The sequence below is a fragment of the Paraburkholderia sp. J10-1 genome (genome assembly GCF_905220165.1).
Lineage (GTDB): Bacteria > Pseudomonadota > Gammaproteobacteria > Burkholderiales > Burkholderiaceae > Paraburkholderia.
Genome location: NZ_CAJMYW010000005.1, coordinates 402428 through 458551 on the forward strand (window position 1 = coordinate 402428; position 56124 = coordinate 458551).

At 65.6% G+C, this 56124-nt stretch carries 49 protein-coding genes (1 of these 49 running past the window's edge); 26 read left to right on the forward strand and 23 right to left on the reverse strand.

Annotated features, from left to right (window positions below):
- Window positions 1–43: 43 nt before the first annotated feature.
- Together U5A65_RS19215 and uraH are read right to left on the reverse strand one after the other, a co-directional pair.
- Window positions 44–1237, reverse strand: coding sequence for a urate hydroxylase PuuD (locus U5A65_RS19215; protein ID WP_321908692.1), 1194 nt, complete (start codon window positions 1235–1237; stop codon window positions 44–46).
- 225 nt (window positions 1238–1462) lie between these two features.
- Window positions 1463–1816, reverse strand: a complete 354-nt coding sequence (gene uraH / locus U5A65_RS19220; protein ID WP_321908690.1) for a hydroxyisourate hydrolase — start codon at window positions 1814–1816, stop codon at window positions 1463–1465.
- Between the two features lie 598 nt (window positions 1817–2414).
- Here uraH and U5A65_RS19225 point away from each other — a divergent pair.
- The gene (locus U5A65_RS19225) at window positions 2415–3815 is read left to right on the forward strand and encodes an 8-oxoguanine deaminase (protein ID WP_321946988.1); all 1401 of its coding nucleotides are present in this window, start codon (window positions 2415–2417) and stop codon (window positions 3813–3815) included.
- A gap of 71 nt (window positions 3816–3886) precedes the next feature.
- Here the strand turns inward: U5A65_RS19225 and U5A65_RS19230 are convergent, their stop codons facing one another.
- Complete coding sequence (locus U5A65_RS19230) at window positions 3887–4819, reverse strand: LysR substrate-binding domain-containing protein (protein ID WP_158757707.1); 933 nt, start codon at window positions 4817–4819, stop codon at window positions 3887–3889.
- 267 nt (window positions 4820–5086) lie between these two features.
- Here U5A65_RS19230 and U5A65_RS19235 point away from each other — a divergent pair, with 267 nt between their 5' ends.
- From U5A65_RS19235 to U5A65_RS19250, 4 genes are all read left to right on the forward strand, one after another.
- On the forward strand, window positions 5087–6712 hold the full coding sequence (locus U5A65_RS19235) for an ABC transporter ATP-binding protein (RefSeq protein WP_321908687.1): 1626 nt from the start codon (window positions 5087–5089) through the stop codon (window positions 6710–6712).
- A gap of 66 nt (window positions 6713–6778) precedes the next feature.
- A complete protein-coding gene (locus tag U5A65_RS19240; protein WP_321946989.1) occupies window positions 6779–7885 on the forward strand; it encodes an ABC transporter permease in 1107 nt (368 codons plus the stop codon).
- Between the two features lie 39 nt (window positions 7886–7924).
- Complete coding sequence (locus tag U5A65_RS19245; protein ID WP_321908684.1) at window positions 7925–8854, forward strand: ABC transporter permease; 930 nt, start codon at window positions 7925–7927, stop codon at window positions 8852–8854.
- Window positions 8855–9003: 149 nt separating this feature from the next.
- Window positions 9004–10089 carry a BMP family ABC transporter substrate-binding protein gene (locus U5A65_RS19250; RefSeq protein ID WP_321908682.1) on the forward strand — a complete coding sequence of 362 codons (1086 nt, stop codon included), beginning with the start codon at window positions 9004–9006 and terminating at the stop codon, window positions 10087–10089.
- Window positions 10090–10262: 173 nt separating this feature from the next.
- Here the strand turns inward: U5A65_RS19250 and U5A65_RS19255 are convergent, their stop codons facing one another.
- Window positions 10263–10472, reverse strand: a complete 210-nt coding sequence (locus tag U5A65_RS19255) for a dodecin (protein ID WP_158757712.1) — start codon at window positions 10470–10472, stop codon at window positions 10263–10265.
- A 188-nt stretch (window positions 10473–10660) separates the two neighbouring features.
- Here U5A65_RS19255 and U5A65_RS19260 point away from each other — a divergent pair, with 188 nt between their 5' ends.
- From U5A65_RS19260 to U5A65_RS19280, 5 genes are all read left to right on the forward strand, one after another.
- The gene (locus U5A65_RS19260; RefSeq protein WP_321946990.1) at window positions 10661–11560 is read left to right on the forward strand and encodes an NAD(P)-dependent oxidoreductase; all 900 of its coding nucleotides are present in this window, start codon (window positions 10661–10663) and stop codon (window positions 11558–11560) included.
- 213 nt (window positions 11561–11773) lie between these two features.
- On the forward strand, window positions 11774–13366 hold the full coding sequence (locus U5A65_RS19265; protein WP_321908680.1) for an ABC-F family ATPase: 1593 nt from the start codon (window positions 11774–11776) through the stop codon (window positions 13364–13366).
- 192 nt (window positions 13367–13558) lie between these two features.
- Window positions 13559–14992, forward strand: coding sequence for an aldehyde dehydrogenase family protein (locus U5A65_RS19270; protein WP_321934843.1), 1434 nt, complete (start codon window positions 13559–13561; stop codon window positions 14990–14992).
- Window positions 14993–15157: 165 nt separating this feature from the next.
- The gene (locus U5A65_RS19275; RefSeq protein WP_321946991.1) at window positions 15158–16348 is read left to right on the forward strand and encodes a nitronate monooxygenase family protein; all 1191 of its coding nucleotides are present in this window, start codon (window positions 15158–15160) and stop codon (window positions 16346–16348) included.
- 82 nt (window positions 16349–16430) lie between these two features.
- A complete protein-coding gene (locus tag U5A65_RS19280; RefSeq protein WP_321908674.1) occupies window positions 16431–17075 on the forward strand; it encodes an OmpW/AlkL family protein in 645 nt (214 codons plus the stop codon).
- A 53-nt stretch (window positions 17076–17128) separates the two neighbouring features.
- Here the strand turns inward: U5A65_RS19280 and U5A65_RS19285 are convergent, their stop codons facing one another.
- Window positions 17129–17332, reverse strand: a complete 204-nt coding sequence (locus tag U5A65_RS19285) for a DUF1289 domain-containing protein (protein WP_028204006.1) — start codon at window positions 17330–17332, stop codon at window positions 17129–17131.
- Window positions 17333–17798: 466 nt separating this feature from the next.
- Here U5A65_RS19285 and U5A65_RS19290 point away from each other — a divergent pair, with 466 nt between their 5' ends.
- From U5A65_RS19290 to U5A65_RS19305, 4 genes are all read left to right on the forward strand, one after another.
- On the forward strand, window positions 17799–18899 hold the full coding sequence (locus U5A65_RS19290; RefSeq protein ID WP_321934840.1) for a polyamine ABC transporter substrate-binding protein: 1101 nt from the start codon (window positions 17799–17801) through the stop codon (window positions 18897–18899).
- 111 nt (window positions 18900–19010) lie between these two features.
- Window positions 19011–20171 (forward strand): ABC transporter ATP-binding protein, encoded by a 1161-nt coding sequence (locus U5A65_RS19295; protein WP_415765183.1) that lies wholly within the window; start codon window positions 19011–19013, stop codon window positions 20169–20171.
- Window positions 20168–21103 (forward strand): ABC transporter permease subunit, encoded by a 936-nt coding sequence (locus U5A65_RS19300; RefSeq protein ID WP_321908669.1) that lies wholly within the window; start codon window positions 20168–20170, stop codon window positions 21101–21103. Before U5A65_RS19295 ends, U5A65_RS19300 begins: the two co-directional genes overlap by 4 nt.
- On the forward strand, window positions 21100–21918 hold the full coding sequence (locus tag U5A65_RS19305; RefSeq protein ID WP_158757721.1) for an ABC transporter permease subunit: 819 nt from the start codon (window positions 21100–21102) through the stop codon (window positions 21916–21918). The genes U5A65_RS19300 and U5A65_RS19305 overlap by 4 nt, the downstream gene beginning before the upstream one ends.
- An 83-nt stretch (window positions 21919–22001) precedes the next feature.
- Here the strand turns inward: U5A65_RS19305 and U5A65_RS19310 are convergent, their stop codons facing one another.
- Window positions 22002–23423, reverse strand: coding sequence for a methyl-accepting chemotaxis protein (locus tag U5A65_RS19310; RefSeq protein ID WP_321908668.1), 1422 nt, complete (start codon window positions 23421–23423; stop codon window positions 22002–22004).
- A gap of 218 nt (window positions 23424–23641) precedes the next feature.
- Between U5A65_RS19310 and U5A65_RS19315 the strand changes: the two genes are divergently transcribed.
- Both U5A65_RS19315 and U5A65_RS19320 read left to right on the forward strand, forming a co-directional pair.
- Complete coding sequence (locus U5A65_RS19315) at window positions 23642–23773, forward strand: hypothetical protein (RefSeq protein ID WP_267904745.1); 132 nt, start codon at window positions 23642–23644, stop codon at window positions 23771–23773.
- 19 nt (window positions 23774–23792) lie between these two features.
- Window positions 23793–24563, forward strand: coding sequence for a class I SAM-dependent methyltransferase (locus U5A65_RS19320; RefSeq protein WP_321908666.1), 771 nt, complete (start codon window positions 23793–23795; stop codon window positions 24561–24563).
- On the opposite strand, the gene U5A65_RS19325 is transcribed toward U5A65_RS19320, so the two are convergent.
- The 4 genes from U5A65_RS19325 to U5A65_RS19340 all read right to left on the reverse strand — a co-directional run bounded on the left by U5A65_RS19325 (window position 24560) and on the right by U5A65_RS19340 (window position 29202).
- Complete coding sequence (locus tag U5A65_RS19325) at window positions 24560–26041, reverse strand: NAD(P)/FAD-dependent oxidoreductase (RefSeq protein WP_321946992.1); 1482 nt, start codon at window positions 26039–26041, stop codon at window positions 24560–24562. The two genes, U5A65_RS19320 and U5A65_RS19325, sit on opposite strands and share 4 nt — an antisense overlap.
- A 124-nt stretch (window positions 26042–26165) precedes the next feature.
- Window positions 26166–27335, reverse strand: coding sequence for a tetratricopeptide repeat protein (locus U5A65_RS19330; RefSeq protein WP_321934837.1), 1170 nt, complete (start codon window positions 27333–27335; stop codon window positions 26166–26168).
- A 110-nt stretch (window positions 27336–27445) separates the two neighbouring features.
- Window positions 27446–28126 carry a PspA/IM30 family protein gene (locus tag U5A65_RS19335; protein WP_042265728.1) on the reverse strand — a complete coding sequence of 227 codons (681 nt, stop codon included), beginning with the start codon at window positions 28124–28126 and terminating at the stop codon, window positions 27446–27448.
- 398 nt (window positions 28127–28524) lie between these two features.
- A complete protein-coding gene (locus U5A65_RS19340) occupies window positions 28525–29202 on the reverse strand; it encodes a hypothetical protein (RefSeq protein ID WP_321946993.1) in 678 nt (225 codons plus the stop codon).
- A gap of 601 nt (window positions 29203–29803) precedes the next feature.
- Between U5A65_RS19340 and U5A65_RS19345 the strand changes: the two genes are divergently transcribed.
- Window positions 29804–32344 (forward strand): penicillin-binding protein 1A, encoded by a 2541-nt coding sequence (locus U5A65_RS19345; RefSeq protein ID WP_321908660.1) that lies wholly within the window; start codon window positions 29804–29806, stop codon window positions 32342–32344.
- 272 nt (window positions 32345–32616) lie between these two features.
- Here U5A65_RS19345 and U5A65_RS19350 read toward each other — a convergent pair whose 3' ends face one another.
- The 5 genes from U5A65_RS19350 to U5A65_RS19370 all read right to left on the reverse strand — a co-directional run bounded on the left by U5A65_RS19350 (window position 32617) and on the right by U5A65_RS19370 (window position 39853).
- Window positions 32617–33039, reverse strand: coding sequence for a hypothetical protein (locus U5A65_RS19350; protein ID WP_321908658.1), 423 nt, complete (start codon window positions 33037–33039; stop codon window positions 32617–32619).
- Between the two features lie 238 nt (window positions 33040–33277).
- Window positions 33278–33952 (reverse strand): 2-hydroxychromene-2-carboxylate isomerase, encoded by a 675-nt coding sequence (locus tag U5A65_RS19355; RefSeq protein WP_321946994.1) that lies wholly within the window; start codon window positions 33950–33952, stop codon window positions 33278–33280.
- Between the two features lie 32 nt (window positions 33953–33984).
- Window positions 33985–35568 (reverse strand): efflux transporter outer membrane subunit, encoded by a 1584-nt coding sequence (locus U5A65_RS19360; protein ID WP_321946995.1) that lies wholly within the window; start codon window positions 35566–35568, stop codon window positions 33985–33987.
- Window positions 35565–38720 carry an efflux RND transporter permease subunit gene (locus U5A65_RS19365; RefSeq protein WP_321946996.1) on the reverse strand — a complete coding sequence of 1052 codons (3156 nt, stop codon included), beginning with the start codon at window positions 38718–38720 and terminating at the stop codon, window positions 35565–35567. The genes U5A65_RS19360 and U5A65_RS19365 overlap by 4 nt, the downstream gene beginning before the upstream one ends.
- Window positions 38717–39853, reverse strand: coding sequence for an efflux RND transporter periplasmic adaptor subunit (locus U5A65_RS19370; protein WP_321946997.1), 1137 nt, complete (start codon window positions 39851–39853; stop codon window positions 38717–38719). Before U5A65_RS19370 ends, U5A65_RS19365 begins: the two co-directional genes overlap by 4 nt.
- Before the next feature lie 264 nt (window positions 39854–40117).
- Between U5A65_RS19370 and U5A65_RS19375 the strand changes: the two genes are divergently transcribed.
- A complete protein-coding gene (locus U5A65_RS19375) occupies window positions 40118–40735 on the forward strand; it encodes a TetR/AcrR family transcriptional regulator (RefSeq protein WP_321946998.1) in 618 nt (205 codons plus the stop codon).
- 34 nt (window positions 40736–40769) lie between these two features.
- Here the strand turns inward: U5A65_RS19375 and U5A65_RS19380 are convergent, their stop codons facing one another.
- The 6 genes from U5A65_RS19380 to U5A65_RS19405 all read right to left on the reverse strand — a co-directional run bounded on the left by U5A65_RS19380 (window position 40770) and on the right by U5A65_RS19405 (window position 47211).
- Window positions 40770–41000: a DUF2795 domain-containing protein gene (locus U5A65_RS19380; RefSeq protein WP_321908647.1), complete on the reverse strand. Its 231-nt coding sequence runs from the start codon at window positions 40998–41000 to the stop codon at window positions 40770–40772.
- Window positions 41001–41219: 219 nt separating this feature from the next.
- Window positions 41220–41492, reverse strand: a complete 273-nt coding sequence (locus tag U5A65_RS19385) for a hypothetical protein (RefSeq protein ID WP_321946999.1) — start codon at window positions 41490–41492, stop codon at window positions 41220–41222.
- Window positions 41493–41739: 247 nt separating this feature from the next.
- On the reverse strand, window positions 41740–43098 hold the full coding sequence (locus tag U5A65_RS19390; RefSeq protein ID WP_321908644.1) for a C45 family peptidase: 1359 nt from the start codon (window positions 43096–43098) through the stop codon (window positions 41740–41742).
- A gap of 164 nt (window positions 43099–43262) precedes the next feature.
- The gene (locus U5A65_RS19395; RefSeq protein ID WP_321908642.1) at window positions 43263–45008 is read right to left on the reverse strand and encodes a ClcB-like voltage-gated chloride channel protein; all 1746 of its coding nucleotides are present in this window, start codon (window positions 45006–45008) and stop codon (window positions 43263–43265) included.
- A 148-nt stretch (window positions 45009–45156) separates the two neighbouring features.
- Window positions 45157–45891, reverse strand: coding sequence for a glutathione S-transferase (locus U5A65_RS19400; RefSeq protein WP_321947000.1), 735 nt, complete (start codon window positions 45889–45891; stop codon window positions 45157–45159).
- Window positions 45892–46137: 246 nt separating this feature from the next.
- Complete coding sequence (locus U5A65_RS19405) at window positions 46138–47211, reverse strand: YeiH family protein (RefSeq protein ID WP_321934829.1); 1074 nt, start codon at window positions 47209–47211, stop codon at window positions 46138–46140.
- Window positions 47212–47356: 145 nt separating this feature from the next.
- Here U5A65_RS19405 and U5A65_RS19410 point away from each other — a divergent pair, with 145 nt between their 5' ends.
- The 8 genes from U5A65_RS19410 (at window position 47357) to U5A65_RS19445 (ending at window position 55160) form a co-directional block, all read left to right on the forward strand.
- Window positions 47357–48277: a LysR family transcriptional regulator gene (locus U5A65_RS19410; protein WP_321947001.1), complete on the forward strand. Its 921-nt coding sequence runs from the start codon at window positions 47357–47359 to the stop codon at window positions 48275–48277.
- Between the two features lie 166 nt (window positions 48278–48443).
- Window positions 48444–49250, forward strand: a complete 807-nt coding sequence (locus U5A65_RS19415) for a TIM barrel protein (RefSeq protein ID WP_321947002.1) — start codon at window positions 48444–48446, stop codon at window positions 49248–49250.
- Between the two features lie 53 nt (window positions 49251–49303).
- Window positions 49304–50287, forward strand: a complete 984-nt coding sequence (locus tag U5A65_RS19420; RefSeq protein WP_321947003.1) for a sugar kinase — start codon at window positions 49304–49306, stop codon at window positions 50285–50287.
- Between the two features lie 133 nt (window positions 50288–50420).
- Window positions 50421–51704: an MFS transporter gene (locus U5A65_RS19425; protein WP_321947004.1), complete on the forward strand. Its 1284-nt coding sequence runs from the start codon at window positions 50421–50423 to the stop codon at window positions 51702–51704.
- Window positions 51705–51726: 22 nt separating this feature from the next.
- Window positions 51727–52692 carry a D-glycerate dehydrogenase gene (locus U5A65_RS19430; RefSeq protein WP_321947005.1) on the forward strand — a complete coding sequence of 322 codons (966 nt, stop codon included), beginning with the start codon at window positions 51727–51729 and terminating at the stop codon, window positions 52690–52692.
- Window positions 52689–53786 carry a substrate-binding domain-containing protein gene (locus U5A65_RS19435; protein ID WP_321934825.1) on the forward strand — a complete coding sequence of 366 codons (1098 nt, stop codon included), beginning with the start codon at window positions 52689–52691 and terminating at the stop codon, window positions 53784–53786. Before U5A65_RS19430 ends, U5A65_RS19435 begins: the two co-directional genes overlap by 4 nt.
- A 161-nt stretch (window positions 53787–53947) precedes the next feature.
- Window positions 53948–54760 carry a YhfC family intramembrane metalloprotease gene (locus U5A65_RS19440; RefSeq protein WP_321947006.1) on the forward strand — a complete coding sequence of 271 codons (813 nt, stop codon included), beginning with the start codon at window positions 53948–53950 and terminating at the stop codon, window positions 54758–54760.
- Between the two features lie 34 nt (window positions 54761–54794).
- Window positions 54795–55160, forward strand: coding sequence for a DUF3022 domain-containing protein (locus U5A65_RS19445; RefSeq protein WP_321934823.1), 366 nt, complete (start codon window positions 54795–54797; stop codon window positions 55158–55160).
- Window positions 55161–55240: 80 nt separating this feature from the next.
- Here U5A65_RS19445 and U5A65_RS19450 read toward each other — a convergent pair whose 3' ends face one another.
- Together U5A65_RS19450 and U5A65_RS19455 are read right to left on the reverse strand one after the other, a co-directional pair.
- Window positions 55241–55675, reverse strand: a complete 435-nt coding sequence (locus U5A65_RS19450) for a PGDYG domain-containing protein (RefSeq protein WP_321934822.1) — start codon at window positions 55673–55675, stop codon at window positions 55241–55243.
- A 176-nt stretch (window positions 55676–55851) separates the two neighbouring features.
- Window positions 55852–56124, reverse strand: partial view of a Spy/CpxP family protein refolding chaperone gene (locus tag U5A65_RS19455; RefSeq protein ID WP_321908628.1) — the 3' end only. Its footprint extends 273 nt past the window's final position; only the last 273 of its 546 coding nucleotides appear in the window; the start codon falls outside the window, past its right edge; its stop codon occupies window positions 55852–55854.

Consider the following 56124-nt stretch of genomic DNA (forward strand, 5'->3'; position numbering starts at 1 on the left):
GGTTGGCAGCGCGCGAATCATTCGATATGCGCTGCCGGCTACGTTACTGCTTCGCGCCCCCCTGGAACCACATCGCAATCTTCTGCCGCTCGTCGTCGGTCATATGCGTGACGTTGCCAAGCGGCATCGCCTTGAGCGTCACAGCCTGCTGATACAGCCGCTGCGCATTCTGCGAGATTTCATCGGGCGTATCGAACATCACGCCGGCGGGCGCCGCGCCCATCATCGTCGGGTGAGCCGAGTGGCAGGACGCGCAGCGCTGCTGCAGGATCGGCTGGATGTCCGAGACCTTGAGCGCCGGCGCATTTGCGGCTTCGGCCTGCGGCACGACCGGACGCGGCAGCGTCCACACGAGTGCGACGAACATCAGCGCCACGCCGCCGATCGGCAGATACCACAACTGCTGGCCGCGGTGACGCATCACGAAGAACTGGCGAATCAGCGCACCGGCCAGCATGATCACCACGAGCACGGCCCAGTTATAGGCGTGCGCGTAGGTCATGGCGTAGTGGTTCGAGAGCATCGCGAACACTACCGGCAGCGTGAAATAGGTGTTGTGCACCGAACGCTGCTTGCCGCGCTTGCCGTAGATCGGGTTCGGCACTTCGCCCTTGAGCATCGCGGCGACCATCTTGCGCTGGCCGGGGATGATGACGAAGAACACGTTGGCCGACATGATCGTCGCGAGCATCGCACCCATGATGAGATACGCAGCGCGGCCGGAGAAGATATGGCAGGCGAGGTAAGCGGCGATCACCACGTAGATGCCCACGCACACGCCGAGCAGTTTGTCTTTCGTACCGAGCACGCGGCACAGCGAGTCGTAGACGATCCAGCCCGCGGCGAGGAAGCCGAGCGCCGAGAAGACCGCGACGACCGGACCCATGTCGAGCACGTTCTTGTCGATGAGATACGTGTTCGGCGCCATCAGATACAGCACGGTGAAAAGCGACGCGCCCGAGAGCCACGTGGTGTACGACGGCCACTTCGACCAGTGCAGGTCGTCGGGCATTTCTGGCGGCGCCACGGTGTACTTCTGCATGTTGTAGAAGCCGCCGCCGTGCACGTGCCACAGCTCGCCGAACACGCCGCGGCGGCGCTGGTTCGGGTCCGTGGGCGGTTTGAGGCTGTTGTCGAGCGCGACGAAATAGAACGACTCGCCAATCCAGGCGATCGCCGCGATGACGTGGAACCAGCGCAGTGCGAGGTTCAGCCAGTCGGTAATAAAGCCTTCCATGAAACGTCTCCAGTCCTGATGCAAGGCGCGCGCGTTGGTTCGCACACGCTAACTGCGGGGTATGAGCGCGCCGTGCAGTTCCCGGGCCGTTCGCCGACCCTCGCGCTGCCGCGCCGCCGTTGTTGTTCGTATGACCTTGGGCTCGTTGAATCGGGCTTGAATATCGCCCGCAATGCCCTCTGAGAATGTGCTGCGGTGGTCGTTCCGTTGCCGCTCAGTTGCCGCTCAGCTGCCCCGATACGTGCTGTACGACCACGGCGACACGAGTAGCGGCACGTGGTAGTGCGAGCCGGCGTCGGCGATGCCGAAGCGCAGCACGACGCGGTCGACGAAACGCGGCTCGGGCACGTTCGCGCCTAAGGCGGCGAAGTAGTCGCCAGCGTGGAACACGAGTTCGTATTCGCCTTTGGCGAGCGCCTCGCCTTCGAGCAGCGGCGCGTCGCAGCGGCCGTCGTCATTGGTGGTCACGGTCTTGAGCGCGCGGCGCGCGTCGCCCGAGAGCGCAAAGAGCTCGACCTTGATGCCCGCGCCGGGACGGCCGTTCGCGGTGTCGAGCACGTGGGTAGTCAGCTTGCCCATTCGCAGTTTTCCTTGTGAGTGCCTGGTGCGATTGCGAGGTTTCAGCGGCAGCTCTCGATCCCATGCATGATGCATTGCGGCGGATCGAGGCTCCACGTCAGTGGCTACATACCCGTCGGCGGATCGAAGCGAGCGCCGTGAACGCATTTTAAGAACGATCGCCCCCGGCGAGCGCGAGCGATAGGAAAGATAAATCCGCGAGCATGAGGGTACGCCCTGGGTGCCGCGTGGGTGCCACATGGGTCCAATCGTCGATTGCGCCCCGGATCGACGCCGCGCCCCTTGTTTGCATCGTAGCGACGCCAAAAATCGACCTTTATATGCGTGGCGTAAATGTGGGTATCGCAGTGGCGCGAATTGCCATGACTATTTTGGTTGCGGATCGTAGAGGCCATGCGCAGCGCGTGCTGCGCGTCCCGAAGACGGCGGTGGACGCCGGGTAACCGGGCCAGCGGCGTCCTCGTCGGGACGCGTCGGCACCGGGCGCCTGGGCGACCGGCGAGGCCGGCGGGTGAGGCGAGGGCGTCTGGTTCACACGCCGCGCGAGCGAGAAGGGCTAAGGGCTCGCGGCGGCACGACAACGGAGCGAACAAGGACGATGGAACGCACACTCGCACAGGGCCAGGACCCGCAAAAGGCCGGCAAGACCTTGCTGGTGAAAAACGCCGACATGCTGGTGACGATGGACGGCGCACGCCGCGAAATTCGCGGCGGCGGCCTCTATATCGAAGGCAACCGCATCGTCGCGGTCGGCCCGACGGCGGAGTTGCCCGCCACGGCCGACGAGGTGATCGACGCGAGCGGCCACCTCGTGACGCCGGGCCTCATCAATACGCATCACCACATGTACCAGAGCCTCACGCGGGCCGTGCCGGCCGCGCAGGACGCCGAACTGTTCGGCTGGCTCACGAATCTGTACAAGGTATGGGCGAACCTCACGCCCGAGATGATCGAGGTCTCCACGCTCACGGCAATGTCGGAACTGCTGCTCTCCGGATGCACGACGTCGAGCGATCATCTGTACATCTACCCGAACGGCAGTCGCCTGGACGACAGCATTCGCGCCGCGCAACGCATCGGCATGCGTTTCCATGCGAGCCGCGGCAGCATGAGCGTCGGGCAGAAGGACGGCGGCTTGCCGCCCGATTCCGTGGTCGAGCGCGAAGACGCGATTCTCGCCGACACGCAGCGCCTCATCGAGACGTATCACGACGAGGGCCGGTACGCGATGCTGCGCGTCGTGGTGGCGCCATGCTCGCCGTTCTCGGTGAGCCGCGATCTGATGCGCGAATCGGCGGTGCTCGCGCGGCACTACGGCGTGTCGATGCACACGCATCTCGCCGAGAACGTCAACGACATTGCTTACAGCCGCGAAAAGTTCGGCATGACGCCTGCCGAATACGCCGAGGATCTCGGCTGGGTGGGCCGCGACGTATGGCATGCGCACTGCGTACAGCTCGACGACCACGGTATCCGTTTGTTCGGCCGCACCGGCACGGGTGTGGCGCATTGCCCGTGCTCGAACATGCGGCTCGCCTCGGGCATCGCGCCTGTGAAGAAGATGCGGCTCGCGGGCGTGCCGGTTGGACTTGGCGTGGATGGCTCGGCGTCGAACGACGGCGCGCAGATGGTGGCCGAAGCGCGTCAGGCCATGCTCCTTGCGCGCGTGGGTTTCGGCCCGGACGCCATGACGGCGCGCGAAGCGCTCGAAATCGCGACGCTGGGCGGCGCGCAGGTGCTGGGCCGCGACGACATTGGCGCGCTCGCACCCGGCATGGCGGCCGACTTCGTGGCGTTCGACTTGCGCCAGCCGCTTTTCGCCGGGGCACTGCACGATCCGGTAGCGGCGCTGGTGTTTTGCGCACCCTCGCAGGTCGCGCTGAGCGTGATCGGCGGGCGCGTGGTCGTGAAGGAGGGCGTGTTGCAGACGGTGGAGCTCGGGCCGGTCATCGAGCGGCACAACCGACTCGCGGCGCAGCTCGTGGAGATGGCGCGCTAAGTCAGGTCAGCGCGCAACGCACATGGGTGTAGAAGCAGTCAGGCGGCCGCAGCAACCTGCGGCCGTGATACTCAAGGCTTGTCGATCAGCGTCTTCGTCGCTTCGGCGATGAGGCTGCGCAACCAGCGTACTTCGTCCGAGTAATGACAGCGTTCGTGCCACAACTGGTAGTACTGCATCGGCGGGAAGTCGAGCGGCGCGGGCACGACCGTGAGCGGCAGGAAGCGCGCATAGTGGTCGGCGAAAAGGCGCGTGGTCGTGAAGACCAGGTCCGACTTGACGAGCACGTAGGGCGCGAGATTGAAGTACGGGAGCGTAACGACCACGTGGCGCTTGAGGCGCTCGCGGGCGAGGTGCACGTCGATGGCGCCGCGCTGGCCCACGGAATAGGGCGTGGGCGCGAGATGCGGCGCGTTCAGGTACTGGTCGAGTGTGAGCCCGCCGCGCTTGGCGAACGGGTGCGTGTTGCTCATCAGGCAGACGATCTGGTCGACGAACAGGTTCGAGAGGTGCAGCTGTTCGGGCGGTTCGGGCCAGTTGCCGATGACGATATCGAGCTTGCCTTCCTCGAGCGCGAGCTCGTAGTCGAACGCGGGCCCGAGCGAGTGGAACTCGAGCGTGGCGTTGGGCGCGGCCTGACGAAAGCGCTCGACCACGGTCGGCACGAACAGGACGTTCAGATAGTCAGGACAGCCAATCCGGTAACAGCGGATGGAAGTGGCGGGGTCGAAATTGTGTTGCTGGAAGCGGATGCGCTCGATCTCGCGCAGCGCGTTCTGAACGGGCTCGAGCAGGCGCAGGCCGTACTCGGTCGGCACCATGCCGGACTTGCCGCGCACGAGCAGCGGGTCGCCGGTGATGTCGCGCAGACGCCGCAGCGCCGCGCTGATTGCGGGCTGGGACTGATTGAGCTTGACGGCCGCGCGTGTCACGCTGCGCTCCATCAGAAGCGTGTGCAAGACGCGCAAGAGGTACGTGTCGATCGCCTCGCGTTGCTGACTCATGAATTCTCCGAATTATATGTTCTGGCTGATCGATGGGGCTTGGGGGTATATCGTTTTTAATATGGACAAAAAGTGACGTCAAGCGAGGCTTACCCCGAGACATAGGCCGGGCGGCCCGTGCAGCGAGGCAACAGCGATTTTTGGCGGCTCGACCTGCGGGGGGCTAACAGGTATCGTCACCCCCGCACGGCGGCGCACGGCGCCTGGGCAAAGCGGTAAGCATCAAACGGTTTTCGGACAGCAATAACGTACAACGGCGGAACCTCCATGGGTGATTCTTCTTCACGTCAGGCAACGCTTGCGCAGGACGGCAGCGGCGTGCCGCGCCTCGCGCTTGCCGGCATCACCAAGCAGTACCCGGCGGTGCGCGCGAACGACGACGTCACGCTCTCGGTCGCGCCGGGCGAAATACACGCCTTGCTCGGCGAGAACGGCGCGGGCAAGAGCACGCTCATGAAGATCGTCTACGGCGCGGTGCGCCCGGACGCCGGCGAGATTCGCTGGGAAGGCCAGGTGGTCGAAATCGCCAATCCGGCTGCGGCGCGCAAGCTCGGCATCGGCATGGTGTTCCAGCATTTTTCGTTGTTCGAAACGCTGACCGTTGGCGAGAACATCGCGCTTTCGCTCGACGAACCGTTCGACCTGAAAACGCTCGGCAAACGCATTCGCGAGGTGTCGGCGCAATACGGCCTCGATGTCGATCCGCAGCGCCACGTGCATAGCCTCACGGTGGGCGAGCGGCAGCGCGTGGAAATCGTGCGCTGCCTGCTGCAGAACCCGCGTCTTCTGATCATGGACGAGCCGACTTCGGTGCTCACGCCGCAAGCCGTGCGCAAGCTGTTCGGCACACTGCGGCGGCTGGCCTCCGAAGGCTGCAGCATTCTCTATATCAGCCACAAACTCGACGAAATCCAGGAGCTTTGCGACACGGCCACCGTGCTGCGCGGCGGCAAGGTCACGGGCCACGTTATTCCGCGCGAAGAAACGCACGCCTCCCTCGCGCGGTTGATGGTGGGGCGCGAGTTGCCCGACTACACGCGGCGCGCGCACACGCCTGGTGACGTGCTACTCGAGGCAAAGCATCTGTCGATGCCGAGCGACGACCCATTCGGCACGTCGCTCAACGACGTATCGTTCAGCGTGCATGCAGGCGAGATTCTCGGCATTGCCGGCGTCTCGGGCAACGGCCAGGCGGAATTGCTCGCGGCGCTCTCGGGCGAGGCGCAAGCGGCACGCCACGGCGTGAGCGCCGATGCGGTCAAGATTTGCGGCAAGCCTGCAGGACGGCTTTCCGCCGGGGCGCGCCGCAAGCTCGGCTTCGCGTTCGTGCCGGAGGAGCGGCTGGGGCGCGGCGCGGTGCCGGCCATGTCGCTTGCCGAAAACGCCTTGCTCACGGCGCACCGCGAAGGCATGGTGCGCACGGGGTGGCTCAAGACCGGCGCAATGCGCGCGTTCGCCGAGCGCTGCATCGATGCGTTCGATGTGCGCTGCGGCGGCCCGGACGCGCTCGCGCAGAGCCTCTCGGGCGGCAATCTGCAGAAGTACATCGTCGGGCGCGAGATTCTCCAGGCGCCGAAGGTGCTCGTGGTCGCACAGCCCACCTGGGGCGTGGACGTGGGCGCGGCGGCGTTCATCCGTCAGCAGTTGCTCGACCTTTCGGCGCGCGGCGTGGCGATACTCGTGATCTCGGAAGAACTGGAAGAACTGTTCGACATCTGCGACCGCATTGCCGTGCTCGCAGGCGGACGCCTTTCCCCCGCGCGTTTGACTGGCGAGACGAACGCCGAGGAAATCGGCCGCTGGATGGCGGGGCTCTTTGGCGAGCGCACCGAACATGGAGGCGGCGGCCGGCCGAACGGCGAGCCGCCCGCGCAGACCGTGGCGAACGCCTGATATGCGGCACAGAACGACACGCGCACGCTGATAAACCACTCGAGACCCCCCACCGATTTCACGACCATGATCTTCCCGTACCGACTCGAAGCCCGCACGACGCCCTCGCGCACAGTGCGCATCGCCGTGCCGGTCATTGCGGCGCTGCTCACGCTCGCGATTGGCTTCCTGATCTTCGGCCTTGTGGGCCGCGATCCCTTGCAGGCCATGCACGCGTTCTTCATCGAACCGCTTTCGAGCGTCAACGGCTGGTCCGAACTCTTGCTCAAAGCCTCGCCGCTCTGCCTGATCGCGCTCGGTCTCGCGGCGGGTTATCGCGCCAACGTGTGGAACATCGGTGCGGAAGGGCAGATGGTGCTGGGCGGCATCGCGGCGAGCGGCGTGGCGATCTACTTCGATCAATCCACGGGCTGGTGGATTCTCTTTCTGATGATGTTCGCGGGCGTGCTGGGCGGCATGGCGTGGGCGGCGATTCCTGCGTGGCTCAAGAGCCGCTTCAACACCAACGAGATTCTCACGAGCCTCATGCTCACCTACGTCGCCACGCAACTGCTGATCTGGCTCGTGAGCGGGCCTTGGCGTGACCCGCAAGGCATGAACTTTCCGCTCTCCGAAATGTTCAGCGGCGACGCGCTTTATCCGACCTTCGGTGGCGACTGGCGCATCCACTGGCTGCGCGGCACGCGCCTGAATGCGTCGATCTTCCTCACGCTCGCGGCCATTCCGCTCGTGTGGCTGTTCATGCGCCGCAGCTTCGCGGGCTACCGCATGAGCGTGGGCGGGCTCGCGCCGCTCGCCGCGCGATATGCGGGCTTCTCGGAGAAAAAGACGATCTGGACGTCGCTGCTGCTTTCGGGCGGCCTCGCGGGGCTCGCTGGCATGGGCGAAATTGCCGGCCCCATTGGCCAACTGCAGGCGACGTGGTCGCCGGGCTATGGCTTCACGGCGATCATCGTCGTGTTCGTCGGGCGGCTGCATCCGGTCGGCATCGTGCTCGCGAGCCTCTTGATGGCGCTGCTCTATCTGGGCGGCGAAGCAGTGCAGACGTCGCTGCAATTGCCGCAGGCGCTTTCCGGCGTCTTTCAGGGGCTGCTGCTCTTCTGCCTGCTTGGCGCGGACCTGTTCGTGAACTATCGCGTGCGCCGCCATCATTCGGTCACGGCCGCGAACTGATCAGCGCAATCCTGAGAACAACGAAACAGGCCACACGATATGGATATCCAGCAAGCCAGCTCGCTCGCATCGAGCGCCGTCACCGCCGCCATCCCGCTCATGTTTGCGGGCGTGGGCGAACTCGTCACCGAGAAGTCGGGGGTCCTAAACCTAGGCGTGGAAGGGATGATGCTGATGGGCGCCGTGACGGGCTACGCGGTCACGACCATTACCGGCAGCCCATGGCTTGGCCTCGTAGCGGGCATGGCCGCTGGCATTGTGATGTCGTTACTGTTCGGCTTTCTCGTGCTCACCATGCTCGCCAACCAGGTCGCGACAGGGCTCTCGCTCACGATCTTCGGCGTCGGGCTTTCGGCATATGTCGGCAAACCGTACACGTCGGCCGCCACGTCGGCGACCATCGCAACCTGGCCGATTCCGGGCCTCTCGCAACTGCCGGTGGTCGGGCAGGCGTTCTTCAGCCTCACGCCCGTCGATTACCTCGCGTTCATCATGTTCGCCGTGGTCGGCTGGTTCCTCTATCGCACGCGCGCCGGACTCGTGCTGCGCTCGGTGGGCGAGTCGCCGCAGGTCGCGCATTCGGTGGGCTTTCCCGTGATTGGCGTGCGCTATGGCGCGACGGCGTTCGGTGGCGCCATGGCCGGGCTCGCAGGCAGCTATTACTCCGTGGTGCAGCTGCATTTGTGGCAGGAGCAAATCACGGCAGGGCGCGGCTGGATTGCGCTTGCGCTCGTTGTGTTCGCGACGTGGCGCCCGGGGCGTCTCCTGATCGGCGCGCTGCTCTTTGGCGCGGTCACGGGCGCGCAGTTTTACGCGCAGGCCGTGGGCGTGCCGGTGCCCACGCAGTTCCTCGCCATGCTGCCGTACGTCGCGACGATCGTCGTGCTCGTGCTCATTTCGCGCAACCCGAACACGATCCGCCTGAACGCGCCGGCTTCGCTTGGCAAACCGTTCTTTGGCGCCGCCTAGGTGGGGCCGCCTAGGTGGGGCCACCTAGGTGCGGCCGCCTTGGTGCGGTCGCCTGGCAGGTAGCCGCAAAGCATGTAGTGGCAGTACGGAATACTAAACAACACGCATTAAATGCTCGCCGTTTTCCAATCCACGACAGGAGATCCACGATGAAAAAAACCATCCTGACCGCTTTCGCCGTCGCCGCCACGTGCGGCACGGCGGCGCTCGCGCCCGCGGCCCACGCCGCCGATGCGCCGGGCGTCGCGTTCGTCTACCTCGGCAATCCGGGCGATGCCGGCTGGACGTTCGCGCACGATCAGGGCTCGAAGGCCGCCGAGCAGAAGTTCGGCAACAAGATCAAGATCACGCGCGTGGAAAACGTGCCGGAATCGGCGGACTCGGAGCGCGTGTTTCGCGATCTCGCCAACAAGGGCAACAAGATCATCTTCGGCACGAGCTTCGGTTATCAGGACTTCCAGCTCAAGGTAGCGAAGGATTTCCCGGACACCGTGTTCCTCCACGCAACGGGCTACAAGAAGGCGCCGAACTTCGGCACCTATGACGTGCGCATGTATCAGGGCGCGTATCTCGCGGGCGTCGCGGCAGGCTACGCGACGAAGACGAACACGCTCGGCTTCGTCGCCTCGGTGCCGATTCCCGAGGTCGTACGCAACATCAACGCGTACACGCTCGGCGCGCGTTCGGTGAATCCGAAGGTGCACACCAAGGTCATCTGGATCAACAGCTGGTTCGATCCGGGCAAGGAGAAGCAAGCGGCTGAAACGCTGATCGGCCAGGGCGCCGACGTGCTGCTCCAGAACACCGACTCGAGCGCCACGCTCGCGACGGCCGAAGAGAAGCACGTCCACGCATTCGGCTGGGATTCGAACATGAAGAAGTTCGGCCCGAACGCGCACCTCGGCTCGGTCGAGGCGAACTGGGGCGTGTACTACGTCGCCGTGATCCAGCAGGTGCTCGACGGCAAATGGAAGAACGACCCCGTGTGGTGGGGCATCCCGCAGAAGGCCGTCGATCTCGGCGACGTCAACACGTCCGAACTGTCGGCTGACGCGCAAAAGGCCGTTGCCACGAAGCGCGATCAGATCGCGAGCGGCAAGTGGGACGTCTTCACGGGCCCGATCAAGGATCAGGCGGGCGCAGTCAAGATTCCGGCCGGCAAGTCGCTGACCGATCCGGAACTGCAACGCCTGAACTGGTACGTCGAAGGCGTGGACGGCTCGCTGCCGAAATAAGTATGGGGCGAGCGCACGCGCCGTCTCACGCGGCGGCGTGTGCGCTTTCTTCGTACGATTTCGACGTGCGTACGCGAAACGGCTGCGTGTAGCCCGCGAGGCTCGCGCAGCCGTTTTGCCTTGATCGTCATCCGGCAAGGCGATGCGCCGACGCGGCCCGAAGCCGCGACGCGTCAGTCGTCGATGCGGATGCCCACCTTGATCGTGACCTGCCAGTGCGAGATTTGATCGTTTTCGATCAGCCCGCGCGTTTCCACGACCTCGAACCAGTGCAGATAACGCAGTGTCTTCGACGCTCGTGCAATCGCGCAGCGGATGGCGTCGTCGCTCGATACCTTCGACGAGCCGGTCAGTTCGATCTGCTTGTAGACGTGGTCGCTCATGGCAGTGTCTCCTCGGGAGCACGCGCGACGTGGGCGCGTCAATCGAGTATAGGCAACAGACCGCCAGCGCAAACATGAACGGTTCCAGCGCCGGTTATGATGGCGCCTCGCGTGAAGCCGGGCATCGAGCGTGTCCGGCAGGAACGGGCGCAACACGCCGGCAACAGAGGAAGCAGGAGACGAAAAGCATGAATGAGCAGGTACTGGGTTTTTGCGGACCAGGGTTGATGGGCGCACCGATGATCCGTCATTTGCTGCGTGCCGGGCACGCGGTGCGAGTGTGGAACCGGACGCCCGCGAAGGCCGAGGCGTTGATCGCCGACGGTGCGCAAGTGGCCGCGACACCCGGCGAACTGGCGCGCGAGACCGATGTTGTGCTGCTGTGCGTCGCCGATGCGGCGGCGGTCGAGCAGGTGGTGTTCGGCGAGCACGGCCTTTTGGCCGTTGCGTCGGGCGAAAGCGTGCGCGTACGCTGCATCGTCGATCACTCGAGCATCCCTCCGGACGCAACGCAAAGGCTCGCAGAGCGCGCGGCGGCGTTCGGCGTGGGTTGGGTCGACGCACCGGTCTCGGGCGGCGTGGCGGGCGCACAGAACGGCACGCTGGCGATCATGGCGGGCGGCGCGGCGGCCGACGTCGCCGCCGTTGCGCCGATCCTCGCTGCCTACTCGGCGCGCGTGACCCATATGGGCGGCGCGGGCGCGGGCCAGACCACCAAGCTGTGCAACCAGGCGATCGTCACGGCCACGGTCGCCGCGATTGCCGAAGCGGTGAGCCTTGCGCGGCGCAGCGGCATCGACGCGGCCAAGCTGCCCGAGGCGCTCGCGGGCGGCTGGGCCGATTCAACGCTGCTGCGCACGTTCGTGCCGCGCATGACGCAGGACGGGCTCGAACCTATCGGCGCGCTCAAGACGTTCCAGAAAGACGTGGACACGATCGCCGCTGCGGCCGCGCAGACCGGCACGCCCATGCCCGTTTCGGGCACGGTCCAGCAATTGCTGCGTCTGGCCGCGGCCATGGGCCTCGCGCAGGCCGATTTTTCGGGATTCATCGACGTGCTGCAGACGCCGCGCACCGGCGAATCCTGAGTCGCGCGGGCGCCTGCAGGTGCTGCCCGCAAGCGTTGTGGCCCCGTTGTAACCGGCGCGCACGGCTGGCTTCACATTCCTCACTTCTAGCCGTGTCATGCTGCGCGGGGCAGGCCCGACCCAGAGCTGCCCGTGCGGCTGGAACTCGCGCGCGAAGTGGCATAACCTGCTAAAATTACAGGTTTTTCGTCGATCTACTTACCGGGACGCGCTGTGCTCTCTACCGCCAACATCACCATGCAATTCGGGCCGAAGCCCTTGTTCGAGAACATCTCGGTCAAATTCGGCGAAGGCAACCGCTATGGCCTGATCGGCGCGAACGGTTGCGGCAAATCCACGTTCATGAAGATCCTCGGTGGCGACCTCGAGCAGAGCTCGGGCAACGTCATCCTCGAGCCGAACGTGCGTCTGGGCAAGCTGCGCCAGGACCAGTTCGCCTACGAAGACGTGCGCGTGCTCGACGTCGTCATGATGGGCCACACGGAAATGTGGGCCGCGATGACCGAGCGCGACGCGATCTACGCAAACCCCGAAGCTACCGACGACGACTACATGCACGCCGCCGAACTCGAAGCGAAGTTCGCCGAGTACGACGGCTACACGGCCGAAGCGCGCGCGGGCGAACTGCTGCTCGGCATCGGCATCGGCACGGATTTCCACAACGGCCCGATGAGTGGCGTGGCGCCGGGCTGGAAGCTGCGCGTGCTGCTCGCGCAGGCGCTGTTCTCGAAGCCCGATGTTCTGCTGCTCGACGAACCGACCAACAACCTCGACATCAACTCGATCCGCTGGCTGGAAGACGTTCTGAACGAGTACAACTCGACGATGATCATCATCTCCCACGATCGACACTTCCTGAACCAGGTCTGCACGCACATGGCGGACATGGACTACGGCACGCTGAAGGTCTGGCCGGGCAACTACGACGACTACATGCTCGCTTCCGCACAGGCGCGCGAGCGTCAGCAGGCCGCGAACCAGAAGGCGAAGGAGCGCGTGGCCGACCTGCAGGACTTCGTGCGCCGCTTCTCGGCGAACAAGTCGAAGGCGCGCCAGGCCACCAGCCGTCTGAAGATGATCGACAAGATCAAGATCGAGGAATTCAAGCCCTCTTCGCGTCAGAACCCGTTCATCCGCTTCGAGTTCGAGAAGAAGCTGCACAACATCGTCGTGGTCGCGGAAGAGATCACGAAGACGTACGAGCGCCGCATCTTCAACAAGCTCAGCATCAGCGTGCAGCCGGGCGAGCGCATCGCGATCATCGGCGAGAACGGCGCGGGCAAGACCACGCTGCTGCGCTCGCTGCTGGGCAACCTGGCTGTCGACAACGGCTCGGTGAAGTGGGCGGAGAACGCGAGCGTGGGCTACATGCCGCAGGACACGTACGAAGAGTTCCCGGCCGACGTCACGCTCATGGACTGGATCGACCAGTACCGCCAGGAAGGCGACGACGAGCAGTCGGTGCGCGGCACGCTCGGCCGCCTGCTGTTCAACGCCGACGACATCAGGAAGTCGGTGAAGGTGCTGTCGGGCGGGGAGAAGGGCCGCATGATCTGGGGCAAGCTGATGCTCGGCCGCCACAACGTGCTGCTCATGGACGAGCCCACGAACCACATGGACATGGAGTCGATCGAGTCGCTGCAGATCGCGCTCGAAAAGTTCGAAGGCACGCTGGTTTTCGTGTCGCACGACCGCGAGTTCGTGAATGGCCTCGCCAACCGCATCATCGAGGTGAAGACCGACGGCACGGTCAAGGACTATAGCGGCAACTACGAAGACTTCCTGGCGAGCCAGGGGCTGCATTGAGGCTCGGTCGCTGATCGAGGCATGAAATGAAAACGGGCGGCGCGTGAGCGTCGCCCGTTTTGTTTTTCCGGCGTCGTAATGCGCTTTCTGCACGCCGGCTTTACGTATGCGTCAAGCAGGCTAGAATGCACTGTCGCCGCGGCGAGCGCCGCGATGAAATCGCAAACGAACACGGAGACAGGAGCACCGCCCATGAACAACTACGCGCAGTTCTACATCAACGGCCAGTGGGTCGCCCCGCAAGGCAAGGGCACGATCGACGTGATCGACTCGGGCACCGAAGCGGTGATGGGCCGCATTCCCGAAGGTATCGAAGCGGACGCCGAAGCTGCCGTCGCCGCCGCGCGCGCCGCTTTCGAGGGCTGGGCCGCAACGCCGGCCGCCGAGCGCGGTGCATATCTGCAGAAAATCGCCGACAACCTCAAGGCCCGCACTGACGAACTCGCGCAATTGATCGCTGGCGAAGTGGGCATGCCGCTCAAGCTCGCGCGCGCCATCCAGGTGGGCGGCCCGGTCTACAACTGGGGCGCTTACGCGAAGCTCGCAAGCGACTTCCAGTACGAAGAGCGCGTGGGCAACTCGCTCGTCGTGCGCGAACCGGTGGGCGTCGTCGCGGCCATCACGCCGTGGAACTATCCGCTCAACCAGATCACGCTCAAGGTCGCCGCCGCGCTCGCCGCGGGCTGCACTGTCGTGCTCAAGCCTTCCGAGGTCGCGCCGCTCAACGCATTCGTGCTTGCCGAGGCCATCCATGAGGCAGGCCTGCCCGCGGGTGTGTTCAACCTCGTGACGGGCTACGGCCCGGTGGTGGGCGAGGTGCTCGCGCGCCATCCGGACGTCGACATGGTGTCGTTTACCGGCTCGACGCGCGCGGGCAAGCGTGTGTCGGAAGTCGCATCGGCCACGGTCAAGCGCGTTGCGCTGGAACTGGGCGGCAAGTCGGCCTCCGTGGTGCTCGACGACGCCGACTTTGCGGCCGCCGTGAAGGGCACGGTGGGCGCATGCTTCCTGAATTCGGGGCAGACCTGCTCGGCGCACACGCGCATGATCGTGCCGGAATCGCGCTACGAAGAAGCGCGAGACCTGGCGAAGCAGGCCGCAGAGGCGTTTACCGTGGGCGACCCGCGCGACGAGAAAGCGAAGCTCGGTCCGCTCGCCTCGAAGGTGCAGCAGGAGCGCGTGCTGCACTACATCGAGCGAGGCATGGCCGACGGCGCCGAGCTCGTGAGCGGCGGTCCCGGCATGCCGGAAGGCGTGACACAGGGTTTCTTCGTGAAGCCGACCGTGTTTGGCCGCGTGCCGCGCGACGCGGCCATCGCGCAGGAGGAGATCTTCGGGCCGGTGCTCACGATTCTCACGGCGAAGGATGAGGACGACGCCGTGGCGATCGCCAACGACTCGCTGTATGGCCTTGGCGGCGCGGTTTGGGCCGGCAGCGACGAGCGCGCGATGCGCGTGGCGCGCCGCATTCGTACTGGCCAGATCGACATTAACGGCGGCACATGGAACATGGCCGCGCCGTTCGGCGGCTTCAAGCAGTCCGGACACGGCCGCGAAAACGGCGCGTACGGCCTCGAGGAGTACCTCGAATACAAATCGATGCAGTTCAAGCTCCCGAAGGGCTGATGAGGCATCTCGTCGCGCGCTATCGCAAATCTTTTAGTGCGACGTGTTGATGTAAATCATGATCGCGGACTTCTTCACAGATGTCCGCGTTTTTGTTTGATGCATGTCAATGTCATATGTGGGGTACGCGCGACCATAGGCGCTTTGTCATCGACAGAGCACAACATGGTTCCTGGCCACTCCTTCGCTCCGCTCCAGATTCGCGGTCGTCAACTCCTGCCCGTCGTGCAGGGCGGCATGGGTGTCGGCATTTCGGCACACCGGCTGGCTGGCAGTGTCGCGCGTGAAGGCGCGCTCGGCACGATCGCGAGCATCGACCTGCGCCATCACCACAGCGATCTCATGGACATGTGCCGCGCCGACCCGCAGCACGAAACGCTCGCGCGCGCGAACCTCATCGCGCTTGGCCGTGAAATTGCGGCGGCTCGCAAGCTGGCAGGCGGCAACGGCATGATCGCCGTGAACGTCATGAAGGCGGTCAACGCCCACGCCGACTATGTGCGCGCCGCCTGTGAGCACGGCGCCGACGCCATCGTCATGGGCGCTGGCCTGCCGCTCGATCTGCCCGACCTCACGGCGGGCGTGGATATCGCGCTCGTACCGATCCTGTCCGATGCACGCGGTGTCGCGCTCGTGCTCAAGAAGTGGATGAAGAAGGGCCGCCTGCCCGACGCCATCGTGATCGAGCATCCGGCATACGCGGGCGGTCACCTGGGCGTGACCGACATCACCGACATGGGCAACGAGCGCTTCGCATTCACCCAGATTTTCGAGGAACTCGAAGGCGTCTATGCCACGCTCGGCATTTCGCGGCGCGACGTGCCGCTCGTCGTGGCCGGCGGCATCAACAGCCATGAGGCTGTGCGCAAATGGCTCGAAGCGGGCGCCAACGGCGTGCAGGTCGGCACGCCGTTCGCGGTGACCGAGGAGGGCGACGCGCACCCCGACTTCAAGCGCGTGCTTGCCGACGCAAAGCCTGAAGACATCGTCGAGTTCGTGAGTGTGACGGGCTTGCCGGCACGCGCGGTGAAAACGCCGTGGCTCGAACGTTATCTGCGCAACGAGTCGCGTATTCGCACCAAGATCGGCTCGCTCAAGCTCGCTTGCCCAACCGGGCTCGAATGTCTTTCGGCCTGCGGGCTGCGCGATGGCATCGAGAAGTTCGGCCACTTTTGCATCGACACGCGCCTCGCGGCGGCGTTGCGTGGCGACGTCGCGAACGGCTTGTTCTTCCGCGGCCGCGAAGCGCTGCCGTTTGGCAATGCCATCCGCAGCGTTCGCGACCTGCTGGAACTGCTGCTGACCGGCGCTGCGCGACCCGCGGTCGCACAGCGCGCAGCGTTCGCACTGGCTTGACACTTATCAAAACGGCACCGGACCCCGTCTCTGACAATTTGTAGGCCTTCCTACGGCTACATAACAGACACGGGGTTTATCGATGTACCAAGCAATTAAAAAGATAGCGGCAACCGCCGCGCTCACCATGGGCGCGGCCCTCCTGGCGGCCCCCGCCAACGCAGCCAGCTCGCCCGACTCGGGCATCTACGCGGGAGACTGGCTGGTGCGCCTGCGCGCGATCGAGATCGCGCCGGACGCGCGCGGCAACGGTACGCTCGGTGCGATTGGCGCGGACGTGAACAACGCCATCGTGCCCGAGCTCGACTTCACCTACATGGCGACCAACAACATCGGCGTGGAGCTGATTCTCGGCACGTCGCGCAACCAGGTCACGTCGAACATCGGTGCACTCGGTGGCGTGGGCGTGCTGCCGCCTACGCTGCTGCTGCAGTATCACTTCAACAACGCGGGTAAGGTGCGGCCGTACGTGGGCGCGGGCATCAACTACACGCTGTTCTACAACAACGGTCTGCACGCAGGCGGCCAGCCGGTTTCGATCGACAACCACAGCTTTGGTCCGGCGCTGCAGTTCGGCATCGACTTCCAGGTGACGAAGCGGATTTTCGTGAACGCGGATATCAAGAAGATCTGGATGCACACCGACGCGTCAATGGGCGGCACGTCGCTCGGCACGCTGCATATCGATCCGCTCGTGGTGGGGCTGGGCGTCGGCATGAAGTTCTGAGCGATCGCCCCTCCACCGACTTTCGAACGCCGGCTTGTCCGGCGTTTTTTGCTTCAGGCGCGGTCTTTCTGGAAGCGCATGGCCGTGCCTTCGCGCTCGATGCGCTCCCACACGGCGCGCTTTTCCTCGTCGCTCAGGAAGACCCAGTTGGAGACTTCCACGGCGGTGCGCCCGCAACCTTTGCAGACGTCGTCGAAAAGGGTCGAGCACACGCCAATGCATGGGCTGTCGGGGAGGTCGTGGAGATTGGATGCCATTGAAGAGCCTTGGGGCGTGGCCGGGCGTCGCGCGCGCCGGCTTGGGAACGAAACGCCGCTATGTTAACCGATACCGGGCGCGGCGGCCGCCCGCGCCCGTGCTCGCGCCGCGGCGGCATGCGATGCGCGATGAATCGGCAAAGCGACTGCAAGCCGATAGCAAGGTGGAGCGAGGCGCCGCGCCCTGCGGGCAGCGGGCCGTCGCGCGCATGCGCCACTAGAGCGGTTTTTTGTGGACATGGCCCGTGAAACGGCTAAAATTGCGCGCGATTTACCGTCCGCGCGCGGCTGGCCGTACTCCCATGGCCCATGTTCCGTTTGCGCGACACGCCCGCGTTTTATTACTTGCCGGGCGGGTTTGATGGTAGGTTTTAGGAAAGTCAGGGGAGCCGTGCACGGGTGACACGTGGCGCGGCACGAAGCGAGGCAGGCGGCCGGCCGGAGCCGGTCAGGATCGGAGAACGGGATGAAGAAAGGGGTTGTGGCGCAACTGGTCGCGCTCGCACTGTGCGCGGCGCCGTGGATGACGTCGGTAGCGAAGGACACGCAGCTGAACGTGTACAACTGGTCCGATTACATCGCCAAGGACACGATTCCGAACTTCACGAAGCAGACCGGCATTCAGGTCAAGTACGACAACTACGACAGCGACGACACGCTCCAGGCCAAGCTGCTCGCGGGCAATTCGGGCTACGACATCGTCGTGCCGACCAGCAACTACGCGGGCAAGCAGATCGCCGCCGGCATTTTCGCGCCGCTCGACAAGTCGAAGATCCCCAACCTCAAGTATCTCGATCCGCAGCTGATGGCGCTGGTCGCCGGCGCGGATCCGGGCAACAAGTTCGCAGTGCCCTGGGCGTACGGTACGACTGGTCTCGCCTATAACGTCACGAAGGCACAGCAGATCCTCGGCAAGAACGTGCCGCTCGACAACTGGGACATCCTCTTCAAGCCCGAGAACATCTCGAAGCTGAAGGCCTGCGGCGTGTCCGTGCTCGACGCGCCGGACCAGATGTTCGCGGCCGCGCTGCACTACATCGGCCGTGACCCGCTCTCGACGAACCCGGACGATTATCGCGCCGCGCTCGCGATGATGAAAAAGATCCGCCCGTACATCACGCAGTTCAACTCGTCGGGCTATATCAACGACCTCGTGGGCGGCGACATCTGCTTCGCGTACGGCTGGTCGGGCGACGTCGTGATCGCCAAGCACCGCGCCATCGACGCGAAGAAGCCGTACAAGATCGAGTACTACATTCCGAAGGGCGGCGCGCCGATCTGGTTTGACGTGATGACCATCCCGAAGGATGCGCAGCACAAGGAGGCCGCGCTCGAGTGGATCAACTACATCGAGACGCCGCAGGTTCACGCAGCGATCACGAACGCGGTCTACTACCCGAGCGCGAACGCGGAAGCGCGCAAGTACGTGGACAAGGACATCGCCAACGACCCGGCCGTGTACCCGTCGCCCGAAGTCCTGAAGACGTTGTTCCTGCTCAAGCCGCTGCCGCCTGAGATCCAGCGCCTGCAGACGCGTCTGTGGACCGAGTTCAAGTCGGGCCGCTGACGCGGTTGAAATCCAATCCCGTTTTACCCCGAGCCCTCGGCACGATGCCGGGGGCTTTGTTCGTCAACCCCGTCCAAGATTCACGCAGAAACAGGCAGGGCAGAGAGAATCATGAGTGACCAGTCGAGCGCGCCGGCAACCGCCGGTTCGCTGCCTTCGGGCTTCACCGCGGCAGATTCGGCCGCGGACAACTTCGTGCAGATCGTCGATGTCGTCAAGAAGTTCGGCGAAACGGCGGCAGTCAAGGGCGTCAACCTGTCGGTGAAGAAGGGCGAGCTGTTCGCGCTGCTCGGCAGCTCGGGCTGCGGCAAGTCCACCTTGCTGCGCATGCTCGCGGGTCTCGAAACCGTGACGTCAGGCAAGATCCTGATCGACGGCGAGGACCTGGCCTCCATGCCGCCGTACCGCCGGCCGGTCAACATGATGTTCCAGTCGTACGCGCTTTTTCCGCACATGACGGTGGAGTCGAACGTGGGCTTCGGACTGCGCCAGGAAGGCGTGAAAAAGGACGAACTCAAGGACCGCGTGGCGAACGCGCTCGAACTCGTGCAGATGACGCGCTTCGCCAAGCGCAAGCCGCACCAGCTTTCGGGCGGCCAGCAGCAGCGCGTGGCGCTCGCGCGCTCGCTCGTGAAGCGCCCCAAGCTGCTTCTGCTCGACGAGCCGATGTCCGCCCTCGACAAGCAGATTCGCCAGCGCACGCAAATCGAACTCGTCAACATTCTCGACAAGGTCGGCGTCACCTGCATCATGGTCACGCACGACCAGGAAGAGGCCATGACGATGGCGGGGCGCCTCGCGGTGATGAGCGAAGGCGAGATCGTCCAGCTCGGCACGCCGAACCAGGTCTATGAATTCCCGAACAGCCGCTTCTCGGCGGAGTTCATCGGTTCGACCAATCTCTTCGACGGCAACGTGGTCGAGGACGAGCCCGATCACGTGTTCGTCGAGTGCCCGGAACTGCCGGTGCGCCTTTACGTGAATCACGGCATCACCGGGCCGCTCGGCATGCCCGTGACGATCTCGGTGCGCCCCGAGCGCATCTCGCTCACGCGCAAACCGCCCGAAGGCGTGTTCAACTGGGGCAAGGGCGTGGTCAAGAACATCGCCTATATGGGCGGCTACTCGCTCTATCACGTCAAGCTCGACTCGGGCAAGACGGTGATCGCGAACATGTCGAGCCTCGCGCTCTCCGAGATCGACTCGCCCACGTGGGAAGACGAAGTCTACGTGCGCTGGAGCGCCTCGGCCGGTGTGGTGCTGACGTCATGAGCACGACGACTTTCCGCAACTTTCTGAACTGGCCCGCGAAACGCTTCAACCTGACGGGCCGCACGGCCGTCGTGGCGGGTCCGTTCATCTGGCTGCTGCTGTTCTTCCTCGTGCCGTTCATCCTGGTGGTGAAGATCAGCTTCGCCGACCAGCAGCTCGGCATTCCGCCGTACACGGAGCTGGCGTCGTTCGCGGACGGTGTATGGCACATCGCGCTCGACTTCTCGCACTACGCGTTCCTGTTCCAGGACAGCCTGTACTTCGCGACCTACGTGAATTCGGTGGTCGTGGCGGCGATTTCGACGCTGCTGTGCCTCATCATCGGCTATCCGATGGCGTATTACATCGCGCGCTCGAATCCGGCCTCGCGCAACATCCTCATGATGGCCGTGATGCTGCCGTTCTGGACGTCGTTCCTGATCCGCGTGTACGCGTGGATCGGCATTCTGAAGAACAACGGACTGCTGAACAATTTCCTGATGTCGATCGGCATCATTCATTCGCCCCTCGAGCTTTATCACACGAACACGGCCGTTTATATCGGCATGGTGTATTCGTATCTGCCGTTTCTCGTGATGCCGCTCTACGCGCACCTCGTGAAGATGGACCTCACGCTGCTCGAAGCCGCGTACGACCTCGGCGCGAAGCCGTGGCGCGCGTTCGTGGAGATCACGCTGCCGCTCTCGAAGAACGGCATTATCGCGGGCTGCCTGCTGGTGTTCATTCCGGCGGTGGGCGAGTACGTCATTCCTGAGTTGCTTGGCGGCGCGAACACGCTGATGATCGGCCGCGTCATGTGGAACGAGTTCTTCGACAATGCCGACTGGCCGATGGCCTCCGCCGTGACCTGCGCGATGGTGCTCCTGCTGCTCGTGCCTATGGCGCTGTTCCAGCACTACCAGGCGAAGGAACTGGAGGGCCGCGGCAAATGAAACCGAATCGCGTTCTGATGTTTATCGCGCTAGGCCTCGGCTTCGCGTTCCTCTATATCCCGATCCTGAGCCTGATCGTCTATTCGTTCAACGAGTCGCAACTCGTGACGGTGTGGACGCGCTTTTCCACGCGCTGGTATCAGGCGCTCATCACCGACGACGAGCTGATCACCGCCGCCTGGCTCTCGCTGCGCATCGCGCTGATGACGGCGTTCGCGTCGGTATTCATCGGCACGTGGGCGGGCTTCGTGCTCGCGCGCATGGGGCGCTTTCGCGGCTTTACGCTCTTCTCGGGCATGATCAACGCACCGCTCGTGATTCCCGAAGTGATCCAGGGCATTTCGCTCTTGCTGCTCTTCGTGGAAATGGGCAAATTGATCGGCTGGCCCGCGGGGCGCGGCGTGTTCACAATCTGGATCGGCCACGTCATGCTGTGTATTTCGTACGTTGCCATCATCGTGCAGTCGCGCGTGCGCGAGTTGAATCCGTCGCTCGAAGAGGCTGCGCTCGACCTGGGCGCGACGCCGTTCAAGGTGTTCTTCCAGATCACGCTGCCGCTCATTTCGCAGGCGCTTGCGGCCGGCTGGCTGCTCTCGTTCACGCTCTCGATCGACGACCTGGTGCTCTCGGCGTTCCTTTCGGGGCCGGGCTCGACCACGCTGCCGCTCGTGGTGTTCTCGCGTGTGCGCCTCGGCCTGAACCCGGAGATGAACGCGCTCGCTACGCTGTTCATTGCGGTCGTGACCGTGGGTGTGATCGCCGGCAACTATTTCATGCAGCGCGCGGAGCGCAAGCGGATGGCGATGGCCGTTTGATCGCCAACGCGCTTCGAGGCGCATGCAAAAACGGCGCGCGGACAGCCATGTCCGCGCGCCGTTTGCTTTTGGGCGATCGATCGTTACAGACGGTATCCCATGCGAAACCCGCCCCAGTGCCGCCCGTTCACGAAGATCGGCGCGGAGGCGTCCTTCATCATCACGAACGTGCCGCCGCCCATGTCACGACGGTACGTTTGCAGCAGGAAGGGCTTGGTGTGCGAGCCGGCGGCGCGCCCCGCACGGTCGTTGAAGATGCGGTGATTGCGGCAGTTCGCGGCATTCCACACCGGGTCGGCGCCTTGCGGATGCGAGAACTTGCGATTGTGCGTGGGAATGTAGCCGCGCGGATCGATCGCCACGCAGAAGGCGACGCGCTCGTCGAACGCGAGCAGCGGTTCGAGGATCGCGGGCAGCACGCGGTCGGTGAAGGCGGTGAAGCGCGTCATATGCTGCTGCGGGTTCGTGTTCGGCACCGGCGCGTAGACGCTGTCGAACAGATCCGCTTCGCCGATCTCGCCACGCGCGAGCGCGCCTTCGAACTGCTTGCTGACCTGGGCGGCGGCGCGCTGTACGGTCTCGATGAAACGCGTGTCGTCGGTTTCCACGCCCGTGGCGGCGGAAAGTTCGATGAGCGTTTCCGAGACCTCGAGCAACTTGCCGAGCTGATCCTTCGCCTGCACGAAGTTGCGCCCCGAATCTTCGACGCCGGCGACCATCTCGCCCACCTGGCTTTCGAGCCCGTCGCATTTCGTCTCGATCTCGCCCGTGAGCTGGGCGATCTGTCCGGCGTGCTCGTCGAGCTGCATGATCGCCTGGCCGGTGCTGTGCACGGCCGCGCCAATGGTGTGCGTGCCTTCGCGCACGCGATGCGCGCGTTCAGTGTTGGCGGTGCCTTCGGCGATGAGCTGCTCGGTCTGCTGCGTGAGCTGCCCGAGCGTTTGCTCGATCTGGCCGGTAGCCTGCGCGGTTTTCGCAGAGAGGTTCTTCACTTCGCTCGCGACCACGGCGAAGCTCTTGCCCGACTCGCCCGCGCGCGCTGCTTCGATGGCCGCGTTCAGCGCGAGAAGCTGGGTTTGCCGCGCGATCAGCGAGATTTCCTCGGAGACCTTCGAGACATGCGCAAGCGCGCTCTTGAGCGAGCGGATCTGCGTCTCGATGACGGTGACGCTCTCGACCAGCCCGTGAATGTCGGCGAGTGATTCCTCGATGGTCTGCTGCGATTGCTGCACCGTGGCGGCGGTGCCCGTGCTCAGCTCGCGCATGGCGCGCGCTGCCGCGGCGATCTGGTGGTTGCCGGCGAGCGTGTGCGCTGCCGACTCGCGCAGGGCGTGGCACACGTCGGTCTGACGCTGCACGCGCGCGGCGACTTCGTCGACGTGGCCCGCCACGTCGCAGATCTCGATTCCGAGCCTGCCGGCGTGCGCAGCAATGTCGCCAACGACGCCGGCGGATTTTCCCGCGCGGCGGCGACCGCGCAGGCCCAGCAAACGCAAACGTGTCATCGGGTGTCTCCTTGCCCGGTGCGCAATGAAAAGCGCAACGCTGTGAAAAGCGGCGTGCCCAGTCGTCAGCAGGTCCGATCGCCGGGCTTTCTGAACTTTGTTTACGGCGCGTAATACGCAGACTTGAGCGCAGGGGGGGCGCCTGGCGCTATGATCGGGAACTCGGGCGCTCCGCAAGCCTGAAATGAGGAGCACAGGGGCGTCGCGATGGGAGCAAGATGATCGAAGCGATTTTCGGCGGGAGCGCGCCGCTCGCGCTCTGGCAGCAACTGATCCAGCTCTGGGAGCTGATCCTGATGGTATTGCGCTTCCTCTGGGAGCTGGTGAAGCTCCTGGGCGGCGGCGGTTGAACGACAAAAGGGCAGAACGATGATCGACGATTCCACCCGGCGTTTCACCGACCGGGTCGCAGACTACGTGAAATACCGGCCGACCTATCCGCGCGAAGTGGCGACCTTCGTGCACGTGGAGTGCGGCATTGCGCCGGGTGCGCCCGTGGCCGACATCGGCGCGGGTACGGGCCTCTCAACCAGGCTTTTCCTCGACGCGGGCCACCCCGTCACGGCCGTCGAGCCGAACGCGGCCATGCGCGCAGCGGCGGACGAAATGCTAGGCGGCTACAAAGGCTATCGCAGTGTCGCGGGCACGGCGGAGGCGACGACGCTCGACGCCGCGAGCGTGGACCTCGTGAGCGCCGCGCAGGCGTTCCACTGGTTCCACAAGACCGATTCGCAGCGCGAGTTCGCGCGCATCCTGAAACCGCGCGGCAAGATCGTGCTGTTCTGGAACAGCCGCTTGCTCGAAGGTTCGGCGTTCCTGGCGGGCTACGAGGCGCTGCTGCAGCGTTTTTGCCCCGACTACGCGCAAGTGGCCGAAACCTATCCCGACTCGGCCGCGATGGCCGACTGGTTCGGCGACGGCTTCGAGCATCAGACTGTGTTCCCGAATGCGCAGTTGCTCGACTTCGATAGCCTGCGCGGGCGGCTGATGTCGTCGTCGTATGCGCCAAGGGCCGGCGATGAGCGCCACGAGCCGATGCTAGCGGCACTGCGCGAGTTGTTCGAGGCGACGCAAAAAAACGGTACGGTGAACTTCGCCTACGAGACGCGCGTGTACGCGGGGCATCCGCAGCGCGTCTAACGCTCGAACGCGTAGTCGGCGCTGCGCACGCGGCGCGTTTTGCGGCGAAACATGAACGTGAAGCCAGGCCACAGTGCGGTGTTCTTGCCCGCCTGCGTAAGGTAGAAGCTGCGGCACCCCGACTGCCACACGGTGCCCGCGAAACGCGCCTGCAGGCGCGCGTTCCAGCTTCGCTGCGCCTCGGCGCGAACCTCCATCGTGCGCGCGCCCGAGCGCTGCAGCGCGCGGATGCAGTCGGCGATATAGGCGATATGCGACTCGATCATGTAGATCATCGAGTTGTGCCCGAGCGCCGTGTTCGGCCCGACCATGAAGAAGAGATTCGGGAAGCCCGCGACGCTCGCGCCCAGGTACGCCTCGGGGCCGTCGCGCCGCCACGTTTCGCCGAGGTCCTGACCGTCTACGCCCGTCACGTGGAAAGGCGCGTCGACGCCGTTGACCTGAAAACCCGTGCCGCAGACGATCGCGTCGTAAGGCCGGTGCTTGCCGTCGGCGGTGACGATGCCATCGGCAACGACCTCGCGGATCGCGTCGGTGACCAGCTCTGCGTTTGGCTGCGCGAGGGCAGGGTAGTAGTCGCTCGAGAGCAGCACGCGCTTGCAGCCCAGCACGTAGTCCGGCGTGAGCCGCGCGCGCAGTTCGGGCTCTTTGACCTTATGCGCGAGATAGCTTAGCGCGAACTTCGTCGGCGCCTTGAGCAGGCGCGGCTCCACCGCGAAGCCAAGCGCACGCGATTCGTGCTGCCAGTATATGGCGGCACGCGCCACGCGTTGCGCGAAGGGCATGTGCCGGTAAATCCAGCGCCAACGTTCGCTGATGGCGCGATCGCGCCGCGGCATGATCCACGGCGGCGTGCGCTGAAACACCGTGAGCTGAGCCGCGCGCGGCTGGATATGCGGTACGAACTGAATCGCGCTTGCCCCAGTGCCGATCACGGCGATGCGCTTGCCTTCGAGTGCATAGTCATGGTCCCAGCGCGCCGAATGGAAGAGCTTGCCCTCGAAGCGCTCGATGCCCGGGATCTGCGGCATCGCCGGCCGCGAGAGCGGGCCGTTCGCAGCGATCACGATATCGGCTTCGATCGTCCGGATCGCGCCGTCGCGTTCGATCTCCACTTCCCAGACGCCGCGGGCCTGCACGAAGCGCGCCGCGTGCACGCGCGAACGATATTCGATGAAGCGCTCGACGTCATACTTGTGCGCGCAATGGCGCAGGTAGTCGAGAATTTCGTGTTGCGGCGCGTAGGTGCGCGTCCACGCCGGATTCAGCTCGAACGAAAACGAGTAGAGGTGCGAAGGAATATCGCAAGCGGCGCCTGGATACGCATTGTCGCGCCAGGTGCCTCCGAGGCTTGCGGCGGCTTCATAGATCGTGAACGAGTCCACGCCCATACTGCGCAGGCGGATCGCCATGCCGATGCCGGAAAAGCCGCTGCCGATGATGGCGATGCGCAGTGCCGCCCCGTTGCTGGTGCCCATGTGTGCGTCCGCCGTTACGTGTGATGTGCGATGTAGTGTGCGATATGGCGTGATTCGCGCCGATGCAAAACGGGCTCCGTGAAGGAGCCCGTCGTTTGCGTAAGCGGTGTGCGCTGGAGAAGCCTCAGGAGTTGTTCCAGTCGTCCGAGCTGTCGTTGCTGCCCATGTCGACACCGCCGCCGCCCGAGCCGTCGTCCCAGTCGTTCGATCCCTGGCCGAAGTCGAGGCCGCCGCCATTGCCGCTGCCGTCGCGCTGAACACGGCGCCCATCCTCGTCGACGAACACGTCGCGCTCGATCACGCGGTCGCGGCCATGGTTCAGCGCTTCACCGAGCAGGACGCCCGTGAGCAGTCCGCCCATGCCGCCCATGCCACCGCCGCCTTGCTGCACGATCACCTGCGGCTGTTGCTGCGGCGGCGCCGGCGGATACTGCGGCTGACGCCCGAACGCGGCATCGGCTTCACGCGCGTAGCTCGAGTTGCTGCCGTAGTCCGGCGCGGCAGGCTGCGCGTTCGGATCGGGGCGGCCTTCGGCGCGCGCCTTGAGGCTCGCGAACTGGCGTTCGAGGTCCTCGATCTCGTACGGCGGCCGCGGATTCGCGCTGTTCGAGAGCGTTTCGACGAGGCCGCGCAACTGCGCTTCGAGTCCTTCGACTTCCTTTTCGAGCGCTTCGTGGCCCGGTGCGGTCGAGAGCTTCACGTCGAGCTTGAGCGAGCGCACGCCGTTGAGCAGTTCGGTGGCGCGCTTGAGCTGGTCGCGGCGGTCGTCGCCGGCCTTGGCGTCTTCGGTGGACTTCGCGCGGCGCAGCGTCCAGCGCAGTACGAGCGCAATGCCGACCAACAGAATGGCGATACCAATCCACATGCCCATACCAGGACCCTGCCTTTGCGGCGTGGGAGCCGCCGCTGCTTGCTGCGTGAACGGGTTGTTCGATCTGCTCGTCGTCGCCGCGCCGGCGCGCGTGGCGTCAGCGCGGATCTTCGCTTCGACCTGCGCGAAACGCTGCGGCTGGGTAAAGCGGATTTGCGGATCGAGCGTCTTCGCCTGCTGGACTTGGGTGAGCGCGTCGGCGTAACGGCCTTCGCGGTTGAGCACCTGCGCGTAGAGGTAGTGGGCACGCGCGTTGTCCGGATGCGCCTGCAGGACTTCGGTGAGGCCCGAGTCGGCGCGCTGCCAGTCGCCCTGGGACATCGCAGATTCGATCTGCTGCACGCTCGGCACGGCGAACGCCACGCCGCCCGTGAAGGCGAGCGATGCGACAGCGATGCTGGCAGCGGCAAGAAACTTTTTCATGTTGCTGGCCGGGCGGCTTGACGCCCGTCTCCATGGCATTCGATACGGGGATGCGGCGCTATGCCGGCAGCGCGGCCCATGCCGCGCCGCATCCAGCACGCTGGCGCGCTTTACTGCGCCGGCGTGTTCATCTGCTTCTTGAGTGCCTCGAGGCGCTCGTCTACCGACGGCCCCTTGTTGAGCGCCGCGAGCTTGTCGTCGAGCGCCTTGCCGCTCGACTGGTCGGACGAATTCAGCCGCGCGTCCGAGCGCGCGTTCGACAGCGCGACCTTCTCTTCCAGCTTCTGGAAGTCGCCATCGAGATTCTTGCCGCCGATGCCGCCCAGCGCCGTGGCTGCGACGTCCTTCGCCTGAGCGATCTGTTGCTTCGCTTGCAGGATGTTCGAGCGTGCGTTGAGGTCGTTGCGGCGCTGGCGCATGTCGTCGATCTGCTGCTTGAGTTGATCGACCGACGGTTCGAGCTTGGCCAGTTCGCCCGCGAGCGCGTCGCGCTCGGCTTCGGCGGTTTGCTGCGCGCCGAGTGCTTCGCGTGCGAGCGCTTCGTCGCCCGATTGCAGCGCGCGCTTTGCGCCGTCTTCGTACTTCTTCGCCTTGTCGGCGGCCACGTCGCGCTTGCTTTGCTGCGTCGCGACCTGCGCCTGGATCTCGACGAGCGAGTTCTCCGCGCGGGCGATGCTGTCGTCGAGCTCACGCACGATCTGGCGCGCGTCGCGCGACGGATCCTGCACCGAGTCAGCCGCGTCGTTGAGCAGGCCCTTGACGGTGCGGGAGATGGAGTCGAAAAGCGACATGAATTCCTCCAGTGAAATGAGATCGGCCATGATGAGCCGAGGTGCGTGCATGCGGGTTGGGCTCACGCGCCGGCCGGCTGGCGACGGCTGATCCATCTACCAGCTTACGCCGCTTTGCGCCTGGCGCACATGCACCGCGCAAATCGGGGCAAATGCGGCAATTGCAATAGCGTGACGGCGTTTTCTTGCACGCGTATGTTCGTCAGAACGAGGCCTGGCTGCGCGGCTGGGAGTACCGCTGGAGGCCGGGCGCCGCCATCGATCGCGGATATTACACCACGGCCTGTCTTAAAAGGGACTTAAAGGAACAGGCCGCGCACAGCCCTCGCACGAACGGGTAAGCAGGTGTCAAGCGCCGACTGTGACACAGGCGTATGGCTGCGCGAATGCGGCCCGTGTCAGGCGAATTTTCCGCCTTCGGGCGCGCCGTCGTCGCTGTGGGCTTCGTCGCCTGTGTTGCCCGCGTCGCTTGCGTTGCGCCGCGAACGTGCGAAGGGCGCCGAGCTTAGCGGTTGCAGCGGCTCGACGTCGAGCGAATGCGCGGCGGCTGCATCGAGCGCGGCGCTTTCGTCTGCGGCAGCCGCTTCGGCGCTGAGTCGAGCCACCGCCTGCGCGATTTCGCGTGCGGCATGGCTCACGTCTGGTTCGTCGGTGTGCGCGGCGGGCAGGGGAGCGTCTGACGCATGAGGCGCTGGCTCGTGACCGGCGGCGCCGTGAAGGGGCGCAGTTGTCTCGCGATCCGCGTGCGCAGCATTTTGCTGCGCGTCCGGGTTCGCGCCGTTTGCACCGGTGGCCGCCGCCGCGCCATCGGATGGCCGGATCGCGCCTGCGCGGCCCGCGCGCAGCGGCTTCGCTGCCTTTTGCAGCACCTGGGCGAGCGCGTCGGGCTGACGCGGCGCGTTGAGCCGGTCGACAATGCTCGCGGCTTTCACCTGATCGCTCGTGGCGCTGAACGCAATCACGGCGCGGCGCATGAGCTCGCTAATACTGATGCCAAGCTCACCGGCGGTAGCGGAGATCGCGCGCTTTTGCGCGGGCGTGACGAAGACGACGATGCGTTCGCTAGGCTTGTTCATAATCGGCGGGCCGTTGGGTCGGCTTCGTATGACGTCCGTTTTCCTGCCTGCGCCACAGCGATTTGTAAGAATAAGTGCGGGCTTGCCTGGGCGCGAACAGGGGCGTGTAGCAGATCTTTCATCATAAGACGAGTGCGCCGATGCGCAATCGGAAGGTGCTCGGATGGGAACAACCCTGCCTGCAAGAATTTGCCGCTCTTTGTACAAATTTGTGTAATTTTTCGCCTTATATAAGGGCAGATAACGAAACTTTTCGCGCATAAAGGCGCGATCGGTGCAAGCGATCGCCTCGCTCGCAAAAAAATCGGGCGGGAATCACTTCCCAAGAAACTCTTACAAAAAAAGCGCGACCCGCCGCCCGCGATTTCTTTAGAATGCGCTGTTACATTTCGCGAATGGCGCCTGAACGGGCGTGTATTCGCCTGTGGCGTGCCGTAGTGCGCGCCGCGCGGCCGGACGGGGGCGTTGCCGGTCGCGCCGCGTCGCCGGGTTTGAGCCGGCGACGTCGTATGCCGCATTGGCGCCATGACGCCGTGGTCGAGATCCATGCGTGCGAGTTGCGCGCAGCCGGCGCGCGCGAGACGCGCCCATCATTCCAGTCATGCCTATCATCAAACGACCGCCTTCACCGCAGTACCCGAACGAAGATCGGGAACCCTCCTTCAACAACGGGCGCCAGCCGCCTCGCCGTCCTGAATCGGGTGGCGGCTCAGGCGGCGGTTCCGGCGGCAACGGGCCGCGCGATGGCAGCCCGAAGCGGCGCTCCATTGGAACGACGCTCGCGCTCTGGTTCGTCGGCCTGATTGGTACGCTCTGCGTGGTGGGTGCGCTGCTCGTGGGTTACGGGCTCGTCGTGATGGAGCCGCAGCTGCCATCGCTCGACGCGCTCACCAACTATCAGCCCAAGGTGCCGCTGCGCATCTATACCGCCGATCACGTGCTGATCGGCGAGTTCGGCGAAGAGCGTCGTCAGCTCGTCCGCTTCCAGGATATTCCTGATATCCAGAAGAAGGCTGTGCTCGCGATCGAGGACTACCGGTTCTACGAGCACGGCGGTGTGGACTTCGTCGGCATCCTGCGCGCGGGCGTGGCGGACCTCATGCACGGTGGCGCCTCGCAAGGCGCGAGCACGATCACGATGCAGGTTGCGCGCAACTTCTTCCTTTCGAGCGAGAAGACCTACACGCGTAAGGTCTACGAGATGCTGCTCGCCTACAAGATCGAGCGCGCGCTCACCAAGGACCAGATTCTCGAGCTGTACATGAACCAGATTTATCTGGGTCAGCGCGCCTATGGTTTTTCGGCGGCGGCGCGCGTGTACTTCGGCAAGGACCTGAAGGACATTACGGTCGCCCAGGCCGCGATGCTCGCAGGTCTGCCGAAAGCACCTTCGGCGTATAACCCGATCGTCAATCCGCACCGCGCGAAGATTCGCCAGGAGTACATCCTCAAGCGCATGCTCGATCTCGGCTACATCACGCAGGCTCAATACGACGAAGCGATGAAGGAACCGCTGCAGACGAAGACCGCCGGCACCGAGTACAACGTGCACGCCGAATACGTCGCGGAAATGGTGCGTCAGATGATGTACGCGCAGTACAAGGACGAGACCTATACGCGCGGGCTCACTGTCACGACGACGATCGATTCCGCCGACCAGGACGCCGCCTACGCGGCCGTGCGCAAGGGTGTGATGGACTACGAGCGCCGCCATGGCTATCGCGGGCCGGAAGGTTTCGTGCAATTGCCTGCCGACGGCGACGACCGCGAGCAGGCTATCGAAGACGCGCTGACCGACCACCCGGACAACGGCGACCTCGTCTCGGCGGTCGTGATCGACGCGGGTCCGAAGTCGGTGACGGCACAACAACTCGACGGCACCTCGGTGACGGTGACGGGCGAGGGCCTGCGCTTCGTGGCGGCCGCGCTCTCGCCGCGCGCCTCGCAGGCGCTGCACATTCGCCCGGGCTCCATCGTGCGCCTGATGCAAGACGCGAAGGGCAACTGGCAGATCACGCAATTGCCGCAGGTGGAAGGCGCACTCGTCTCGCTCACGCCGCAGGACGGCGCGATCCGCGCGCTGATCGGCGGCTTCGACTTCAACAAGAACAAGTTCAATCACATCACGCAGGCGTGGCGTCAGCCGGGCTCGAGCTTCAAGCCGTTCATCTACTCGGCTTCGCTTGAAAAGGGCCTTGGACCGGCGACGATCATCAATGACGCGCCGCTCTATTTCCCGCCCAGCACGCCGGGCGGCGACGCATGGGAGCCGAAGGACGACGACCAGCCCGAAGGCCCGATGACGATGCGGCTCGCGCTGCAGAAGTCGAAGAACCTCGTGTCGATCCGCATCCTTTCGTACATCGGCACGAAGTACGCGCAGGACTACGTGACGCAGCGCTTCGGCTTCGACGCGGACAAGACCCCGCCGTACCTGCCGATGGCGCTCGGCGCGGGCCTCGTCACGCCGCTGCAGTCGGCGGGCGCGTACAGCGTGTTCGCGAACGGCGGCTATCGCATCAACCCGTATCTGATCGCCGAAGTCGACGATGCGCACGGCCAGCCGATCCTGCGCGCGCAGCCGCTCGTGGCGGGTCAGAATGCGCCGCAAACGCTCTCGCCGCGCAACGCGTTCGTGATGAACAGCCTGCTGCATTCGGTGGCGACGGCGGGTACGGGTGCGGGCACCAACGTGCTCCATCGCAACGACCTGCAAGGCAAGACCGGTACGACCAACGACGCCAAGGACGGCTGGTTCGCGGGCTATCAGCGCACGCTCGTTGCCGTGGCGTGGATGGGCTACGACCAGCCGAAGAGCCTCGGCAGCCGCGAATTCGGCGCGCAGCTCGCGTTGCCGATCTGGGTGGAGTACATGCAGCGCGCGCTGCGCGGCGTGCCGCAGGAAGAGCCGGCGATGCCCGAGGGCCTCACGACGATCAATGATGAACTGTTCTTCTCGGACATGACGCCGGGTAACGGCTTCGTCGCGAGCATCGGTCTGGACTCGGCGAACCCGGCGGGGGCGGCGAGCGATGCGAGCGGGGCGACCGGCAGCATGGGCCCTGGCGGGATGACGCCTCCGAGCGTCACCACGACGGAAAAGAAGCAAATCATGGATCTGTTCGAAACGAACAAACCTTGATTCGGGTTTAGTGAGGTATGCAGGATAAACACGGCGCGTCGGCAACGACGCGCCGTGTTTTGTTTGATGAACGGAATTTCCTTGTGGGCCAAGGAGTTGGCTGAGCTTTCCAGGGCTTTTCCACAGGGCTGCCAACAAAAACTGTGGGTAACTTCCGCGCTGACTTTTCCACAGTTTTTGTTGAAGCCCCTGTTCATAACCCTGGGATATCGAAGCTAACTGCCTGACGCCAAAGGCATTGTGCGCAGGCGAGCCGCATGAGGCATCGAGCGTCAAAATACATTGTCGTAACGCAGTCCGAAGGTTTGGCTGTGCGAACCGCGCGAATACGTGAGGGCCCAGTGTGCGAGCCACGCACCCGTGAGGGCGCCGAGCGTATCGGCAAACAGGTCCTTAAAGGAGAAGCCGTTGGTCCGGCAGGTCCCGTCGAGCGTTTCCTTCAGGAGTCCCGGGACCGTGCCGATCAGCGTGCCATACACGACCGGGTGGTCCGTGTCGCGCGTGAGCCAGCCTCCGAGCGCGCCGAACGGCGCGGACACCGCGAAGTGCTCGAGTTTGTCGGTGCCGGTCCAGCTATCGTCGGTCTGGAAGCGGAAGCCGCCGCGCGAGCCTTCGCAGTCGAGGCCAGCATGGGCAGCGGCGCTGGAGATAATTAATACTGCGAAGCAAATGCTACGCTTCACTTGATGTCCCATGGTCGTGATCTCCCCGGTTGTCGTGCGTCGCTTCTTTCTCACTGCTCATGCCGATCGAAAGAAGAAACGACTCCCTCTCCGATGAGGGTGTCTCTACATATGTAGGAATGCGAATAGTTATGTGGAGATAAAGTCAGGAAAACCTGACTCACGTTACGGCGCAGTGTAACAGTTCTATCCCGAAAATAAGGGTCAGAAAATCCTGACAGAGCAACGACGGAGGACGCAGGGAAGAGGGCTACACGCTGTCCTGATTCTGCGTCGCACAGAGCGCCGCTTCGATAGCGTCTTCCAGCCGGTCGTTACCCCAGAACATGTCCTTGCCGACGAAAAACGTCGGCGCGCCGAAGATGCCCAGGTCGCGCGCCGCCTGGGTCCGCTCACGCAGCCGCTGCCGGTTCGCATCGCTGCCGGCTTCCTCGATGAGCGGCTGCGCCGGGAGCCCCAACGCGGTGAGCATGTGTGCGACCGCTTCGGGCGAATCGACCTCACGGTCGTCGCCGTAGTTGCGCGTCATGACGGCGCGGCACCAGCCGGGCAGCCACGGTTCGTCGGCGGCGAGCACGGCGACGCGCGTGGCGAGCACGGTGCGGCGGGGAAACTCGGTGGGCTGTTGCCACGGCAGCGCGTATTTGCGGCACTGCCGACGCATGTCCTGCCACACATACGCGCCTTTTTCCTTCTGCACGACGAAGGGCGGGCCTTCCCAGCCGAGCGCGTCGAGAATGGGGCCGAGCAGGAAGGGACGCCAGCGCACCGCTACGCCCGCCCGCCCGGCGAGCGCTTCGATGCGCATCACGCTCAAATAGCTGTAGTTGCTGGCCAGGTCGAACCAGAAGTCGAGCGAAGGGCTGGGCACGATGTCGTCTCCGTGATGCGGTTGCGCCGTCGCAAACGGCGCGCTGCCGATCATGGTATCGCGAGACGCACGGAAAAACGCGGGTGTTACTTGTCCTGCGCGGCAGCGCCAACGTTCGCAGCCGGCGCTGTCGCCGCTGTGCTCGCGGCGTGCTCGCTGCCGAGCGTCGCCGGATTCACCGGCGGATTGCCCATTGCCTGGAAGAGCGCGGCCGTATCAGAAAGCCGCGTGCCGCGATAGCGGATTTCGTCGAGCCGCGCGTTACGCCATTGCTGCTCGCTTTGGCGCACCGCGTACCACGGCACGGCACCCAGCTTGTAGCGCGCGTTGGTGTCCTCATAAACGCCCTGGGCCGTGCGCGCCGACGTGCTCGCCGCGTCGAGGGCCTGGGCGTCGTGCTCGAGCGCGGCGAGACGGTCGGCGACATCCTGGAACGCCGTCAGTACCGTTTGCTTGTACGTGTCGTTGGCCGCCTCGTACGACTGCAACGCCGCGCGCCGTTGTGCGAGGAGCGCACCGCCATGAAAGATCGGCTGCGAAAGCGAAGCGCCGATTGCCCATAGCGCGCCCGCGCCAGACGTGACGACGGGCCAACTGAAGCCGCCCTGGCCGAGCGCCGCCGAAAGGGTGATGCTCGGGTACATCTGCGCGGTCGCGGCGCCGACACCGGCTGCGGCAGCCTTGAGCGTGGCTTCGGCGGCTTCGATGTCAGGACGGGTTCTCAGGAGTTCTGAAGGGATGACCACGGGCACCCGCGCAGGCAAGGTCAGGCTGGAGAGATCGAGGTCTGGCGGCGCCTGGTCGGGTGTGCGGCCGATCAGCACGGCCAACGCATGGCGCTGCGCGACCCATTGCTGGCGCAGCCCCGGCAGACTCGCCGCGAGCGACGCCGCGCTTTGCTGCGTGCTTAATAGATCGGTGTGCGAAGCGGAGCCGAGCGCGTAACGCTTTTGCACGTCGTCGGCCTGCGCGTTGGCGAGCGCAATCAGTTGTTCGGTCGTGTCGATCTGCTCATGGAGCGTCGCCGCGCCGAGCGCGCTCGCCACGATGTTCGCGGCAAGCGCGCGCTGCGCGGCCTCGAACTGGAACGCCTGCACATTCACGCGCGAGGCGAGCGCCGCGTTGTTCAGGCGGGTCGCGCCGAACACGTCGAAGGTATAGCGAACGTCGATCAGGCCCGCGAAAATCCCGTACTGCAACTGGTCGATGCCGAACTGCGGGATCGCGGGCTGCTGCTGGCGTTGCGCGATGCCGATCGCGTCGACGGTCGGCAGGAGCGAGCTGCCGATCTGGCCGCGCAACTGCTCGCGGGCCGCTTGCAGGTTGTGGTCAGCGGCGGCGAGATTCGGGCTGTGGGCAAGACCCTCGTTCACGAGCGCGTCGAGCGCGTCGGAGCCATAGAGCGTCCACCATTGCGGCACCGGTTGCGCGCCCGTGACGAACTGCTGGGCGACGCCCTGGGCGGCGACAGTCTGCGCCCGTTGCGTCTCGGTGCCGTAGTGCTCGGGCTGAGGCATGGCCGGCGGCTCGCCGGTCGGCCCCATCGCGCAGCCTGCGAGCGCGAGCGCGACGCATGCGGCGAGCGATCGCAGCGCAAGCACGGAACCTGTTGCGTGCGAGCGCGCCGAGTTGCGCGCGCCCGACGCCGAAGTCAAAGAAGCCTTCTTCATGATGCCTGTTCCGGCGCGTTGCCGGTCTCGTCAGTCTCGCTGCTGCGCACGCGGAACGCGGCCGCGTAAGCCGCGGGCAGGAAGAACAGCGTAAGCACGGTCGCAATCGTGATGCCGCCCATCAGCGCCGTGGCCATCGGCCCGAAGAAGTTCGAGCGCAACAGCGGAATGAGCGCGAGCACGGCGGCCGCGGCGGTCAGCATGATCGGCCGGAAGCGGCGCACCGTTGCGCCCACCACGGCGTCGAAGCGTTTGTGTCCGGCGCGAATGTCCGTCTCGATCTGATCGACGAGAATCACCGAGTTGCGCATGATGATCCCGAACATGGCGATCACGCCGAGCATGGCCACGAAGCCGAACGGCTGCCGGAACACGAGCAGGGCGATCACCACGCCGATCAGACCGAGCGGTGCGGTCAGCACGACCATCAGCACGCGCGAGAGGCTTTGCAGCTGGATCATCAGCAGCGTGAGCACGGCAATGGCGAGCACCGGCAACTGCGCGAAGATCGACGCCTGGCCCTTCGCGCTTTCCTCGACGGAGCCGCCCACCTCGATGTGGTAGCCGGGTGGCAGCGCCGTTTTGACCGACTCCAGCTGCCGGTCGAGCGCATGTGTGACGTCGATGCCTTGCGCGCCCGCGCGCACATCCGACTGCACGGTGATGGTGGGCTGCCGGTCGCGCGACCAGATCACGCCGTACTCCAGATCGTTGGCGAGATGCCCGAGCGCGCCGAGCGGCACCGGGCCGTTGGGCGTGGGCATGGCAAGCGTGAGGAGGCGCGCGGGGTCGACGCGTTCGGCTGCGGGCGAGCGCAGATCGACGCTGATGAGCTTGTCGCGCTCGCGATACTGCGTCACGGTGTAGCCCGAGTAGGTCATCTGCAGGAAGTTGGCGATGTCCTGCGACGAGACATTGAGCGCGCGCGCCTTTTGCTGGTCGATCTGGAAGTGCAGCGAGCGGCCCGCTGGCTCGTCCCAGTCGAAGTTGACGTTGTCGGTGCGCGGATCGGCGCGCAGCGTGGCCGCCACTTTGTTGGCGATGTCGCGCACGGTCGGGATATCGTCGCCGCTCACGCGGAACTGCACGGGGTAGCCAACAGGCGGCCCGTTTTCGAGGCGCGAGAGTCGGGTGCGGATGGCCGGGAACTGGTCGCGCAGCATCGGCTCGAGCCAGCTTGCGAGCTTCTCGCGGTCTTCGACCGACTTCGTCGTGATCACGAACTGGGCGAAATTAGGCTGCTGCAATTGCTGGTCGAGCGGCAGATAGAAACGCGGCGCGCCCGTGCCGACGAAGTCGATGAAATGGTCGATCTCGGGGCGGCCCTTGAGCGCCGCTTCGAGGCGCTTCGTCTGGCGCAGCGTTGCGTCGATCGAGGCGCTTTCAGGCAGGCGCACATCCACGAGCAACTCGGGCCGGTCGGAACTCGGAAAGAACTGTTGCGGCACGAGCTTGAAGCACGCAAGCGCGGCCACGAAAAGCGCGATGGTCAGGATGAGCACGATGGCATGGCGCTCGATGCACCAGCCGATCCAGCCGCGCAGCCGCCGATAGAAACGCGTGTCGTAGATCTCGTGCTCGTGGTCATCGCCATGGGCGGCATTCGGCGCGTTCGGGTCGGGCTTGCGCTCCGGCAACAGCCGGTAGCCCAGCAGCGGAATCAGCACCACGGCCGCGAACCATGAGGCGATCAGCGCGATGGCGGAGACCTGGAAGATCGAGCGCGTGTACTCGCCGGTGCTCGACCTCGCGAGCACGATGGGCAAGAAGCCCGCAACGGTGACGAGCGTGCCGGTGAGCATCGGGAACGCCGTGCTGGTGTAAGCGAACGCGGCGGCGCGCGTGCGGTTCCAGCCCTGCGCGAGTTTCACGGCCATCATCTCGACGGAAATGATGGCGTCGTCTACGAGCAGGCCGAGCGCGAGCACGAGCGTGCCGAGCGAGACTTTGTGCAGGCCGATGCCGAAGAGGTACATCGCGAGCGAGGTGACGGCGAGCACGATCGGAATGGTGATCACGACCACCATGCCCGTGCGCACGCCGAGCGAGACGAGGCTCACGAGCAGCACGATGCCCACGGCTTCGGCCACGGCTTCGACGAAGTCGTCCACCGAGCGCGAGACGGCATCGGGCATGCTCGAGACTTCGACGAGCTTCAGGCCCGCGGGAAGTTGCGCGCGCAACTGCTCGACGCGCGCATCGAGCGCCTTGCCGAGGCGAATGACGTCGCCGCCTGGCTGCATCGTGAGGCCGATGCCGAGCACGGCCTGGTTCTGAAAGCGCATCTGCGTGGCGAGCGGTTCGTCGTAGCCGCGCCGGATCGTCGCGATGTCGCCCAGGCGAAAGGTGCGGTCGTTCACGCGAATCAGCGTATCGGCGATCGCGCCCAGATCCTCGTACTGGCCGCTCGGGCGCACGAACACACGGTCGTCGGCGGTCGTGAGCGTGCCCGCGGCCGAAACGCTGTTCTGCGCGCCGATCACCTGTCCGAGCTGCGTGGGCGAGATGCCGAGCCGCGTCAATTGCGTGTTCGGAATCTCGATGTAGATGCGCTGCTGGGGATCGCCGAAATAGTCGACCTTGCCCACATCGGGCACGCGCAGCAGTTGCTCGCGCAATTTGTCTGCGTAGTCGTGCAGTTGCGCGGGCGAGAAGCCATCGCCTTCCAGCGCGTAGATGTTGGTGTAGACGTCGCCGAACTCGTCGTTGAAGAACGGCCCTTGCACACCCTGCGGCAGCGTGTAGGCGATGTCGCCCACTTTCTTGCGCACCTGGTACCAGGTCTCGCGCACTTCGCTCACGGGCGCGGAGTCCTTCATCGTGAAGAACACGAGCGATTCGCCTGGGCGCGAGTAGCTGCGCAGGAAGTCGATATAGGGCGTTTCCTGCAGCTTGCGGCCGATGCGCGTCGTCACCTGGTCCTCGACCTGGCGCGCGGTGGCGCCTGGCCAGAAGGTCTGGATCACCATCACGCGGAACGTGAAGGGCGGATCTTCCGACTGCGCAAGCCGCGTATAGGCGAACGCGCCGAAGATCGTTGCCAGTGCAACGAGAAAAGTCACGAGCGCCCGATGCCGAAGCGCCCACGCTGAAAGGTTGAAGCGGCCCTCTTCGTGATCGGCGCCTGGACCCGAGCCTGTCACCTGGCTCATGACGCGAAGTCCTCGGGATGCAGCGGCGCGACCGGGCGCACCTGTTCGCCTGCGTGGACCGTGTGTACGCCTTGCAGCACGATGCGCTCGCCGTCGTGCAGCCCGCCCGTCACGGTGATGGTGCGCGCGTCGTAGCGCGCGACGCTCACGCGCCGCAGCTGCAGCACGTTGTCGGGCGCGTGGACGACCCAGATCGCAGGCGCTTCGCCGTCGTGAAAGAGTGCCGTGGCCGGCACCGTGAACACCGCGCTCGCGCTGGCCTCGCTCGGGGCCGCGAACGCCACGTTGGCGGTCATGCCCAGACGCACGTCGGCGTCGGCGTGTTCGAGCGTGAGCTTCGCGCGCCACGTGCGGCTTTGCGGGTCCGCCGCGGCGGCGAGTTCGCGCAGGCGGGCCGTGTAGTGGCGGCCGGGCAGGGCGCCGAGCGTGACCTGCGCGGTGTCGCCGGTATGCAGCGCGGCCACGGCGCGCTCGGGCAGGTCGCACACCACGTCGATGTCGCCCGTCCACGCGAGCTGGTAGACGGCCTGGCCGGCCTGCACGTTCTGGCCGGTATCGGCGTTTTCGGCGGTGATGACGCCGGCGTGGTCCGCGACGATCTGCGTGTAGCGCAACTGGTTCTTTGCCAGTGCGAGCTGCTGCTGCGCCTGGTCGCGCTGGGCCGCGGCCGATGCGTAGGCGTCCTGCGTCTGTTCGAGCTGCGCGCGGGCGATGAGGTTGGCCGCCGATTGGGCCGTGTCGCGATCGAGCTGTTGCTTCGCGAAGACGAGGCGATGCTGCGCAGCGTCGAACTGTGCCTGCGCGCTTGCCGCGTTTTTCTCGAAGTCAGCGGGATCGAGTTGCGCAAGCGTCTGGCCGGGTTTGACGCTGTCGCCAAGCCGCACGCTACGCTCGATGATCTTGCCGTTCACGCGAAACGAGAGCGGCGTGGCGTTGCGCGCCTCGATCTCGCCGGGGTAGACGGGGCTCACGCCGCCGCCGTCGGGGTGCACGACCATTGAGACGGCCGGGCGCGGCTGCGGCGCCGCCTCGTTTTGCTTGCCACACGCAGCCAGCGCGGCAACGCCGAGCACGAAAAGCACGCGTGCGCCATGCCGCCACAGCGCACTGAATTTACCGGTACCACTGCGCATCCTGCTCGATGCGCCACGACCGCGACGATTCACTTGGACCTCGCTTGGACCACGACATGCCTTGTACGCACGCAAACCCCAAAACCACCTGGCCGGTTGCGCCGCCGTTGAGTCGCGGGCGCGGCGCGGCTCGCGCCCCGACCCGGACTTGGGATGATGAGTCGGATTCTAATACAACCTTGTATCCGAGTGCGAAACTGAATCCGAGGAATGTTTCAGTGCTAGACTCGCGTCAATCCACGACACATCACGATGCCCCCAGCCATGAAGCGCATTCGACTCACCCGCGAGCAGAGCCGCGATCAGACGCGCGAGCGCTTGCTCGACGCCGCGCAGGCCACGTTCATGAAAAAAGGGTTCGTAGGCGCGAGCGTCGAGGACATTGCGCACGCGGCGGGATACACGCGCGGCGCGTTTTACTCGAACTTTTCGGGCAAGTCGGACCTGCTTGTGGAATTGCTGCGGCGCGATCACGAAGCCATGCAGACCGACTTGCGCGCCATCTTCGAGACCGAGCTCTCGCGTGAGCAGATGGAGGCGCGCGCGCTCGCCTATTACAGCCGCATGCCCCAGGACAACAAGGTTTTCCTGCTGTGGGTGGAAGCCAAGTTGCTGGCCGCGCGCGACGCACGCTTTCGCACGCGCTTTAACGCTTTCATGAAGGAGAAGCGCGAGAGTCTGGCCGTCTATATCGAGGAATTTGCGGCGCGCGTGGGTACGCCGGTGCCGCTCGATCCCGAGCTGCTCGCGGTTGGCCTGATCGGGCTGTGCGACGGGGTGCAGTTTCTCGCCACGGCCGATCCGCAGCATGTCACGCCGCCGGTCGTCGAAACCGTGTTGGGGACCTTTTTCGCGCGAGTCGTCTTCGGCCGAAGCGCGTGAGCCCGGCGCGCACGAAGCCCGCGACGCGCGCGATTCAGGCGCCGAGGCCAGGGCCGTAGTTGCTGCCGATCAGCCGCGTAACGGACGCGACGTCCTGATAATCCTGCTCGGGCATGCCGTCGAGGATGGCCAGCACCTCGTTGCTCGCGCCGGCCTCGCGCGCGGCGTTCACGAGTTCGTCCTTGTTGGCGGGCCAGCGCACTTCGCGCAGTACGTCGGCGAATTGCAGATCGATGGGTTCGTCGGGAATGCGAGAGGCAGGCATGCGTGGCGTCCTTTGCGCGGGGGGCCGGCGTTGGCGGTCCGCGTCGTCGTCTCGTTCGTTATGCGGAATTTGTTCAGATGATGTCCGCGTCTGGTTTGCGTTGCAGCGGGCAACGCTAGCGCGGCGCCTCAAGCATACACAATCGGCCTCGCACGCCTTCGCAGCGTGCGCAGGCGCTGCTCACTCGCCGCATGTTCGCAACCGGGGGGCCGGTCGGGCTCAGGTCTGCTCGTGCAGGTCCGGGCTAAGTGTTTTGTCGAGGCGGTGCGATTTGGGCAGCGTGAGGTATTCCCAGTGTTGCGGGCCGTTCACGATCACTGGCACGTTGGGAGCGGGCGGCGCCACGGGGGCGTCGTAGGCGTGGGACTGTCCACTTGCGAGCGGGATGTGCGCGCTGGCCTGGGCGACCGGTGATTCCTGCGCAGTGCGTACCGGAGCGGCGAAGCAAGACGCCGACAACAGCACGGTGGTCATCAGTGTCGAGGTTTTCATCGCTCGACCTCCTTTCTCATGCGGCCCATCGGTCGCAGCAAGCGCCGTACCGCGTCCGCCATGTGTGGTGGCGGGGCAGGCGGCCGCGCCAGCCGGGGCGGCCAGGCGCGCCGCTACGCGAAGGGCACAACGAGTCGATCAACGGCTCATGTGCGCGAGGCGCATACGGAAATACCATAATGGCAGGAAATGCACCGGCGCGTCTCGAACGCGTGTGCTTTTTTGTGGGCGATGGCGTTACGCGGGATTAAAGCGAGGGCCGGCGCAGCGCCTCGAAGCGCGTCCAGGGCCATGAGGGACGGTCGCGCATATAGCCGTTGAGCCAGTTCCACTGCGGGTGGCGCTGCATGAACGCCTGGGCGTCGAACGGGCGGCCGCACGGGTGACCCCAACGCGCCCAGAACGACAGATCGCGCGCCATTTCGCCGTCGACCACCTTGCCGTCGTTCGCGCCCCATGGGTTGAACGGCCCGTGGTCCGCGCCGCCGAAGCGCGCATCGTCGAGTTCGAGGTGCCCGCAGATCGTGCGAGAGCAGGGGTTGTCGCTGCGCTCGAGATAGACGTCGTGATGGTCGGCGATCATCGCCTTGGCGAGTTCGGCGTCGATCGCGCCGTGGTGCTCCTGGGCGAGCTGCATGAAGCGCAGGCGGCGCGCGCCGTTGTGGCGCACGTCGGTGTAGTCGTCGGCCTCGCCGGTGCATTCCTGGTTGCGGATCCTGAGGTCGGTGGCCGCGTTGAAGCCGCTGTAGAAGCCGTCTTTCGTGCTCTCGAAACCCGCGTGCTGCAGGCCCAGTTCGTAGCGCGCGATTTCGCCGGTCTTGGTGTCGCCGAGGAGCCAGCTGTTCACATAGCCTGCGTTGTTCGCCTGCGCGAACATCTCGCACCATTGCGCAATGCTCGACGCATACTGCGTCGCCCGGCGCGAGCGATAGAACTCGGGGGCGCCGTTCGCGCGATAGCCGACGAAGTTCGAGATGGTCGTCTCCGTCACCATGAGGCCCGCGCCGTTGATCCAGAAGTCGGTGAGGCTCGAGATGCAGCCGGGCAAGCCCTGCATGAGGATGCGGTGCCCCGAGTCGGGCACGATGTCGAACACGATATTGAAGGCGTCGCCGGCCGCGTAGCGGTCCCACGAGTTGTGCGCCATGACGATACGGCCGTCGCGCGTCGCGCTGCCCGTGGCAATGAAGGCGCTGCAGTGGTGGCCGCGCCGCCCGCGCCACGGGCGCACCGCCGGTTGCCCCTGGGGCGCTTGCTGCGCCGCCGCATGAACCGGCCACCAGCTCTGCAGCAGGTCCATGTAGCCATTCCAGGCGAGCACTTCGGCGAACTTGAGGCCCGCGCCGTCGGCGATGCCCTGGATTTCGTCGGCGAACTCGGTGTCGAGGCGCGGCGTGAACTGCGCAATCGCGGCGTTGATGAAGGTGTCGAAGTCCTCGCCCGTGTCCCATTTCGCGAGGTAGCGCGCGGTGTGGATCGCGTTGCGGATTTCGTTGGCGAGCAATTTGCCGTGCTGCTCGCCCCGGTCGTATGGCTCGCCCTGCAAGTGCACGAATATCCAGCCCGCGTGGTCGCGGCGTACGGCTTCGAGTGAGGGTTCGCTCATCTTCGCTCCGGTGATCCCCGCGTCGATTCTCGCGGCCTTGCGCACGCGCGTCGGTGCGCGGGCGCACAGCACGGGCCGCGTAGCGCCTGCTTTCTGAAACTGCCCTCTGAATTCTAGAAAATCCGCCGCGCTTTGCCACACGCGACACGCCTCACGCGCAAGACTTAGCGCTCGGCGTTCATGCGCTGATAGGCGTCGAGAAGCGAGGTCTTGTACACCACGCCCGCGAGCGTCGGCTCACGCGTGCTTTCGACCACGGGCAGGCGCTCGCCCTGGAACGACATGAAGTGCTGCAGGCCAACGGCGAGCGGCATGTCGGGCGTGAGCACGTCGAACGTCGGCTTCAGGTAGTCGCGGGCGTGCTTGTTCGAGGTGTCGCGGTTTTGCAGCAGATCCGAAGTGATATCGGCCAGCGCGACTGCGCCGAGAAAGCGCCCCGTCTCGTCCGTCACGTAGAGGTACTTCACCGGATATTCGAGGAACACGCGCGTCATTTCCTGCACCGTCGCGCTCTCCAGCACGACGGTCTGCGCGGGGCGCACCAGCTCGCGCATCTGCGTCATGCGCAGGCGCATGCGCTCGGCTTCCTCGCGGTTGCGATGCAGCGTGATTTCGTACATCGATGCCTTGCCGATCGCGCGCGCGACGAAGTACGCGACCACGCACGAAAGCATGAGCGGCAGCACCACCTGGTAGCTCAGCGTCATTTCGAAGATCATCAGGATCGCCATGAGCGGCGCCTGGGTCGCGCCCGCGAGGAACGCGCCCATGCCGACCATCGCGTAGGCGTACGAGGCGGACGTGCCGTCGGGCCAGAGCGCGTGCATGCCCTGGCCGAACAGGCAGCCGAGCACGGCGCCCATGAACAGCGTTGGCGTGAACACGCCGCCCACCGCGCCGGAGCCGACCGTCGCAGCCGTCGCGATGAGCTTGAAAACGAGCACCGTGGCGAGCGCGGTCCAGGTCCACGGCGAATGCAGGATGGAGTTCACGACGCTATAGCCGTTGCCCCACACCTCGGGCGTCCAGACGGAAAGGATACCGACCACGAGGCCGCCGAGCGCGAGCCTCACGGGCAGCGGCGCGTTGAGCCGGCCGAAGCCCTTTTTCGCGGTATCCATCATCATGAGGAACTGCGGCGCGAGCGCGCCGCACAAGAGGCCGAGCGCCACGAACAGCAGCACCTCGACGCCCGTTACCGCCGGAAACACCGGCATTTCATACGGCGGCTTGTAGCCCGCGAACTCACGCATCGTGATGTTGGCGACCACCGAGGAGACGACGATCGGCCCAAAGCTCTCCATGACGATGGAGCCGAGCACGATCTCGGTCACGAAGAACGCGCCCGCGATAGGCGCGTTGTACGCCGAGGTGATACCGGCCGCCGCGCCGCACGCGACGAGCAGGCGCAGGCGCGACGGATCGAAGTGCACCCAGCGGCCGATCAGCGAGGCGGCGAGGGCGGCGAGTTGCACCATCGGGCCCTCGCGGCCGATCGAGCCGCCGCTCGCGATCGTAAAGAGCGACGAGAGACTGCGCCAGATGCTCGTGCCGATGGGCATGACGCCGTCGCCGATCGCCACCGCCTCGATGTAGTCGGCGTGGATCGCCTTGCTGCCGTTGCTCGGTGCCTTGCGCCGCGCGAGCAGCAGCAGGCAGCCCGCGATAAAGCCGCCGACGGTTGGCATCCAGATGCGCCGGTGCCACGGCAGATGGCGCGCCATCTCGACGAGGCTGCCTTCGCTGCCCGTGAAAAACAATTGCACGTGCGCGATGCCTTCGCGAAAGATCACGGTCGCAAACGCGCCCGCAACGCCCACGATGACCGACCAGATCAGCATCGTGTGGGCGTCGGACAGGCGAAAGAGATCGCGGGCGCGAGTGCGCAGTTTCAGCAGGAATGACAGCACGGCGAGCGGGTCGGGTTACGGGTGAAAGAAAGCCGCGCGTGCGCAGAGCGCGACGTGCGGCAGGAAGCATAACGGGTGCGCGGCGGCAACTGTGCGCCGCGTGCGCGAAACAGGGCGGCTGCGGTCACGTCCCTCGGCGCGCGCGCAATCAGCGCACGGCCCGGTCGAGTTCGGGGTAGTGCCGGAAGATGCCCGTTTCGTTGAACGGCAACCGCCGCTCCGAGGCAAGATAGGCGGCGATATTCGGTCGCTTCGCGACGGCGTCGTGCAGCGCGACGACATGCGGATAGTGATCCGCGAAATGCTTCGTCGCTTTTGGAAACGCGTAGCGCAGGCCCTCGACGATCTGAAACATCGAAAGATCGACATAGGTGAGCGCGGTGCCCACCATGTGGCGCGGGCCGTCCGGATTCTGCGCGAGCACGCGCTCGAAATAGCGCATGAATTTCGGAATGCGATGCGCGATGAAATCCGCCGAGCGCGCCTTCGCGGCGTCCTTCTGGTCCTCGTAGTAAAGCGCGCTCGCGATGGGGTGATGCGTGTCGTGCGCCTCGGTCACGAGGTCCGCGATCGTGAGCTGCAGGCCGTTCGCGACGATGCGCAGGCCTTCGTCGCGCGGCGCGAGCTTGAGCTTCGGGCCGAGAAAGAAAAGGATGTTGGCGGTTTGCGACACGATGAGGTCGCCGTCCTTGAGGAAGGGCGGCGCGAATGGCGGATACGGCTGCGCGCTTTCCAGCTCGCTCATCATCGCGCCGATGCCGAGGCCTTCTTTCTTCTCGCCGCGCGCGACATCCACGTAGGGCGCTTGCGCTTCTTCCAGCGCGAGCCGCACGAATTCGCCCCGGCCCTGCAAGCCGTCCCAGTAATAGAGCTCGTATGCCATCGGTCGTCCCCTTGCGTTCGTTGCCGTGCTCGCCTCGGCGCGCGCGGCGGCTGCCCACGCAACGGGCAGCAACGCACAGTATCGCTCGCAACCGTCGCGCCTGGTTCGCGCGTGGCGCGCACTCGCGAGATGGCGCAAAACGGCCGCGCGCTGAAACGCAAAAAGCCCCGCTGCAAGCGGGGCCGGTGGCCGGGCGCGCCGGCACACAGGGGAACGGGGCGGGGCGCGCGGCCCCTGGGCGCCGGATCATCCGAACAGGCGCTCCACGCCCCAGGTGATCGCAAGACCGCCGCCAACCAGCCACAGGTAGATGATGAAGCCGGCTGTCAACGCCCGCGGGCCGGCCTGGCGGATTTGCGAGACACGTGTCTCGATGCCGAGCGCCGTCATCGCCATGGTCAGCGCGAAGGTGTCGAGCGTGTTGACCGCATGGGTGGCCGTTTCGGGCAGTACGTGAAGCGAATTCACGATCACGAGCGCGAGGAAGCCGAGCGCGAACCAGGGCACCGCGAGCTTGCGTGCGCCGCCGTGGCTGGCATGGCCGTCGGCCAGCGCCTTGCTGCGCGCCGCACGGTTGAGCCACACGCCGAGCACGAGCAGCACGGGTACGAGCAGCATCACGCGCGTCATCTTGACGATGGTGGCGATATGCGTGGCCTCCGGGCTCACGTTGCTCGCCGCGCCCACCACCTGGGCGACTTCGTGAATCGTGCCGCCGAAGAAAAGCCCGGCGCCGAGCGTGTCCAGATGCAGCCAGCCTGCCTTGTAGATCACCGGGTAGAGGAACATCGAGAGCGTGCCGAACAGCACGACGCTGCCCACCGCCATGGCGCTCTTGTGCGGCTTCGACTGCAGCGTGGATTCGAACGCGAGCACGGCGGCCGCGCCGCAGATCGCGCTGCCGGCCGCCGTGAGAATGGCGGTGTCGCGGTCGAGCTTGAGCAGCTTCATGCCGACCCAGGTGCCGATCACCAGCGTGCTCACGACGATCACGACCGACTCGACGAGCCCCGGCACACCGACCTGGGCGATCTCCTGCAGGCTCACGCGCAGCCCGAAGAACGCAACGGCAATGCGCAGCAGTTTGCGCGCGGAGAAGTTCACGCCGGCGGCCCAGCTTTCGGGCATGCCGTCGCGCAGCGCATTGCCGTAGATTGCGCCCGCGACGATGCCGACGATCAGCGGGCTCATGCCGAGCCCGGCGATGGCGGGCAGCGAAGCGATGCTGGTGACGGCCGCCGCGAACAGCGCGACGAACAGCACGCCGTTGAGCTGCCCGCGGGTGGACGGCAACGCGTGCGCAAGACTGGGAGTAGACATGACGGCCTCTCTACCGGATGCACCGGTCGAAAAATGGGGTAGCGAACAGGTCGCTATCGAATGGCCTAATCCTAAGTTAGATATATCGATATGAAAAATCGTGATTTGTGAAGTAATATATAGGACAACACGATGGTTTTCCACGATGACCCCGGAACAACTGATAACTTTCGCGGCAGTCGCCGAGCATCTCAACATCAGCCGAGCTGCGCTGGCGCTGCATTTGTCGCAGCCGGCCGTTTCGGGCCAGCTGCGGCTGCTGCAGGAGGAGATTGGCGAGCCGCTTTATCAGCGCGACGGCCGAGGCGTACGCCTCACGCCTACGGGCGAGCAACTCGCGGGCTACGCGGCCCGCTTGCGCGACACCTGGCGCGACGCACTGACCTACCGCGACGCGTTGCGCGGGCTCGAGCGCGGCACGCTGCGCATCGGCGCGACCACCACGCCCGCGAGCTACCGGCTGCCGTATCTGGTGGCGCAATTTCATGGGCGCTATCCGCAGGTCAAGCTCGAAACGTCGAGCGGGAATACGACAGACGTCGTGGGCATGCTCGGGGCAGTCGACATCGCGCTGATCGAAGGGCCGGTGGGCGAGCAGTTGCCGCCGGATACGGCCGTGCATCCGTGGCTGGAGGACGAAATCGTCGCCATCGTGCCGCGCGCTCACGCGCTGGCGTCGCAGTCCGACACGCAAGGGGAGTCGGCCGCGCCGATGCCGGCCATTACGGTGGAAACGCTCGCGCAGTGGCCGCTCGTTTTGCGCGAGGATGGCTCGGGCGTGCGCCAGGTGGTCGAACGGGCGTTCGCGCGCGCGGGCGTGCCCATGCGCGTGGCGCTCGAGATCGCGGGCGTGGAGGGCGTGAAGGAAGCGGTGCGGGCGGGCATGGGCATCGGCTTCGTTTCGGCCATGTCGATGCGCCACGAGAACGGCGCGCTGCGGCTGATCAGCCTCGGCCCCGAACCGCTTGCGCGGCGCTTCTCGATTCTGGTGCCGCACGCGGGCGCGGCTTCGCGCGTCGCACAGCGCTTTCTGGAACTGTGTCTCGCGGACGTTCCCGGCGCGTAATTCACCAGACGCACCCGACCCAGGGCAATCCAGAATGGCGGCCTGAGCGGCTAGCGCGCACTATCCGCCCTAATCAACCGGCGCGCAGGCGCTTTTTTTCGGGCTGGATTTGGAACCGGTTCCAAGAAAAGCGAAATGCGCGGTGGCAGGCAACAGGAAGAAGGCAATGGCGGAAGTAGCAATCGTGGCGAGCGCGTTCGGCGCGCAGGCAATCAGGCGTGACGGGCATGCGGCGTGGAGCCGGCTGGCGCGGCGCGCAGGCGCTCAGGCGTTCGAGGTGCGGCGCGAACTGATGCACGATGCCGACGTGCAGCCCGATGCGCTGCGCGCGCTCGGAACTGCACTTGCGAACGAAGGTTTGTGGCGCGTCTGGTCCACGCCGGACGCACTCTATGGCGACGATGGCGCGCTCGACGAGGCCGCGCTTTCCTCCGCGCTCGCAGCGGGCCGTGCGCTTGGCGCACGCTTCGTGAAGCTGCAGCTCGGCGGTTTCGCGGGCGAGGCTTGCGCGGCGCGCCTCGCGAGTCTGCTCGAAGAATTGGGGGCGTGCACTGGCGCAACTGACGACCGGGCGCAAGCGGGCCACGGTCCTCGCGTCGTCGTCGAGAACGGTCAGCTCGAGCAGGGCGGCAAGCTCGACCAGTTCATCGGCCTTTTCAATGCGTTGCGCGACGGCGGTGCACCGGGCGTGATCGGCATGACCTTCGACATCGGCAACTGGCAATGGCCGGGCGAGCCGCCTCTGCTTGCCGCCGCCGCGCTCGCGCCGTACGTCGAATACATCCATTGCAAGGCCGTCGTGGGCGAGGGCGCACGCCGCTTCGCCGCGGCGCCGGGCGACGACGACGCGGTGTGCCGCGCCGCGCTCGCATTGCTGCCGACACACGTGCCACGCGGCATCGAGTTTCCGTTCGACCCGGCTCGCGTGGAAGACGACGCCGCGCATTACGTCGAATGGCTCGCAGCCGCTTGAGCACACGCAGCCGGGCCGCAGACACCCCATACGATTCATCAGGAACGCATCTCATGACCGCAGCACTCGATGTCATCACCTACGGCGAAGCAATGGCGATGTTCGTCGCTACCGACCCGGGGCCGCTCGCCGAGGTCGCGCATTTTACGAAGCGCGCGGCGGGCGCGGAGCTCAATGTCGCGACCGGCCTCGCGCGCCTCGGCTTCAAGGTGGGCTGGATCAGCCGCGTGGGCGCCGATTCGTTCGGCCAGTTCGTGCGCGACGTGCTCGCGCACGAAGGCATCGACGCGCGCTGCGTGAGCACCGACACGCGCTTTCCGACCGGCTTCCAGCTCAAGTCGAAGAACGACGACGGCAGCGATCCGGCGGTCGAGTATTTCCGCCGCGGATCGGCTGCAAGCAAGCTCTCGGCTTGTGACTATCAGTCCGACTATGTGCTCGGCGCGCGTCATCTGCACCTGAGCGGCGTGGCGCCTGCGATCTCCTCGTCGTCGCGCGAACTGGCTTTCAAGCTTGCACACGAAATGCGGGCCGCGGGCCGCACGATCTCGTTCGATCCGAACCTGCGCCCGACGCTCTGGGGCTCGCAAGCCGAGATGGTCGGCACGCTCAACGAACTCGCGAGTTTTGCCGACTGGGTGCTGCCAGGCGTGGGCGAAGGCCGCGTGCTGACGGGCTCGGACGATCCTGAAGCCATCGCGCAGTTCTATCTTTCGCGCGGCGCGCGCGGCGTGATCGTGAAGCTTGGTGCAGAGGGCGCGTACTACGCCACGGCCGAAGGCGAGCAAGGCCGCGTCGCGGCGCAGCGCGTGGAGCGGGTGGTCGATACCGTGGGCGCCGGCGACGGCTTCGCCGTGGGGGTGGTAAGCGCGCTGCTCGAAGGGCGTGCGCTTGCTGCCGCGGTCGCTCGCGGCAACCGCATCGGCGCGCTGGCCGTGCAGGTGATCGGCGACTCGGAAGGCTTGCCGACGCGCGCGCAGCTCGACGCGCTAGAAGGTGCACAGCAGGCGGGCGCCGCTGCCCCGGCTGCGGTATAGCGGCATCAGCGCGGCACAAGCTGGAACCACGCAGCGCAACGCAACGCGAATTCGCAAGCGCCGCGCCAAATGACATGAGACCAGAGGGCGGCACCACCCGGTACCAAGCCCCCCCGTTCAACTGGAGACACCGATGACCTCAACCTCGCTCGCACCGCGCCGCTGGTGGGCAATCATGCCGATCGTGTTCATCACGTACAGCCTGGCCTACCTCGACCGCGCCAACTACGGCTTCGCCTCGGCGGCGGGCATCAACCGCGATCTCGGTATCAGCCCAGGGCTTTCGTCGCTGATCGGCGCGCTGTTCTTCCTCGGCTATTTCTTCTTCCAGCTGCCGGGCGCCATGTATGCCGAGCGGCGCAGCGTGCGCACGCTCGTGTTCGCGAGCCTCGTGCTGTGGGGCGGCTGCGCGGCGCTCACGGGCGTCGTCACGAACATCCCGTCGCTCATGGCGATCCGCTTCGTGCTTGGCGTGGTCGAAGCGGCCGTGATGCCCGCCATGCTCATCTTCATCAGCAACTGGTTTACGAAGTCCGAGCGCTCGCGCGCCAACACGTTCCTGATTCTCGGCAACCCGGTCACTGTGCTGTGGATGTCGGTCGTCTCGGGCTATCTCGTGCATGCGTTCGGCTGGCGTCACATGTTCATCGCCGAAGGCGCGCCGGCTGTTTTGTGGGCCGTTTGCTGGTGGTTCCTCGTGCGCGACAAGCCCGCACAGGTGACCTGGCTCTCCGACGATGAAAAGCGCGCGCTCGACGCCGCGATGCGCGCCGAGCAGGCCGCCATCAAACCGGTGCGCAACTACGCCGAGGCGTTCCGCACGCCCGCCGTGATGCTGCTATCCGCGCAGTACTTCTGCTGGAGCATTGGCGTGTATGGCTTCGTGCTGTGGCTGCCTTCGATCGTGAAAAATGGCTCGGCGCTCGGCATGGTCGAAACGGGCTGGCTCTCCGCGGTGCCGTATCTTGCGGCGACCATCGCGATGCTCGCCGCCTCGTGGGCCTCGGACAAGCTCGACAATCGCCGCGCCTTCGTGTGGCCGTTCCTGCTGGTCGGCGCGCTCGCTTTTGCCGGCTCTTACGCGCTCGGCTCGACGCACTTCTGGATTTCGTACGCGCTGCTCGTCGTAGCCGGCGCGGCGATGTACGCGCCGTATGGCCCGTTCTTCGCGATCGTGCCGGAACTGCTGCCGAAGAACGTGGCCGGCGGCGCCATGGCGCTCATCAACAGCATGGGCGCCCTCGGCTCGTTCGTCGGCTCGTACGTGGTCGGCTATCTGAATGGCGCGACGGGCTCGCCTGCGGCATCCTATGCGTTCATGAGCGTGGCGCTCCTCGTTTCGGTGGGCCTCACGCTCGCCGTGAAGCCGCAGCGCGTCGCCGCCCGTGCTTATGTATCGCCGGCTCACGGAAAATAACGTCTCTTTATCCAGCGCACTTATGAAGCCGAAAATCGTTGTCTACAAAGCCGTGCCCGCCGATGTCGCCGACTACCTGCGCGAGCACGCCGACCTGATCGAAGTCGACGCCGACCAGCCCGGTGCACTCGCCGCCGCGCTAAAAGACGCCGACGGCGCGATCGGCGCGAGCGTAAAGATCACGCCGGCGATGCTGGAAGGCTCGCGCGTGAAGGCGCTCTCCACGATCTCCGTGGGCTACGACCAGTTCGACGTGCCCGATCTCACGAAGCGCGGCATCGTGCTGGCCCATACGCCCGACGTGCTGACTGAATCGACGGCCGATACCGTGTTCTCGCTCATCCTCGCGAGCGCGCGCCGCGTGGTCGAACTGGCCGACTGGGTGAAGGCGGGCCACTGGAAGGGCAGCATCGGCGCGCCGCAATTCGGCGTGGAAGTGCAGGGCAAAACGCTCGGTATCGTGGGGCTCGGGCGCATTGGCGGCGCCGTTGCGCGGCGCGCGGCGCTCGGCTTCAACATGAAGGTGCTCTACACGAACCGCAGTCCGAACGAGGCGGCCGAGCGCAACTATGGCGCGCGCCGTGTCGAACTCGACGAACTGCTCGCAAGCTCGGACTTCGTCTGCCTCCAGGTGCCGCTCACCGACGCCACGCGACACCTGATCGGCGCGGAGCAACTGCAGAAGATGAAGAAGAGCGCGATTCTGATCAACGCGTCGCGCGGTGCGACGGTGGACGAGCCAGCGCTGATCGCGGCGCTCGAAGCGGGCACGATTCACGGCGCGGGCCTCGACGTGTTCGAGCGCGAGCCGATCGATCCCGCGTCGCCTCTGCTGCGTATGCCGAACGTCGTGGCGCTGCCGCACATCGGCTCGGCCACGCACGAGACGCGTCACGCAATGGCGCGCTGCGCGGCGCAGAACCTCGTCGCGGCGCTCGCCGGCACGCTCGACGTGAACGTCGTCAACCGCGAAGTGCTCGCGCGATGAATATGGCTGCGGGCGGCGCGACGCGTTCGCACAACGGCGATGACGCGGAAAAGGACGCTGCGGCCACGGCGCCGCGCCGCGCGACCATCAGCGACGTGGCGCGTGAAGCGGGCACGGGCAAGACCAGCATTTCGCGCTATCTGAACGGCGAGCTGAGCGTGCTGTCGCCCGACCTGCGCGCGCGCATCGAAGCGGCGATCGAGCGGCTCGACTATCGCCCCAACCAGATGGCGCGTGGCCTCAAGCGCGGCCGCAACCGTCTGCTGGGCCTCTTGCTCGCCGATCTCGCCAATCCGTATTCGGTGGAGATCCTGCAGGGCGTGGAGGAGGCGTGTCACGCGCTCGGCTACATGCCGCTTATTTGCCACGCGGCGAACGAAATCGACATGGAGCGGCGCTATCTGCAACTGCTGACCACGTATCGCGTGGAAGGCGTGATCGTCAATGCACTCGGCGTGCGTGAATCGATGCTGAAGCCCGTGGCGAGCGGCGGCATTCCGGCCGTGCTGATCGACCGTACCGTCGACGGTCTCGATGCGGATATGGTCGGCCTCGACAATGCGGCAGCCGTGCGCCTTGGCACGGAGCACTTGCTTGCGCGCGGCTACGACGACATCGTGTTCGTCGTGCAGCCGTTCGAGCAGGTGAGTTCGCGGCGCGAGCGTGAAGCGGCGTTTCGCGAGTCGATGCAGGCGACGAAGGGCGCGGCGCGTGGCCTCACGCACGTGCTCGATCTGCACGACGAAGCGGCCGTGCAAGCCGCGCTCGCGGCGCTCGACGCCCATGTGGCCGAGGCGCTCGCGCGCGGGGCGCGCTGCGCGCTGTTCGCAGCCAACGCGCCGGTCGCGCTGCGCCTGGCCTTGCATCTGAAGGCGGCGCTTGGTGCGCAGTGGCAGCAGCGCGTGGCGCTAGTCTCCATCGACGATCCGGAGTGGGCCGAGCTTGCCGGCATCACCACGATCCGCCAGCCCACGCGCGAAATCGGCTATCGCGCCGTGGAGTTTCTGCACGAGCGCATCGAAGGCGCGGCACCCAAGGCCCGCGCGGCGGCGTTCGAGGGCGAGCTGGTGGTGAGGGCTTCGACGCTCGGGTGACTGCGGCGCTATCCCCCCAGCACGTTTTGCGGGTTGAATGAGCGCTTCCACGGCACGATTCCCAGGCCTGCGCGCAGCCGGGCCTGCGCGCAGGCGCCAATATCTGCGATCATTCGGGCTGCGGCGCGCGTACGTGCGTGCCGAACGTCATAAGGAAGCCCATGTCCGTAGCCCCGATCACGCTCGTCTGCCTTTCGCTCGCGACGCTGTTCGTCGCCGCCTTGCCCGTATCGCTCTATCGCCGGCTGCGCGCGCCATTCGCGCTCGACTGGCGCGATACGATCGCGGGCGTCGCCGTCTTCGCCTTCTTCGCGACCGTGATCGAGCGCGCCATCAACGACTACATGCTGCACGAGAACGCCGCCGCCGCGCAGGTGCTCGCCAATCCCGCTTTCTTCGTGCTGTACGGCGCGCTCATCGCGGGCGTGTGCGAGGAGGTCGGCCGCTATATCGCCATGCGGATCATCGCGCGCCGCCGCGGCGCGCGCAAGCCCAATACCCCCGCGGACGGCGCGGCGTTCGGCTACGGCATCGGCCATGCGGGCGCGGAGGCGTGGTTCGTCGGCGTGCTCGTGCAACTGCAGTGGATCGTGTTTTCGGTGCTCGCCAATCGTGGCGATCTCGACGAGCATCTCTCCAACCTCACGATGGACTCGGTCTTGCGCGTGCATCTGATTCTCGCGAGCCTCTCTCCGCTTTTCGCGGGCGTGTTCGCGCTCGAGCGTACGGCCGCATTCGTATTTCAGATTGGGTTGTCGGTGCTGATGTGGCGCGGCGTGCGCGCGGGATGGCGGGGGATTCTGCCGCTCGCGATCTTGGCGCACGCGCTCATCGACGTGCCTGCGGCGATGTATCAGGCGCGTCTCGCGCCGCTCGTCGTCGTGGATGCTGTGTATGCGGTGGCGGCTCTCGTGGTCGCCGTCGTGCTTTTCAGAACGTGCCGCGCTGAGCGGCGCGTCGCGCGCGCGGCTTGAGGCCGCGCGTTTCACTCTCATTTTTCTGGCGTCAATGGAAGCCTATTTGTTTGAATGCGCGAGCCCCGATTTCGACGAACTCGCCCGCGTGATCGCCGACATCTTTCCCGAGCAGACGCGCTTTGCCGAAGAGCCGAACGAAAACGGCGTGCCGCAACTGGTCGTGCACTGGGTGGCGATGCGCTTTGGCTCGAAGGCGCGCCGCATGGCGCTTACGGTCGCGATCGCGCCTGCAGCGCTCGCGCGCTATCGCGCGTTGCCGCCGCGGCTGCGCGGGCGTAGCTTCGCGGTATTGCGAGCCTATGTGGAGGCGACGATCGAATCGCTCGAGGAACAGCACGCGAAGGGCGAAGAGGTGCCGCACGAGGTAACGATCGCGCTGGACGAAGAGTTTGCGTAAAGGATGAAGAGGACGAAGACGCGACGACTTGGCGGCGAAGCGCGGGGCGCACTGCGCCCCGTTCAGCGTTGTCCTGAAGCTCAGCTGGCGAGCTTGTAGACCTTGGCGAAACGCGCGGCCTGCACAACGCCATAGTCGCCGGGCGCGTATTGCATGACCCAGTCGCCAGCCACGCCGCTCAGGCGATCGCCGCCGGCCGAACGCACGAGCGTAAACGGCTCGTCCATACGCCTGGCGAGCACCACGACCTGGTGGTTGCGATACGCGCCGGCTTCGCCGTGGGCGAGGGTGTCGCTCGCCGGCAGGTACTTCGCATCGAACCGGTCGCGAGATACGACCCAGCGATCGCCGGTCGAACCGGTGATGATGGCGTCGCCCGGGGCATAACGGTTCGGGCCTTCCAGGCTCATCAGTTCGCCGGCAGCGGCTGCGAACTCGACGCTCACGGTTTCGTCCTTGACTACGCGCTGTGCGGCAGGGTCGACGCGCAGGTCGAGTTGGGTCAGTTCAATCATGGCGGCAGCAGCGGACCTGCTTCACAAGAATCGGGTTCCAAAGAAACGACGGCCGGGCGAAACTGCCCGGCCGTCGCGCGGTCCGCAAGGGTACCCTGGATCGCGCCGCCGCGCACGCCTTGGAGCGTGGCCCGTTCGACGGGTGCCCTTACTGTGCCTTTTTGCGGGACGCGGCGTTACTGCGCGGCCGGCGTGCTGGCCGCTTCGCCCTCGCCTGGCGCTGCTTCCGCGGACGGCTTCGCCTTACCCTTGTGCTTCGGCTTCATCGGCTTGCCCGACGGGCCATGCTCGCTGCCGTGGCGGAAGGTCTGGTCGGCGAGCTTCTTTTGCTCGGGCGAGAGGCTCGTGTAAAGCGGCTCGAACGCCGTGACGAGCTTTTGCATGTCGTCGGCGTGGGCCTGCGAGATTTGCGCGTACTGCTTCATGTCATCTAGCGCGTTGCGCGTGCT

What these genes read in the sequence shown, in the direction of transcription:
- U5A65_RS19340 (WP_321946993.1), bottom strand. Translation starts at nt 29,202, where the DNA reads ATGAACAAGCCTAGCGAACGCATCGTCGTCTTCGTCACGCCCGCGCAA.
- U5A65_RS19270 (WP_321934843.1), top strand. Translation starts at nt 13,559, where the DNA reads ATGAACAACTACGCGCAGTTCTACATCAACGGCCAGTGGGTCGCCCCG.
- U5A65_RS19280 (WP_321908674.1), top strand. Translation starts at nt 16,431, where the DNA reads ATGTACCAAGCAATTAAAAAGATAGCGGCAACCGCCGCGCTCACCATG.
- U5A65_RS19380 (WP_321908647.1), bottom strand. Translation starts at nt 41,000, where the DNA reads ATGCCTGCCTCTCGCATTCCCGACGAACCCATCGATCTGCAATTCGCC.
- U5A65_RS19335 (WP_042265728.1), bottom strand. Translation starts at nt 28,126, where the DNA reads ATGTCGCTTTTCGACTCCATCTCCCGCACCGTCAAGGGCCTGCTCAAC.
- U5A65_RS19255 (WP_158757712.1), bottom strand. Translation starts at nt 10,472, where the DNA reads ATGAGCGACCACGTCTACAAGCAGATCGAACTGACCGGCTCGTCGAAG.
- U5A65_RS19385 (WP_321946999.1), bottom strand. Translation starts at nt 41,492, where the DNA reads ATGAAAACCTCGACACTGATGACCACCGTGCTGTTGTCGGCGTCTTGC.
- U5A65_RS19300 (WP_321908669.1), top strand. Translation starts at nt 20,168, where the DNA reads ATGAGCACGACGACTTTCCGCAACTTTCTGAACTGGCCCGCGAAACGC.
- U5A65_RS19320 (WP_321908666.1), top strand. Translation starts at nt 23,793, where the DNA reads ATGATCGACGATTCCACCCGGCGTTTCACCGACCGGGTCGCAGACTAC.
- U5A65_RS19430 (WP_321947005.1), top strand. Translation starts at nt 51,727, where the DNA reads ATGAAGCCGAAAATCGTTGTCTACAAAGCCGTGCCCGCCGATGTCGCC.
- U5A65_RS19410 (WP_321947001.1), top strand. Translation starts at nt 47,357, where the DNA reads ATGACCCCGGAACAACTGATAACTTTCGCGGCAGTCGCCGAGCATCTC.
- U5A65_RS19355 (WP_321946994.1), bottom strand. Translation starts at nt 33,952, where the DNA reads ATGATCGGCAGCGCGCCGTTTGCGACGGCGCAACCGCATCACGGAGAC.
- U5A65_RS19450 (WP_321934822.1), bottom strand. Translation starts at nt 55,675, where the DNA reads ATGATTGAACTGACCCAACTCGACCTGCGCGTCGACCCTGCCGCACAG.
- U5A65_RS19440 (WP_321947006.1), top strand. Translation starts at nt 53,948, where the DNA reads ATGTCCGTAGCCCCGATCACGCTCGTCTGCCTTTCGCTCGCGACGCTG.
- U5A65_RS19390 (WP_321908644.1), bottom strand. Translation starts at nt 43,098, where the DNA reads ATGAGCGAACCCTCACTCGAAGCCGTACGCCGCGACCACGCGGGCTGG.
- U5A65_RS19225 (WP_321946988.1), top strand. Translation starts at nt 2,415, where the DNA reads ATGGAACGCACACTCGCACAGGGCCAGGACCCGCAAAAGGCCGGCAAG.
- U5A65_RS19425 (WP_321947004.1), top strand. Translation starts at nt 50,421, where the DNA reads ATGACCTCAACCTCGCTCGCACCGCGCCGCTGGTGGGCAATCATGCCG.
- U5A65_RS19375 (WP_321946998.1), top strand. Translation starts at nt 40,118, where the DNA reads ATGAAGCGCATTCGACTCACCCGCGAGCAGAGCCGCGATCAGACGCGC.
- U5A65_RS19215 (WP_321908692.1), bottom strand. Translation starts at nt 1,237, where the DNA reads ATGGAAGGCTTTATTACCGACTGGCTGAACCTCGCACTGCGCTGGTTC.
- uraH (WP_321908690.1), bottom strand. Translation starts at nt 1,816, where the DNA reads ATGGGCAAGCTGACTACCCACGTGCTCGACACCGCGAACGGCCGTCCC.
- U5A65_RS19275 (WP_321946991.1), top strand. Translation starts at nt 15,158, where the DNA reads ATGGTTCCTGGCCACTCCTTCGCTCCGCTCCAGATTCGCGGTCGTCAA.
- U5A65_RS19365 (WP_321946996.1), bottom strand. Translation starts at nt 38,720, where the DNA reads ATGAGCCAGGTGACAGGCTCGGGTCCAGGCGCCGATCACGAAGAGGGC.
- U5A65_RS19290 (WP_321934840.1), top strand. Translation starts at nt 17,799, where the DNA reads ATGAAGAAAGGGGTTGTGGCGCAACTGGTCGCGCTCGCACTGTGCGCG.
- U5A65_RS19445 (WP_321934823.1), top strand. Translation starts at nt 54,795, where the DNA reads ATGGAAGCCTATTTGTTTGAATGCGCGAGCCCCGATTTCGACGAACTC.
- U5A65_RS19245 (WP_321908684.1), top strand. Translation starts at nt 7,925, where the DNA reads ATGGATATCCAGCAAGCCAGCTCGCTCGCATCGAGCGCCGTCACCGCC.
- U5A65_RS19345 (WP_321908660.1), top strand. Translation starts at nt 29,804, where the DNA reads ATGCCTATCATCAAACGACCGCCTTCACCGCAGTACCCGAACGAAGAT.
- U5A65_RS19315 (WP_267904745.1), top strand. Translation starts at nt 23,642, where the DNA reads ATGATCGAAGCGATTTTCGGCGGGAGCGCGCCGCTCGCGCTCTGGCAG.
- U5A65_RS19250 (WP_321908682.1), top strand. Translation starts at nt 9,004, where the DNA reads ATGAAAAAAACCATCCTGACCGCTTTCGCCGTCGCCGCCACGTGCGGC.
- U5A65_RS19420 (WP_321947003.1), top strand. Translation starts at nt 49,304, where the DNA reads ATGACCGCAGCACTCGATGTCATCACCTACGGCGAAGCAATGGCGATG.
- U5A65_RS19350 (WP_321908658.1), bottom strand. Translation starts at nt 33,039, where the DNA reads ATGGGACATCAAGTGAAGCGTAGCATTTGCTTCGCAGTATTAATTATC.
- U5A65_RS19325 (WP_321946992.1), bottom strand. Translation starts at nt 26,041, where the DNA reads ATGGGCACCAGCAACGGGGCGGCACTGCGCATCGCCATCATCGGCAGC.
- U5A65_RS19370 (WP_321946997.1), bottom strand. Translation starts at nt 39,853, where the DNA reads ATGCGCAGTGGTACCGGTAAATTCAGTGCGCTGTGGCGGCATGGCGCA.
- U5A65_RS19260 (WP_321946990.1), top strand. Translation starts at nt 10,661, where the DNA reads ATGAATGAGCAGGTACTGGGTTTTTGCGGACCAGGGTTGATGGGCGCA.
- U5A65_RS19230 (WP_158757707.1), bottom strand. Translation starts at nt 4,819, where the DNA reads ATGAGTCAGCAACGCGAGGCGATCGACACGTACCTCTTGCGCGTCTTG.
- U5A65_RS19295 (WP_415765183.1), top strand. Translation starts at nt 19,011, where the DNA reads ATGAGTGACCAGTCGAGCGCGCCGGCAACCGCCGGTTCGCTGCCTTCG.
- U5A65_RS19435 (WP_321934825.1), top strand. Translation starts at nt 52,689, where the DNA reads ATGAATATGGCTGCGGGCGGCGCGACGCGTTCGCACAACGGCGATGAC.
- U5A65_RS19305 (WP_158757721.1), top strand. Translation starts at nt 21,100, where the DNA reads ATGAAACCGAATCGCGTTCTGATGTTTATCGCGCTAGGCCTCGGCTTC.
- U5A65_RS19235 (WP_321908687.1), top strand. Translation starts at nt 5,087, where the DNA reads ATGGGTGATTCTTCTTCACGTCAGGCAACGCTTGCGCAGGACGGCAGC.
- U5A65_RS19240 (WP_321946989.1), top strand. Translation starts at nt 6,779, where the DNA reads ATGATCTTCCCGTACCGACTCGAAGCCCGCACGACGCCCTCGCGCACA.
- U5A65_RS19330 (WP_321934837.1), bottom strand. Translation starts at nt 27,335, where the DNA reads ATGAAAAAGTTTCTTGCCGCTGCCAGCATCGCTGTCGCATCGCTCGCC.
- U5A65_RS19360 (WP_321946995.1), bottom strand. Translation starts at nt 35,568, where the DNA reads ATGAAGAAGGCTTCTTTGACTTCGGCGTCGGGCGCGCGCAACTCGGCG.
- U5A65_RS19400 (WP_321947000.1), bottom strand. Translation starts at nt 45,891, where the DNA reads ATGGCATACGAGCTCTATTACTGGGACGGCTTGCAGGGCCGGGGCGAA.
- U5A65_RS19310 (WP_321908668.1), bottom strand. Translation starts at nt 23,423, where the DNA reads ATGACACGTTTGCGTTTGCTGGGCCTGCGCGGTCGCCGCCGCGCGGGA.
- U5A65_RS19285 (WP_028204006.1), bottom strand. Translation starts at nt 17,332, where the DNA reads ATGGCATCCAATCTCCACGACCTCCCCGACAGCCCATGCATTGGCGTG.
- U5A65_RS19415 (WP_321947002.1), top strand. Translation starts at nt 48,444, where the DNA reads ATGGCGGAAGTAGCAATCGTGGCGAGCGCGTTCGGCGCGCAGGCAATC.
- U5A65_RS19405 (WP_321934829.1), bottom strand. Translation starts at nt 47,211, where the DNA reads ATGTCTACTCCCAGTCTTGCGCACGCGTTGCCGTCCACCCGCGGGCAG.